Annotated in this window: 51 protein-coding genes (1 of these 51 running past the window's edge); 21 read left to right on the forward strand and 30 right to left on the reverse strand. The window is 67.6% G+C overall.

What is annotated here, in order from left to right; all coding sequences use genetic code 11:
* On the forward strand, positions 1–1151 hold a 1151-nt coding region (locus tag Q0X68_RS02175), incomplete at its 5' end, for an L-aspartate oxidase (protein WP_297746903.1).
* Positions 1141–2028: a carboxylating nicotinate-nucleotide diphosphorylase gene (nadC, locus tag Q0X68_RS02180; protein WP_297746906.1), complete on the forward strand. Its 888-nt coding sequence runs from the start codon at positions 1141–1143 to the stop codon at positions 2026–2028. The genes Q0X68_RS02175 and nadC, both read left to right, overlap by 11 nt.
* Positions 2029–2170: 142 nt before the next feature.
* Here the strand turns inward: nadC and Q0X68_RS02185 are convergent, their stop codons facing one another.
* From Q0X68_RS02185 to Q0X68_RS02210, 6 genes are read right to left on the reverse strand one after another with little or no spacing between them, the layout of a single operon-like run.
* Positions 2171–2710, reverse strand: a complete 540-nt coding sequence (locus Q0X68_RS02185; protein WP_297746909.1) for a hypothetical protein — start codon at positions 2708–2710, stop codon at positions 2171–2173.
* The gene (locus tag Q0X68_RS02190; RefSeq protein WP_297746912.1) at positions 2707–3957 is read right to left on the reverse strand and encodes a DUF58 domain-containing protein; all 1251 of its coding nucleotides are present in this window, start codon (positions 3955–3957) and stop codon (positions 2707–2709) included. The genes Q0X68_RS02185 and Q0X68_RS02190 overlap by 4 nt, the downstream gene beginning before the upstream one ends.
* Complete coding sequence (locus Q0X68_RS02195) at positions 3954–4913, reverse strand: MoxR family ATPase (RefSeq protein WP_297746915.1); 960 nt, start codon at positions 4911–4913, stop codon at positions 3954–3956. Before Q0X68_RS02195 ends, Q0X68_RS02190 begins: the two co-directional genes overlap by 4 nt.
* Positions 4910–5410, reverse strand: a complete 501-nt coding sequence (locus Q0X68_RS02200) for a hypothetical protein (RefSeq protein WP_297746918.1) — start codon at positions 5408–5410, stop codon at positions 4910–4912. The genes Q0X68_RS02195 and Q0X68_RS02200 overlap by 4 nt, the downstream gene beginning before the upstream one ends.
* Entirely contained in the window at positions 5407–6102 is a 696-nt protein-coding gene (locus tag Q0X68_RS02205) for a DUF4129 domain-containing protein (RefSeq protein ID WP_297746921.1), read from the reverse strand. Before Q0X68_RS02205 ends, Q0X68_RS02200 begins: the two co-directional genes overlap by 4 nt.
* A gap of 50 nt (positions 6103–6152) precedes the next feature.
* Positions 6153–6566, reverse strand: a complete 414-nt coding sequence (locus tag Q0X68_RS02210) for a thioesterase family protein (protein ID WP_297746923.1) — start codon at positions 6564–6566, stop codon at positions 6153–6155.
* 274 nt (positions 6567–6840) lie between these two features.
* Here Q0X68_RS02210 and Q0X68_RS02215 point away from each other — a divergent pair, with 274 nt between their 5' ends.
* The gene (locus tag Q0X68_RS02215) at positions 6841–8712 is read left to right on the forward strand and encodes a phosphoenolpyruvate carboxykinase (GTP) (protein ID WP_297746926.1); all 1872 of its coding nucleotides are present in this window, start codon (positions 6841–6843) and stop codon (positions 8710–8712) included.
* Positions 8713–8841: 129 nt separating this feature from the next.
* Positions 8842–9804 carry an L-lactate dehydrogenase gene (locus Q0X68_RS02220; RefSeq protein WP_297746929.1) on the forward strand — a complete coding sequence of 321 codons (963 nt, stop codon included), beginning with the start codon at positions 8842–8844 and terminating at the stop codon, positions 9802–9804.
* Positions 9805–9885: 81 nt separating this feature from the next.
* Here the strand turns inward: Q0X68_RS02220 and Q0X68_RS02225 are convergent, their stop codons facing one another.
* The 3 genes from Q0X68_RS02225 to Q0X68_RS02235 all read right to left on the reverse strand — a co-directional run bounded on the left by Q0X68_RS02225 (position 9886) and on the right by Q0X68_RS02235 (position 12373).
* Positions 9886–10917 (reverse strand): VWA domain-containing protein, encoded by a 1032-nt coding sequence (locus Q0X68_RS02225; RefSeq protein ID WP_297746932.1) that lies wholly within the window; start codon positions 10915–10917, stop codon positions 9886–9888.
* Positions 10918–11067: 150 nt separating this feature from the next.
* Complete coding sequence (zupT, locus tag Q0X68_RS02230; RefSeq protein WP_297746935.1) at positions 11068–11859, reverse strand: zinc transporter ZupT; 792 nt, start codon at positions 11857–11859, stop codon at positions 11068–11070.
* A gap of 19 nt (positions 11860–11878) precedes the next feature.
* On the reverse strand, positions 11879–12373 hold the full coding sequence (locus tag Q0X68_RS02235) for a hypothetical protein (protein ID WP_297746938.1): 495 nt from the start codon (positions 12371–12373) through the stop codon (positions 11879–11881).
* A gap of 214 nt (positions 12374–12587) precedes the next feature.
* On the opposite strand from Q0X68_RS02235, the gene gndA reads away from it, so the two are divergent.
* Both gndA and Q0X68_RS02245 read left to right on the forward strand, forming a co-directional pair.
* On the forward strand, positions 12588–14042 hold the full coding sequence (gndA, locus tag Q0X68_RS02240; RefSeq protein WP_297746941.1) for an NADP-dependent phosphogluconate dehydrogenase: 1455 nt from the start codon (positions 12588–12590) through the stop codon (positions 14040–14042).
* Positions 14039–15115, forward strand: coding sequence for a PfkB family carbohydrate kinase (locus Q0X68_RS02245; RefSeq protein WP_297746944.1), 1077 nt, complete (start codon positions 14039–14041; stop codon positions 15113–15115). The genes gndA and Q0X68_RS02245 overlap by 4 nt, the downstream gene beginning before the upstream one ends.
* Before the next feature lie 54 nt (positions 15116–15169).
* On the opposite strand, the gene Q0X68_RS02250 is transcribed toward Q0X68_RS02245, so the two are convergent.
* A complete protein-coding gene (locus Q0X68_RS02250; protein ID WP_297746946.1) occupies positions 15170–16339 on the reverse strand; it encodes a Fic family protein in 1170 nt (389 codons plus the stop codon).
* 187 nt (positions 16340–16526) lie between these two features.
* Between Q0X68_RS02250 and Q0X68_RS02255 the strand changes: the two genes are divergently transcribed.
* From Q0X68_RS02255 to Q0X68_RS02265, 3 genes are read left to right on the forward strand one after another with little or no spacing between them, the layout of a single operon-like run.
* Entirely contained in the window at positions 16527–16754 is a 228-nt protein-coding gene (locus Q0X68_RS02255) for a FitA-like ribbon-helix-helix domain-containing protein (protein ID WP_297746949.1), read from the forward strand.
* Complete coding sequence (locus tag Q0X68_RS02260; RefSeq protein ID WP_297746951.1) at positions 16751–17134, forward strand: type II toxin-antitoxin system VapC family toxin; 384 nt, start codon at positions 16751–16753, stop codon at positions 17132–17134. The genes Q0X68_RS02255 and Q0X68_RS02260 overlap by 4 nt, the downstream gene beginning before the upstream one ends.
* A gap of 55 nt (positions 17135–17189) precedes the next feature.
* Positions 17190–18497 carry a lactate racemase domain-containing protein gene (locus Q0X68_RS02265; protein ID WP_297746954.1) on the forward strand — a complete coding sequence of 436 codons (1308 nt, stop codon included), beginning with the start codon at positions 17190–17192 and terminating at the stop codon, positions 18495–18497.
* A gap of 15 nt (positions 18498–18512) precedes the next feature.
* Here the strand turns inward: Q0X68_RS02265 and Q0X68_RS02270 are convergent, their stop codons facing one another.
* From Q0X68_RS02270 to Q0X68_RS02285, 4 genes are all read right to left on the reverse strand, one after another.
* Positions 18513–18923 (reverse strand): hypothetical protein, encoded by a 411-nt coding sequence (locus Q0X68_RS02270; protein WP_297746956.1) that lies wholly within the window; start codon positions 18921–18923, stop codon positions 18513–18515.
* Positions 18924–18974: 51 nt separating this feature from the next.
* Positions 18975–19403 (reverse strand): type VII toxin-antitoxin system HepT family RNase toxin, encoded by a 429-nt coding sequence (locus Q0X68_RS02275; RefSeq protein ID WP_297746958.1) that lies wholly within the window; start codon positions 19401–19403, stop codon positions 18975–18977.
* Positions 19393–19806, reverse strand: a complete 414-nt coding sequence (locus Q0X68_RS02280) for a hypothetical protein (protein ID WP_297746959.1) — start codon at positions 19804–19806, stop codon at positions 19393–19395. Before Q0X68_RS02280 ends, Q0X68_RS02275 begins: the two co-directional genes overlap by 11 nt.
* An 83-nt stretch (positions 19807–19889) precedes the next feature.
* A complete protein-coding gene (locus Q0X68_RS02285) occupies positions 19890–22964 on the reverse strand; it encodes a glycoside hydrolase family 38 C-terminal domain-containing protein (protein ID WP_297746961.1) in 3075 nt (1024 codons plus the stop codon).
* Between the two features lie 355 nt (positions 22965–23319).
* Between Q0X68_RS02285 and larE the strand changes: the two genes are divergently transcribed.
* From larE to Q0X68_RS02320, 7 genes are all read left to right on the forward strand, one after another.
* Positions 23320–24165 carry an ATP-dependent sacrificial sulfur transferase LarE gene (gene larE, locus Q0X68_RS02290; RefSeq protein WP_297746963.1) on the forward strand — a complete coding sequence of 282 codons (846 nt, stop codon included), beginning with the start codon at positions 23320–23322 and terminating at the stop codon, positions 24163–24165.
* The gene (gene larB / locus Q0X68_RS02295; RefSeq protein WP_297746965.1) at positions 24162–24845 is read left to right on the forward strand and encodes a nickel pincer cofactor biosynthesis protein LarB; all 684 of its coding nucleotides are present in this window, start codon (positions 24162–24164) and stop codon (positions 24843–24845) included. Before larE ends, larB begins: the two co-directional genes overlap by 4 nt.
* The gene (gene larC / locus Q0X68_RS02300; protein ID WP_297746968.1) at positions 24838–26184 is read left to right on the forward strand and encodes a nickel pincer cofactor biosynthesis protein LarC; all 1347 of its coding nucleotides are present in this window, start codon (positions 24838–24840) and stop codon (positions 26182–26184) included. Before larB ends, larC begins: the two co-directional genes overlap by 8 nt.
* Positions 26177–27202, forward strand: coding sequence for a LacI family DNA-binding transcriptional regulator (locus Q0X68_RS02305; protein ID WP_297746970.1), 1026 nt, complete (start codon positions 26177–26179; stop codon positions 27200–27202). Before larC ends, Q0X68_RS02305 begins: the two co-directional genes overlap by 8 nt.
* 15 nt (positions 27203–27217) lie before the next feature.
* The gene (uxaC, locus tag Q0X68_RS02310) at positions 27218–28636 is read left to right on the forward strand and encodes a glucuronate isomerase (RefSeq protein ID WP_297746973.1); all 1419 of its coding nucleotides are present in this window, start codon (positions 27218–27220) and stop codon (positions 28634–28636) included.
* 28 nt (positions 28637–28664) lie between these two features.
* On the forward strand, positions 28665–30047 hold the full coding sequence (locus Q0X68_RS02315; RefSeq protein ID WP_297746976.1) for a mannitol dehydrogenase family protein: 1383 nt from the start codon (positions 28665–28667) through the stop codon (positions 30045–30047).
* Positions 30048–30188: 141 nt separating this feature from the next.
* Positions 30189–31040 carry an alpha/beta fold hydrolase gene (locus Q0X68_RS02320; RefSeq protein WP_297746979.1) on the forward strand — a complete coding sequence of 284 codons (852 nt, stop codon included), beginning with the start codon at positions 30189–30191 and terminating at the stop codon, positions 31038–31040.
* A gap of 39 nt (positions 31041–31079) precedes the next feature.
* On the opposite strand, the gene Q0X68_RS02325 is transcribed toward Q0X68_RS02320, so the two are convergent.
* Genes Q0X68_RS02325 through dnaK form a run of 4 tightly spaced genes read right to left on the reverse strand, consistent with a single transcriptional unit; the run spans position 31080 to position 35105 of the window.
* Entirely contained in the window at positions 31080–31484 is a 405-nt protein-coding gene (locus Q0X68_RS02325; RefSeq protein ID WP_297746983.1) for a heat shock protein transcriptional repressor HspR, read from the reverse strand.
* A 6-nt stretch (positions 31485–31490) separates the two neighbouring features.
* Entirely contained in the window at positions 31491–32654 is a 1164-nt protein-coding gene (dnaJ, locus tag Q0X68_RS02330; protein WP_297746986.1) for a molecular chaperone DnaJ, read from the reverse strand.
* 22 nt (positions 32655–32676) lie between these two features.
* Positions 32677–33213, reverse strand: a complete 537-nt coding sequence (locus Q0X68_RS02335; protein WP_331773725.1) for a nucleotide exchange factor GrpE — start codon at positions 33211–33213, stop codon at positions 32677–32679.
* Positions 33214–33242: 29 nt separating this feature from the next.
* The gene (dnaK, locus tag Q0X68_RS02340) at positions 33243–35105 is read right to left on the reverse strand and encodes a molecular chaperone DnaK (protein WP_297746989.1); all 1863 of its coding nucleotides are present in this window, start codon (positions 35103–35105) and stop codon (positions 33243–33245) included.
* Between the two features lie 491 nt (positions 35106–35596).
* Here dnaK and bluB point away from each other — a divergent pair, with 491 nt between their 5' ends.
* Positions 35597–37354 carry a 5,6-dimethylbenzimidazole synthase gene (gene bluB / locus Q0X68_RS02345; protein ID WP_297746992.1) on the forward strand — a complete coding sequence of 586 codons (1758 nt, stop codon included), beginning with the start codon at positions 35597–35599 and terminating at the stop codon, positions 37352–37354.
* Positions 37355–37638: 284 nt separating this feature from the next.
* Here the strand turns inward: bluB and hrpB are convergent, their stop codons facing one another.
* From hrpB to nadE, 5 genes are all read right to left on the reverse strand, one after another.
* Complete coding sequence (gene hrpB, locus Q0X68_RS02350; protein WP_297747106.1) at positions 37639–40128, reverse strand: ATP-dependent helicase HrpB; 2490 nt, start codon at positions 40126–40128, stop codon at positions 37639–37641.
* A gap of 16 nt (positions 40129–40144) precedes the next feature.
* Positions 40145–40753, reverse strand: coding sequence for a DUF1707 domain-containing protein (locus Q0X68_RS02355; RefSeq protein WP_297746995.1), 609 nt, complete (start codon positions 40751–40753; stop codon positions 40145–40147).
* 224 nt (positions 40754–40977) lie between these two features.
* Positions 40978–41880, reverse strand: coding sequence for a hypothetical protein (locus Q0X68_RS02360; protein WP_297746998.1), 903 nt, complete (start codon positions 41878–41880; stop codon positions 40978–40980).
* A gap of 209 nt (positions 41881–42089) precedes the next feature.
* Positions 42090–42941 carry a hypothetical protein gene (locus Q0X68_RS02365; RefSeq protein WP_297747001.1) on the reverse strand — a complete coding sequence of 284 codons (852 nt, stop codon included), beginning with the start codon at positions 42939–42941 and terminating at the stop codon, positions 42090–42092.
* A 140-nt stretch (positions 42942–43081) separates the two neighbouring features.
* Positions 43082–43891 carry an ammonia-dependent NAD(+) synthetase gene (nadE, locus tag Q0X68_RS02370; RefSeq protein ID WP_297747004.1) on the reverse strand — a complete coding sequence of 270 codons (810 nt, stop codon included), beginning with the start codon at positions 43889–43891 and terminating at the stop codon, positions 43082–43084.
* 98 nt (positions 43892–43989) lie between these two features.
* Here nadE and Q0X68_RS02375 point away from each other — a divergent pair, with 98 nt between their 5' ends.
* Entirely contained in the window at positions 43990–44502 is a 513-nt protein-coding gene (locus Q0X68_RS02375) for a GNAT family N-acetyltransferase (RefSeq protein ID WP_297747007.1), read from the forward strand.
* A gap of 109 nt (positions 44503–44611) precedes the next feature.
* Here Q0X68_RS02375 and thrC read toward each other — a convergent pair whose 3' ends face one another.
* Complete coding sequence (thrC, locus tag Q0X68_RS02380; protein WP_297747010.1) at positions 44612–46036, reverse strand: threonine synthase; 1425 nt, start codon at positions 46034–46036, stop codon at positions 44612–44614.
* Positions 46037–46185: 149 nt separating this feature from the next.
* On the opposite strand from thrC, the gene Q0X68_RS02385 reads away from it, so the two are divergent.
* Genes Q0X68_RS02385 through Q0X68_RS02395 form a run of 3 tightly spaced genes read left to right on the forward strand, consistent with a single transcriptional unit; the run spans position 46186 to position 48906 of the window.
* Positions 46186–46692 (forward strand): DoxX family protein, encoded by a 507-nt coding sequence (locus Q0X68_RS02385; protein WP_297747013.1) that lies wholly within the window; start codon positions 46186–46188, stop codon positions 46690–46692.
* 40 nt (positions 46693–46732) lie between these two features.
* Positions 46733–47458, forward strand: a complete 726-nt coding sequence (locus Q0X68_RS02390; protein WP_297747015.1) for a response regulator transcription factor — start codon at positions 46733–46735, stop codon at positions 47456–47458.
* Positions 47455–48906 carry a cell wall metabolism sensor histidine kinase WalK gene (locus Q0X68_RS02395; RefSeq protein ID WP_297747018.1) on the forward strand — a complete coding sequence of 484 codons (1452 nt, stop codon included), beginning with the start codon at positions 47455–47457 and terminating at the stop codon, positions 48904–48906. Before Q0X68_RS02390 ends, Q0X68_RS02395 begins: the two co-directional genes overlap by 4 nt.
* A 230-nt stretch (positions 48907–49136) precedes the next feature.
* Here the strand turns inward: Q0X68_RS02395 and deoC are convergent, their stop codons facing one another.
* The 6 genes in view from deoC to Q0X68_RS02425 are tightly spaced (at most 55 nt apart) and all read right to left on the reverse strand, a layout consistent with a single transcriptional unit that may run on beyond the window.
* Entirely contained in the window at positions 49137–49790 is a 654-nt protein-coding gene (deoC, locus tag Q0X68_RS02400; protein ID WP_297747021.1) for a deoxyribose-phosphate aldolase, read from the reverse strand.
* 45 nt (positions 49791–49835) lie between these two features.
* Positions 49836–51215 (reverse strand): RDD family protein, encoded by a 1380-nt coding sequence (locus tag Q0X68_RS02405; protein WP_297747109.1) that lies wholly within the window; start codon positions 51213–51215, stop codon positions 49836–49838.
* 55 nt (positions 51216–51270) lie between these two features.
* Positions 51271–53553: a transglutaminase domain-containing protein gene (locus Q0X68_RS02410; RefSeq protein ID WP_297747024.1), complete on the reverse strand. Its 2283-nt coding sequence runs from the start codon at positions 53551–53553 to the stop codon at positions 51271–51273.
* On the reverse strand, positions 53553–54785 hold the full coding sequence (locus Q0X68_RS02415) for a DUF58 domain-containing protein (RefSeq protein WP_297747027.1): 1233 nt from the start codon (positions 54783–54785) through the stop codon (positions 53553–53555). The genes Q0X68_RS02410 and Q0X68_RS02415 overlap by 1 nt, the downstream gene beginning before the upstream one ends.
* Complete coding sequence (locus Q0X68_RS02420; protein ID WP_297747030.1) at positions 54785–55750, reverse strand: MoxR family ATPase; 966 nt, start codon at positions 55748–55750, stop codon at positions 54785–54787. Before Q0X68_RS02420 ends, Q0X68_RS02415 begins: the two co-directional genes overlap by 1 nt.
* Positions 55747–57671: the 3' end of an Ig-like domain-containing protein gene (locus tag Q0X68_RS02425; protein ID WP_297747033.1), read on the reverse strand. 4291 nt of this gene lie beyond the right edge of the window; the window shows 1925 of its 6216 coding nt (coding positions 4292–6216); its start codon lies off the right edge, out of view; the stop codon is at positions 55747–55749. The genes Q0X68_RS02420 and Q0X68_RS02425 overlap by 4 nt, the downstream gene beginning before the upstream one ends.

A 57671-nucleotide genomic window follows, 5' to 3' on the forward strand; every position in this document is an offset into this window, starting at 1 on the left:
ACGCCGGCGGCGACGCTTCGGGCCACGAGGTGCAGCGCACGCTCGTCGCCGCGCTTCATCGCATCCTCGACGGCGACTCCCCCGCCACGCTGCACCCGAACATGCGCGCCGTCGACGTGCTCACTTCAGCCTCCGGCCGTGCCTGCGGCGTGCGTGCGGTGCGCGACGGCGAGGTGCACGAGTGGCGCGCCGGCGCCGTCGTGCTGGCGAGCGGCGGGGTGGGGCAGGCGTGGACCCTCACGTCGAATCCCTCTGTGGCTACGGGCGACGGCCTGGCGATGGCTGCCCGCGTCGGCGCTGCACTCCGCGGTGTTGAGTTCGTGCAGTTCCACCCGACGGTGCTCGCCGCCCCGCGGGTCGACGGCCGAGATGTGCTCATCAGCGAGGCCGTGCGCGGCGAGGGCGGGGTGCTCGTCGACGCCAGCGGCCGTCGCTTCATGCCCGCCGCGCATCCGTTGGCTGAGCTGGCGCCGCGCGACGTCGTCGCCGCCGCCATCGAAGAGCGTTGTCAGACCACCGGCGGGCCGCACATGCTGCTTGACGCCCGCCACCTTGTGCGCGACGGGTGGAGCCGCCAGTTCCCCACCATCCAGGCCCTGCTTCGCGCCCGTGGCATCGACCCAGCCACCCAACCCATCCCTGTGCGCCCCGGCGCGCATTACCTGTGCGGCGGCGTGGCAGCCGACATGGCCGGACGCACGTCGGTGCCGGGCCTGTTCGCCGTGGGCGAGGTGGCCGGCACGGGGGTTCACGGCGCCAACCGGCTGGCGTCGAATTCCATCACCGAGGCGCTCGTCATGGGTCACCGATGCGGCGAACTGCTCGCTGACAACGCCCTTCCTGCTGCCGTGCTCCCCGAACCTCGCCCGACGATCCCCCTCACCGACCCCGCAGCGCTCCCGTTGCTACGCACGACGATGGACCGTCACGTCGGGGTGCTCCGCGACGAGGGCGGCCTACGCACCGCGGCCGACACGCTCACCGCCCTGCCCACCACGTCCGCCACATCCGACGCCGCGCTCGACGCGTCGCAGCTGCGCGAGGCAGCGCTCCAGATCACCCTCGCCGCCTCGGCCCGACGCGAATCGCGCGGCTGTCACCGTCGCGCAGACATCCAGACCACACCAGAGAGGGCCGACCATGCTGCCTAGTCACATCACGAACGCACTCGCCGACGGCGGGCTCGCCGAGGCGCACGTGCTCGACGTCATCAACCGCGCCCTCAACGAAGACCTCCAGTGGGGCGACGACGTCACCACCCACGCCACCATCCCCGCTGACGCGGAAGGCACCGCCGACGTGGTGGCCCGCGCGTCGGGCACACTCGCCGGGGTGCCCGTCGCAGCTGCTGTGGCGCATGTGCTCGCGGCGCGGCATGGGGAGACGGTGGAGTCAGAGATTGTCGCGGCGGACGGCAGCCGCGTGGAGTCTGGGCAGCGCGTGCTCACCGTGCGCGGGCGCGTCGCCACGCTCCTGACCGCCGAGCGCACGCTGCTCAACCTGGTGTCGCAGCTATCCGGCGTGGCCACTGCGACGGCGGCGTGGGCCGACGCGCTTCGCGGCACTGACAGCGCCGTGCGCGACACCCGCAAAACCGTGCCCGGACTACGCGTGTTGCAGAAGTACGCGGTGCGCTGCGGCGGGGGCGTCAACCACCGCATGGGCCTCGGCGACGCGGCGCTCATCAAGGACAACCACGTCCTGGCTGCGGGGTCCGTCACCGCGGCATTCGACGCCGTGCACAGCCATGCGCCGGAGGTGCCCGTCGAGGTGGAATGCGACACCCTCGACCAGGTACGGGAGGCCGTCGACGCCGGCGCCTCGCTCATCTTGCTCGACAACATGACCCCCGACGCCGCCCGCGCCGCCGTTGCCATCGCACAGGCGGCGGGCGTCGCCACCGAAGCCAGCGGGGGCCTCACGCTCGCCGACGCCGCCAGCTACGCGGCCACCGGCGTCGACTACATCGCCGTCGGCGCGCTCACCCACTCCGCGCCCGTGCTCGACCTGGGCTTCGACCTGCGGTAACCGGCGTCCCCAGCCGGGGTACCCCGGCCTGCCTAACCCAATATCCACACGCGTTTCGAAAAACAGGCCAAATCGGCCCTCCTGAGCAAACGCGTGTGGATATTGGGTTAGCTGCGTGGATAGCCCCGCTCTGCGCCACCCCTCAGCGCGCCCGCTCTCGGCGCACCAACACCGCAGCCGCCACGACGCCCCCGGCGCCCAGCCACACCCACAGCGCCCCTCTGGGCACAGGTGCGACGACGACGGCCATCACCAGCGCCACCCCTACCACGCATATCCCCAGGTATATACCCAAGCCACGCAGCCATTGCCGCCAGACGCTGCACTCCACCCCCGCCCAGGGCGGGGCAGCTGCCGCATAGGCGAGACCCAGATGGTGCACCGCGAGCAGCAGTGCAACCACTCCGGCCTGCCACAGCGGCGCCTCGGCCCCGGCAACGAGCCACCACAGCATCACGAGCGCGACGAACGCCCCGCCCGTCTTCGACTCCGGCCGAACCGTGAGCCACAGCGCCACCACCGCGCACGCAGTCGACAGATACGGCGCTAGTACGAACGGCGCCCACATATTGGCCGCGACGAGCACCCCCGCTGCCGCCGACAGCACCACCATGCGCAGCAGCCACTGCAGCCCGCTGGTGATCTGCGCCACGTACACCCAGTCGAAACCGCCCTCAATCATCGCCGCATCCTCGGCGCCTGCCGCGCCGCCTCCATCGCTTGCAGCACCGCCGCCAACGTGCCGGGGCCCTCCCACGTGACCACCGGAATGCCCACCGCTTCGAGCCGCTCGACGAGATGCTCGCGCTGCATCCGTCGTAGCGCCCAGGCCTCGGCAAGGAACGAGTCGGCGCGGAAAGCGTCGAAGTTCGTACCCACGTCCGGAGGCAAGGTGTCGATCACCACCACCTCACCGCCCACGTTGCGCAGCCGCACGACCTCGTCGATCACGTCAGCTTCCATGAGCGGCGAACATACAAACACCAGCGTGCCAGTGGCGAGAGAGCGCACTCGCCGCACCCGGTCGTCACCCTGCCCCGTCGAGCGGGCCCGCGCCAGCTTGCCGATGACGGTGCGGAGCTGCCGGTTGCCAGTGCCAGACCGCACGGAGCCGATGCGGGCACCCAGGTCGTGGACGGCAACGCGGTCGCCGAATGCACAGTAATGCCTTGTCACACCCGTGATACCGCGCACGAGCGCGTCGAGCGTGCTGCTCCCTTCCGCAACGCCCACGTCGAGGGCGCTATCGGCCACGATGAGCACGTCAGTGTCTCGCTCGGTGAGCATCTGGTTAACGTGCACGCCAGGCAGTCGGGAGGTGACCCGCCAGTTGATGCGACGAAGCCTGTCACCAGTGGTGAACTCGCGGACGTCGGAGAGCTCGGTGCCCTCGCCTCGCACCCGAGAGCGGTGGAGTCCGCTCATGCCGATGGGGCGCTGCACCCCGGACCCACCCACGATGCGCTCCGACTGCGGCCGCACCGTGAGCCGCAACTGCTGCCTCGCGCCGGCCGCCTGCCACGCACCGAGCGCGTCGGTCAGCAGCACCGGCCCCACGTCGACGACGTACCTCCCCCAGCGCTCAGGCTGCACGTCGACGGTGGCTCGCTCGCCGCACGCCACCGTCGCCCCCATCTCGGGCGTGGTGCCGAGCCCTGGCTGACCTTCCACCTGCATGGCGACGAACCCGCGCCAGCTCGGCGCGGTGATCCGGTAAGCGAGGGCGTCGCCTTCATCCAGTTGGGTGTGATGGATGCTGGGTGTCACTTCCGGCACCGACTCCGGGCGCGACACCGCCGCCCACAAGGCGTACAGCAGGAAGGGCACACCGAGCAGCAGCACGTCGACACGCCCGACGAGCACGCCGATCAGCAGCGCGCCGGCCCCCGCGAGCCAGGCTCGCGTGTGTGCGGCTGTGGGCTGCGTCACTGCTCGGCGTCCGGGACCGGCACGCTGTCCAACGCCTGGCGCACCACGACGTCGGGCGTCACGTCGGTGAGCCACAGCTCGGGTTTCAATGTGATGCGGTGCGCCAGTGCCGGGATGGCGAGGCGTTTGATGTCGTCGGGGGTGACGAAGTCCCGGCCAGCGATGAGCGCCACCGCCCGCGCCACCAGCACCAACGCCAGCGAGCCTCGCGGCGACGCACCCACGAGCGTGTGCTGATGCGTGCGGGTGGCCCGCACCACGTCGACGGCATAGCGGCCTACCGGCTCCGACACATGCACCTCCTCGACAGCGGCCTGCGCGGCAAGCAACTCGTCGGCGGTGCATACGGGGGCAACGGTGGTGTCCTCCCGGCGACGACTGATCCGTCGGGCCAGCACGTCCCACTCCCCGTCCGCGCTCAGGTACCCGAAGCTCAGGCGGAGTAGGAAGCGGTCGAGCTGGGCCTCAGGCAGCGGATAGGTGCCTTCGTGTTCGACGGGGTTTGCCGTAGCCAGCACGTGGAACGGTGCCGGCAGCGGGAAGGTCTTGCCCTCGACGGTGACCTGGCGTTCCTGCATCGCCTCGAGGAGCGCCGATTGGGTTTTGGGCGGGGTGCGGTTGATCTCGTCAGCCAAGAGGAGACCAGCGAAGATGGGGCCTTCGCGAAACTCGAAGCTGCTCGTTGATTGCTGGTACACGAAGGAGCCGGTGAGGTCGGCAGGGAGCAGGTCGGGCGTGAATTGGGCGCGGGCGAAGTCGAGCCCCAACGCCTGCGCCAGCGAGCGTGCCGCCAGCGTTTTGCCTAGCCCGGGTAGGTCTTCGAGGAGCACGTGGCCGCCAGCGAGGATGCCCGCGAGCACGAGCGAGAGCTCGTCTCGTTTACCCACCACCACGCTGTCGACGGCGTCGAGCACTCGATTGGCGATGCTGGCAGCGTCGGAAATGCTGAGCGTCATAGTTGCTGGATCTCCTTCAAGTAGGTGCGCATAGTGCGACGGTTGAGGGGCGGCGCGGGAGACGTGCGGAGGTAAGTGCCCAACGCCCGGCTGATGTGGGGCAGCGCCTCCTCGATACCCGCTTCAGGGGGCAGCGCGCCCGCCCGACGAAGCCTCCCGCAGGTCAGTTCGGCGAGAGTCTGCTGGAGCTTCTCATGAGTGAAGGCGCGGCCAGGTTGGGCGTCGCGGAGGAGGACCGCGGTGCGGCGCGTGGTCACGTCGGCGTTCCCCGTCAACGCAGGTGCGGGCGGCGACGGCACCGGCCAGGCGGCGTCGGGCGGGGCGGGGTGATGGGTGACGACGAGCCACAGCGCGAGGCCCGCCACGAGCCCTAGCCCCAGCAGTGGCCACGGGTACACCTTGTAACCAGCCAGACCCGCCGCCACGACGATCCCCACCGCGACCGCCAGGCCAATACCCACTTGACGAGGCAGTTCTTTCCACTGCTGCGCCGTCATACCCGTGCCTCCATCGAGTTTCGCAATCGCTCCAGGCAGGCCACAGCCCTGGCCCTCGCATCGTCGCCAGGCACGCGACCGGAATACCACGCCTGGGTGTAGAGCCCGCCCAGCTCACGCAGCGCCACTTCGTCGACGCTGGTGCCCGCGAGCACCTGGAGGATGAATTCCTCCGACGTGTCCGTGGCCCGACGCGCCACTCCCGCACGTGCTGCCGTCGCCTCTAACTTGCGCCAGCACTCCACCACGGCATCCTCCACCCCGACGCCGGTGCGCAGCCGGGCGAGGGTGTCGTCGAACTGTTCTACGAGCTCCTCCTCTCGTACCTCCGGCGCCTCGACCCCCTCCTGGCCCGGGGCACTGTGTCGAAACGATACGCGTCGCAGCCGCAGGGCTAACCACACTGCCAAGCCGACGATCACCGTCGCGGCCATCAGCCAGATGAGCGCGGTGAGCAACTCCGAAAACCAGGCCGGAGGCGCGGGCGGCTGCAGTTCCTCCCCCGTGTCAGGGGCAGCGTCACTGGGCGAGGGGCTGGTGATGGGAATCTGCGGCGGCGCGATGCTAATGGGATCGCGCGGCTGATCCTCGATGAGCGGACCCAACCCGCTCGTAGCCCCCAATGCGGCGAGCACGAGCACCACGACGCCCACTACGACGGCGAGCCACGGGCGGCGGTGCAGGTCCAGCATGGGCAGAGCCTACCCCGCACCCCTGACCAGACTCCGCACGACGGCGGGGCCTACCGTCGCTTGTCCAGGCTGGCTTCGAAGCGGGCCACGTCGATCACGGCACGCCCATGTGTGCCACGGCAGATGAAGCCCTTGTCGTCGGTGGCTTCCACCGCGAAGGTGAGCTTTCCGCGTTCCGTCACGTCGGTGAGCTCCACCTTGAAGTGCACGGGCTGGCCGATGGGGGTGGCTCCTTCGTGGCTCAGGTCGACGTGCACACCGACGGTTTTCTCCCCGTCGGAAAGGTGGCCGTCGAGTGCCTGCATGCACGTCCATTCGATGAGCGCCACCATGTATCCGGTGGCGAGCACCTCGGGCATCTCGCGGAAATGAGGCGCTTCGGGCAGCAGGTGGGGGACCGTGCGCTCAACCGGGACTTCGTAGTCCATGGTGGCGGCGAGCCCAGGGCGGAGGGTGTCTTGCATAGCGGCTCCAATGCTGGGGCGGTTAGAACGCTCACGTTACCTGCTCCACCTAACCCGATATCCACATTCGTTTCGAAAAACCGGCCATTTTGGCCCTTCTGGGCAAACGCGTGTGGATATCGGGTTAGGTCCCGCCAGTACCCCCGGCCACAGGCCCCGCGCAGACCACCCACATTGTCAGGACGAACGCTATAGCACACACCCGATTAGCCGAACTCGCTGGGGCGGGGTTATGGTGAGGCTATACCCGCATGCTGCGCCCCAAAGGAGTGGAATGAACGCGCTGCTCGCGTCAACTGACGCATTGTCCAACCTGCCCATTTCCGGCCGCATCCCCAACCATCCCGGCATCATCAGCTGGGTGGACGAGGTGGCCCAACTCACCACACCCGCCGACGTCTACTTCTGCGACGGTTCCGACGACGAGTACGAGCGCCTCGCCGACGCGCTCGTCGCATCCGGGACCGCACGCCGACTGGACGACGGCAAGAAACCGAACTCCCTCTACTGCGTATCCGACCCCGACGATGTCGCCCGCGTCGAAGACCAAACCTTCATCTGCTCCGTCGACGAGAACGACGCCGGGCCCACCAACAACTGGATGGACCCGAAGCAGATGAAGCAGATCATGACGCCCCTCTACGAGGGCTGCATGGCCGGCCGCACGATGTACGTGATCCCGTTCTGCATGGGCCACGTCGAAGCCGAAGACCCGAAGTTCGGCATCGAGATCACCGACTCCGCCTACGTCGTCGTATCCATGAAGATCATGACCCGCATGGGCGAAGAGCCGCTCAAGGTCATGGAAGAGCGGGAGGCGAGCTTCGTGCACGCCCTGCACTCCGTCGGCATGCCGCTGGCCGACGGCGCCCGCGACGTGCCCTGGCCGTGCAACGACACGAAGTACATCAGCCACTTCCCTGAAGAGCGCACCATCTGGAGCTACGGCTCCGGCTACGGCGGCAACGCGCTGCTGGGTAAGAAGTGCTACGCGCTGCGCATCGCGTCGGCGATGGGGCGCGACGAGGGCTGGATGGCCGAGCACATGCTCCTGGTGAAGCTCACGTCTCCCGAGGGCAAGGCGTACCACATCGCGGCAGCCTTCCCGTCAGCCTGCGGCAAGACGAACCTCGCCATGCTGAACCCCACACTGCCCGGCTGGAAGGCGGAAACGCTCGGCGACGACATCGTCTGGATGCGTCTTGGCGACGACGGTCGGCTCTGGGCGGTCAACCCCGAGGATGGCATGTTTGGGGTCGCCCCCGGCACCGGCGAGGGCACCAACCCGAACGCCATGGCTGCCATCAACGCCGGCAACTCCATCTTCACCAACGTGGCACTCACCGACGACGGCGACGTGTGGTGGGAGGGCATGACCGACGAAGCACCCGCCCACCTCACCGACTGGAAGGGCCGCTCCTGGGCCCGCGAGCACGGCCCCGAGGGAGGCCGTCCCGACGAGAAGGCCGCGCACCCCAACAGCCGCTTCTGCACCCCCATCCGTCAGATCCCCACGCTGGCGGCGGAATACGACGATCCGCGCGGGGTGCCCGTCGACGCCATCATTTTTGGCGGCAGGCGCGAGAACACCATCCCGCTGGTGGCGCAGTCGCGCAGCTGGGAACACGGCGTGTTCATGGGCGCCACGTGCTCGTCGGAGACGACGGCAGCGGCCAAGGGCGCGGTGGGCGTGCTGCGTCGCGACCCCATGGCGATGCTGCCCTTCATCGGCTACCACGTAGGCGACTACTTCCAGCATTGGCTGGACATGGGCGCCAAGACCGACCCTCGGAAACTGCCGAAGATTTTCTACGTCAACTGGTTCCGTCGCGACGCCGAGGGCCGCTTCATGTGGCCTGGCTTCGGCGAGAACTGCCGTGCGCTGAAGTGGATGGTGGAGCGGATCGAGGACAAGGTGGACGCCCTCGACACCCCCGCCGGGCTGCTCCCGAAGCCCGAGGACATCGACGTCGACGGCCTGGACATCGACCCCGACGTGCTGGCCCAGGTGGTGGGATTCCAGCCGCAGGAGTGGAAGGACGAGCTGCCGCGCATCCGTCGCTGGCTGCGCTCGCTCGGCCGCAAGGTGCCGCAGGAACTGAACGACGAGTTGTGGCACATGGCGATGCTGCTCATCGACGCCTGACGCCCAGCGCCCATCAATGTCGGTTCGGCCCCTGCACGGTATCCCCGCGCGGGGGCCGAACCGCGTACCGGGGCTTGAGGACGGAGTCGGACCCCCGCGCACCCTTGGCCCGTGTGGTTTGATGGTGGCGTGAATACCATCCAGCGTGAAGGCGCCAAGGTCTCCATCATCGGTGCGGGAGCGGTCGGTTCGTCGCTCGCATACGCGGCACTGATGCAGGGCACCGCGCGCCACATCGTGCTCCAAGACATCAACGAAGCGAAGGTCCGCGCGGAGGCACTCGACCTCGCGCACGGCTCGCAGTTCTTCCCCGAGGCCGTAATCCAGGGCTCGTCCGACCCGGCGGCCACGGAGGGCTCCGACGTCGTCGTGGTCACCGCCGGCGCAAAGCAGAAGCCGGGCCAGACACGCCTGGACCTCGCAGCGACGACGGTGCGGCTGATGCAGCAGGTGATCCCGCCGCTCATCGAGCGCTCCCCCGACGCGATCTTCCTCATGGTCACGAACCCTGTGGACGTCACGACGCACGCGGCCCTCAAAATCAGCGGCCTGCCGCCCGAGCGCGCCTTCGGTTCCGGTACCGTCCTCGACTCCGCCCGTCTGCGTCAGCTCATCGCGCAGGAGACCAACATCGCGGTCAACAACATCCACGCCTACGTCTGCGGTGAGCACGGAGATTCAGAAATCCCACTGTGGAGCACGGCCACCATCGGTGGCGTCCCGCTCGCCGAGTGGGAGCAAGGCAAGAGCCATCTCGACGCGGCCAAGCGAGCGGAGATCGCCCACCGCGTCGTGCGCGCCGCCTACGAGGTGATCGAAGGCAAGGGTGCAACCAACTACGCCATCGGCCTGGCCGCCACCCGCATTCTGTCAGCGATTCTGCGCGACGAGCACGCCATCTTGCCCGTCTCCCGAGAACTCGACGACTGGCACGGCATCAGCGGCGTCTGCATGTCGGTGCCGACGGTCGTCTCCCGCTCCGGCGCCGGGCGGCAGCTCGAGCTGCCCGTCTCCGACGACGAACTCACCGCCCTGCGCTCCAGCGCGGAAGCAATCCGTACAGTGCAGGAACGTTTGGAGCACGAGCTCTGATCTGAACACGAACAGCAACACGGCCCCGGAAGAGCGAGATGCTCGACCGGGGCCGTGTGCGTCAGCGCTGGTCAGTGCCGGTCAGCAGCCGGTGTTGGGCAGACTCGGCTTCTCCGGCTCGGGTGCCGGGGTGGGCGACGGAGTCTCGGTCGGCTCCGGCGAGGCGGTGTCGCCTGCTTCACCGATGGTGAAGGTGACGACATCGGTGGCGCTGGCGCCGCCCTGGGCCGTGGCTTTCGCGGTGACGGTGTACTTACCGGCCGGGAGGTTCTTCAGAACACCCAGCTTCCAGTCCTCGATGATCGCGACGCCAACCTCGTCGGAGAGATCAGCTTCCTTCACCACCTCACCCTTGTCGTTGGTGACGGTGACCTTGAGGGTCTCGACGGTGGGCTTGGTCTCGCCGGGCAGTTGTGCAACAAGCTTGGAGGGATCGGCGGCGTAGATGCATTCATTGCCCTGCAACGCGTCCCGCTGGCACTGTTCCGAAGCCTCGGTGGTGTGAATCGAGCGCACATCGATGCCCGCGTCCTTGGCCTTCTTGACCTCCGCGGCGAGTTTCTTGCCCGACCCATTGCACTTTCCGTCGGTCAGGAAGTAGACGCGCTTGTGGCCTTTCGCATCAGCCAGCAGACGGTTAGCCTCAGCCATCCCTAGCTCACAGCTGGTCCCCCCAGAGGCAACCTGAGGCGTGTACATTTTGTAGGAGAGCCACGTGTCGACATCCTGCATGTTGTTGGAAAGCCCGTAACCCACAGCGGTGCTGCCGAAGTAGACGACACCGATCTGGACGGCCTCGGAGTCACCGCGCAGCGACTTGAGCAGCGCCTTGCCGCCCTCCTGCTCCCATTCGAAGACCGACTTGTCGTTAACGCGTGCGCTCGTCGATCCTGAGGCGTCGACGACGAACACCACGCTGGCTTTTGCGGTCGAGTCGGCGCCAGCACCCACCTTGCCGCCCACGGGGACATCCGCGCCGACCGGGTAGACGGACTGGTCGGCCGGCTGCTGGATCTCGACGAAGAGGTCCGTGTTATCTGCGGAGGCAATCCCCGCCCCGGCCGTCGCCAGAAGTGCAGCAGCGGATAGGGCTGCGAACACACGCTTGCTCATGTATTTCTCCCATGTGACAGTTCTCGAGGATGCCTCTGCACCCATCTCTGCGAGCAATATACAGCCCGAGGGGTCCTTTTCACAGAGGGCAAAAACACCCATTGAAATCGGGCATGCAGGTGCTCAATCCGAGGTACTCGGGCTGGTGTCTCAGAGAAACAGGACGAGCGAGACCGCCATCACGGCCATCCCCGCGATCACTCCGTACATGGCCCAATGGTGTTCGCCGTACTCCTCAGCGGTGGGGAGGAGCTCGTCGATGGAAATAAACACCATGATCCCCGCGATGCCTGCGAACACGAGGCCGAGTAGCGCGTCGGAAATGTAGGGCTCCAGCAGCAGATAGCCGACGATCGCGCCGGCAGGCTCCGCGAGTCCAGACAGCGTGGCCCACAAAAAACCCTTGAGCCGCGAGCCGGTGGCATGCCGCAGCGGCACCGCGACGGCGAGTCCTTCGGGGATGTTGTGGATGGCGATTGCCACTGCGACAGCGACGCCCACCTGCGGCTCCTGGAGTGCGGCGATGAACGTCGCGAAGCCTTCAGGGAAGTTGTGAATCGCGAGTGCGAGCGCAGTGAGCACGCCCGTGTGCATGAGCGCGCGTGAACGGGCTTTGTCGGTCACCGTGCTGGGCTCGTGCGGGTTGATCGATGCGGGAACGAGTCGGTCAATGACGCCGATGAGCGCAATACCGCCGAAGAACGCCCCGAGGGCGGCCCAGTTGCCAGGCGCTGCGCCCCACGCCGCGACGAGACTATCCCGCCCCTCGGGAAGGATCTCCACAAGCGAGACGTAGATCATCACTCCCGCGGAGAAACCGAGACCAAGCGCGAGCAGCCACGTCGATTTCGCCTTGCCAAGAACCCCGATCACGCCGCCGATCGACGTCGACAAACCCGCGAGCATGGTGAGCCCCAGCGCGTACCAGAATCCCTCGACCATGCACGAAGCCTAGCGCAGCTCAGCCTCCATAGGTGGTTTGCCACTGTTCGAAGGCATCCCTGTCAGCGTCGAGGCGGGCCTGGCCCACTGTTTCCCGGGCAGCGCTGAGCAGAGCACCAGCCGCATCATCATCGAGGTGGGTGGTACCGCCTGATTCCCCGGAAAGCTCCCAGTGCACGTACGGGCCTCCGACGAGCGGGTCGGAGTCCTCAGGCACCGAGGCAGCGGCCTCGCAGATACGCTGAGCTGCCGCAGGATCGACGTCGAAGCCGTTGTCCTCGTAGACCACCTCGTTCACGTGGGACGCTTCGTGGGTGTAGTCGGCAGTGCCATCATCGTGGAGGGTGAGGGTCCAATTGTCACTGGTGGGCGGCGGCGTGGAGCCGTAGTGCCAAGTGAACGTGCCTCGACAGGCCTCGGTCGTCGGGGTGGGGCTCGGAGTCGGAGACTCGGTGCCTTGCCCGCATGCGGCGAGAACAAGGACGGACACGAAACCCAGTACAACCAGACGCATGGCCACCATGCTGACACATGGCACGGTCAGCCCCCTTGACCCAAGTCGGACACGCGACGTCCATGGCAGCATGTCGTAGTGGCTGCCATGGTTCAACCGAACACGTAGGGTTGGCAGCAGACGCCTCCGAGGCCAGCAATTTGTGGCAATTCCCGACGCCACTCGTGCCGGCCGACGAGGATGGCCACAGCCACCCATCGACGAAGGAGCCCACATGGCATTACCCACACCCACCCCCGCTACCGCAGACATTGGCGTCACCGGCATGGGCGTGATGGGCCGCAACCTGGCCCGCAACCTCGCACGCAATGGCCACAAGGTGGCCATCCACAACCGTTCGGTAGAAAAAACCGAGCAGGTCTTTGCCGATTTCGGCGACGAGGGCGAGTTCATTCCGTCGGAATCGATGGACGACTTCGTTGCCTCGCTGCAGCAGCCCCGAGTGGCCATCATCATGGTGAAGGCCGGCGCCGCCACCGACGCCGTGATCGACGAGCTCGCCTCGCGCATGGATGCCGGCGACATCATCGTCGACTGCGGCAACACTCTGTTCCACGACACCCGCGCCCGCGAAGCCGCGCTGAAGGAGCGCGGGCTGCACTTCGTCGGCGTCGGCGTCTCCGGCGGCGAGGAGGGCGCGCTGCTCGGCCCGTCGATCATGCCGGGCGGCTCCGAAGATGCGTACCGACGCCTCGGCCCCATGTTCGAGAAGATCTCCGCACACGTCGATGGCGAGCCGTGCTGCACGCACATCGGCCCCGACGGCGCCGGGCACTTCGTGAAGATGGTGCACAACGGCATTGAGTACGCCGACATGCAGGTAATCAGCGAGGCCTACGACCTGCTGCGCCGCGCGCTCGGTCTCACCCCTGCCGAGATCGCCGACATCTTCGAAGAGTGGAACCGCGGCGAACTGGATTCCTACCTGATGGAGATCACCGTCGAGGTGCTGCGCCAGGTGGATGCCAAGACGGGCAAGCCCCTCGTCGACGTCATCGTCGACGCCGCGAAGCAGAAGGGCACCGGCGCTTGGACCACGCAGACGGCTCTCGACCTCGGCGTGCCCATCACCGGTATCGGCGAGGCGACGTTCGCCCGCGGGCTGTCGTCGTCGCCCATTCAGCGGCAGGCGGCGCAGGGCTTCGCCGGCGAGGCCGCGGAATGGAACGTCGAGGACCGCGACGGGTTCATCGAGGACGTCCGCCAGGCGCTCTACGCGTCGAAGGTCGTGGCCTACTCGCAAGGGCTGAACGAGATGCAAGCCGCCGCTGCCGAGTACGACTGGAAGCTTGATCTGGGCGCGATCGCGAAGATTTGGCGCGGCGGATGCATCATCCGCGCGCGTTTCCTCGGCGAGATCACGCGCGCGTTCGAGGCCAACCCGGAGCTGCCTATGCTCATCGCCGACGACTACTTCTACGAGCGCATCGTGAAGGCGCTGCCGTCGTGGCGACGGGTAGTCGTCGCCGCTGCCACGCACGGCGTCCCGGCGCCGGTGTTCACGTCGTCGTTGTCGTACTACGACGGCGTTCGCTCCGACAGGCTGCCCGCCGCGCTCGTGCAAGGCCAGCGCGACTACTTCGGCGCGCACACCTATGCGCGCATCGACGCCGAAGGCAGCTTCCACACACTGTGGGCTGAAGACGACCGCAAGGAGGTGGAAGCATGATGCAGCTTCGTGAAGATGCACAGTGGGCACTGGTGGTGCCCACGTCAATTGGTGTACGGATCACGCCGGAGAACCGACAGCCGGTGCACGTTTCGGATCGCTACTTGTTGCAGGCCACGTCGGCGGAGACGAACGTCGCGTCGATCTCGTCGCATCTCGGTTTGCCGACGAAGGTGCTCACCAACTTCGTCGAGGGCTCGCCGATTTCGGCGTTCATCAAGACCGATCTGCGGGCGCGCGGGATGGCGTTCGAGGGGCCGGACAAGCCGCAGGGAGGCGCCTGGGGCTACCGGCACCAGTTCAACATCGCCGATTCCGGATTCGGCGGGCGGGCGCCTCGGGTGTGGAACGACCGCGCGGGTGAAGTGGGGCGCGACCTCGACGTCGCCGACTTCGACCTGGAGCGGCTGTTCGCCGACGAGGGTGTGAAGATCCTGCATCTCTCCGGCCTGATCGCCGCGATTTCGCCGAACACCAGCAAGTTCTGCGTGGAGCTGGCGCGCAAGGCGAAGGAGCACGGCACCCGCGTCGCGTTCGACCTCAACCACCGCGCCTCGTTCTGGAAGGGCCGCGAAGAGGAGCTGTCGGCGGCGTTCCGTGACATCGCGTCGCACTGCGACATCCTGTACGGCAATGAAGAGGACTTCCAGCTGTGCCTCGGCATCGAGGGGCCGGAGGCCGGCGGCGAGGATATCGACGCCGAGATCGAGAATTTCAAGGCCATGATCTCTGAGGTGCGCAAGGCATACCCCGACGCGGCCTACGTCGGCACGTCGCTGCGCGAAGTGCTCTCCGCAAACCGGCACCGGTGGGGCATGATCCTGTTCGGCGAGGGCGAGTTCAACGTCGCTCCGCTCAGGGAGATCGACGTGCTCGACCGCATCGGCGGCGGCGACGGCTCCATCGGCGGGGTGCTCTACGGCATTCTGCAGGGCTGGACGCCTAAGCGGTGCATGCAGTTCGGCTGGGCCACCGGCGCGATGGCCGCGACGAGCCTCCACGACTACGCCGCGCCCGCCGACGAGGCCCAGGTGTGGTCGATGTGGGAGGGCAACGCCCGAGTCCAGCGCTAAGGGCCAAGATAGATCAAGTTCGTGGTGGGTAGACGCACCACGAACTTGATCTATCTATGCGCGACGCCCGGCACGTTCGGCAAATGCATCCAACGCCTGGGTGAGCCCGACGACGGTCCACGCGTCCACGCCGCCCACGCGACGCTCGCGGCGCAGCAGCCCCGCGTCGGTGAGCCGCGCGCACAGCCGATACGCCGACGGGCGGGGAATCCCGGCGGCCACGAGCATGTCGATGTTGAACGCCGGCTCCGTGGAACAGACCTCAGCCATGCGCACGATGTTTGCCGTTGTGCGACGAGCGGTCGCCAGAATCTCGTCGCTCACCGCCTCGACGTCGGTGCGCAGCCGCAGAGCATTCTCGACCGCCATTTCGGCGGCGTCGGCGAACTGCAGCACGATCTCCTCCGGCCTGCCCTCTCGGTATGCGGTGAGCGCTTGGAAGTACGCGTCGGTGTTGGTCAAGAGCCCCGACGAGATAGGCACCGATAAGTTGCGAGCAACGCCGCGGTGTCGCAGCACCGACGACACGAGCGCCCGCCCGGTGCGGCCGTTGCCGTCGGTGAAGGGGTGAATCGTCTCGAAGTGCGCGTGGGCGATGGCCGCTTGCACGAGCGGCTCGACGTCGGCGCGGCGCAGGAACTGCATGAGGTCGTCGAGCGCGTCGGGCACGTCGTCGTGGCAAGGCGGGACGAAGGCCGCAGTGACGGGCGACTCACCTCCCACCCACACCCATTCGGTGCGGATCCGCCCGGCGTTGGCGGGGTCGTCGCCGCCTCCGAGTGCGTCGTGCATCGCGAGCAGCATGGCAACGTCCATCGAGTCAGCCAGCGCAATCGCTGCCTCCATGGCCTTGACGTTGCGCGCGATGCTGGTGGCGTTGCGGTTACTGCGTTCCCCGAGTGTTGCCAGCGCAATCCGACGCGCACTCGCGCTCAAGCGTTCGATCTCCGAGCTCGACGACGATTCGCTCCGAAGCAGCACACTGGCGAAGGGCAACCCCCAGCGTTGCGCCGTCGCATCGAAGCGCTCGATCGTCGATGTGGCCGCCCGCGCTTGTGCCAGTATTTCCGCGTCGAGATGCACCGGCAGCGAGGCGATCGTCGGCACCCGCACATAGTGAAACTGGCCCCTGTTGCGAAGGCGACGTCGTCGGCTCATCAACGCGTCTGGACTCGGCTCCCAGGTGGCGTGCCGGTACTCCACTGCTGGCCAGTTCGTGCTCACGTCGCCTCCTTACTGAGAACCCAGGCGGCCATTTTATCATTAACGGCCACTAATGAGAATGAGCTTGGTGCGGTGAGGGGCTTTCTGGCGCGCGCCGCGGGAGCCCCAAGATAGATCAAGTTCGTGGTGGACAGACGCGCCACGAACTTGATCTATCATCGCGCTAGCACTTTGCTAGCATCGATCCATGTCCACCTTGTACATTCGCGACGTTCCCGACGACGTCGCTGCAGCGCTCAGACGCCAGGCAGCTGAGGCCGGGCAATCGCTGTCGGCATACGTCGGTGGGCAGCTCGCAACGTGGGCGAAGCGCCCCACCAATGCCGAGATCGTCGCCCGCCTGCGCGAACGCGATCGCAGCCAAGCACCATCGGCGGACGCCATCATCGCCGCGCGAGACGCAGACCGCCGATGATCGTCGTCGACGCATCCGCGATGGTGGAGGCACTCGTCGGCGCTGCCCCCACCGACGAGCTACTCACCGCTCTCGAAGGAGACGTTCACGCACCGACGCTGCTCGACGTCGAAGTGATGTCGGCGCTGCGCGGCCTCGAACTCGGAGCGATGCTCTCCCCCACCCAAGCCGCCGACGCGCTCGACACGTATTGGAGCTTCAGCATTCAGCGCCACGAGGCTCGGCTTCTGCGCCACCGTGTCTGGCAACTGCGCCACCAATGCACCAGCTACGACACGCACTACATCGCGCTCGCAGAGGCACTCGACGCACCCCTGTACACCTGCGATCGGAAACTGGCAGCCCGAGGCCACAGCGCGAGCATCCTCGTTCAGCATTGAGAGCCACCGACGGCAACTCCGCCCGACGAGCACCCGGGCGTGGTAGAGATGTGTCATGACGAAGCTGTACCCAGGCGTTCCCGACGCGCGCACGGCAGGTGGCCCCGACGAAGTGCTCACGCACGCTGAGCTCAGCGTGTTCGTGCACTCCCAGCTCTCCGCCCACGACTTCGACGGCAAACGCGTCACCCTCGTCGTGCCCGACGGCACCCGCCACGCGCCCGTCGCGATGATGTCCAAACTCATCCGCGACGCGCTCGGCACCCGGCCCGCATCCGTCCGCGTCGTGATCGCACTCGGCACGCACGATTACATGTCCGACGAGGCCATCGGCAAGCTCATGGGCTGCGAGCCCGGCAGGTTCGCCGACACCTACCCCGGCTGGGAGATCGTCAACCACCTGTGGCGCGACGAAGCCACGTTCGCGAATCTCGGGACGGTGTCCAGGGAGCGCATCGCCGAGCTCAGCGACGGTCGCCTCACCGACCGCGACATGACCGTGCTGGTGAACAAGCTCGTCGTGGACACCGACATCTCCCTCATCCTCGGCCCGGTGCTGCCGCACGAGGTCGTCGGCATTTCCGGCGGCAACAAGTACTTCTTCCCAGGCCTGTCGGGCCACGATGTGATCGACATGTCGCACTGGGTAGGCGCGCTGATTACGAGCTACGAGATGATCGGATCGCTCGGCATCACCCCCGTGCGCCAGATGATCGACGCCGCCGCCGAGCTGATCCCGTCGGAGAAACTGCTGCTGGGGATGATCGTGAAGCCCGGTTCCGACGACCTCCAGTTCGTGGCGTTCGGCGACTCGCGGGCCGCGTGGGAGGCGTGCGCGGAGGTGTCGAGCCAGGTGCACGTGAAGTATGTGCCGCGCGAGTATAAGCGCGTGCTGTCGATCATTCCCGAGATGTACGAGGACATGTGGACCGGCGCCAAGGGGTTCTACAAGCTCGAGCCGATCGTCGCCGACGGGGGCGAGCTCATCATCTACGCGCCGCACATCCGCGAGGTATCGGTGATGCACCCCGGCATCGAGGACATCGGCTACCACAACCGCCAGTACTTCGTCGAGCAGTGGGACCGCTTCAAAGACCACCCGTGGGGCGAGCTCGCCCACTCGACGCACCTGCGCGGCCTCGGCAGCTACGACCCCGCCACCGGCGTCGAAACCAACCGCGTCACCGTCACGCTCGCCACCGGCATCCCCCGCGCGACGGTGGAGGCCATCTCGCTCAACTACCTCGACCCGGCGACGGTCGACGTCGCCGCGTTCGAGCACGACCCCGACACCCTCGTCGTGCATGGGGCCGGCGAGCTGCTCCACCGCACCGAAGCCCAGCGCGGGAGGCTACCCGCGTGAGGGGCCCCGTCGGCGCTACTTCGTCACCGTCACGGTGTAGGTCACAGGCTCCTTGCCCTGCGCGTCGCAGTTCTCCAGCGTGGTGCGGAGGCAGTACTGCACCGTGAAGGTGAACGTGCCCTCCTTCTGCCCGGTCATGTCGGCCCACACCGGGTACGTGCAGCCGCCGGGAGGGGTGTCCGTCGGGCAATCTCCGTGGCCTTCCTTGATCGTCGCGTACGGGGAATCGACGCCGTCGGTGATGTAGTAGTTATCGCCGACGCTGGGGTTCACCTCGCCCAGCACCACCCGCTCGGTATCGCCAACCGCGATTTGCAGGTCGGTGGGACTGCTGGGCGTTGGCTGGGGGCCGGGATCGGGATCAGGGTCGGGCGCCTGGGGAATGATGCCGAAGAACAGAGTGAGCAGCATAGCGATGATGGTCATACCTCATAGTATGGACGGCAATCGGGCCATCGCAGCGCGGCTTCATCGGGCTCAGCTGGCCTGTGCCGCCAGCCACCTCGCCACGGATTGCACGTAGCGCTCGAACTGCTCCAATGCCAGGGGGACTGCCTTGTTCACTCGTTGCTCGTCCACGCGCACGTACTCGTGGATGAGCACATTGCGCATACCGACGCTCGGTATCAGCGCCTCGGCAAGCGAACGGGGAATCACCCCCTGCGCCGCCGCTTCTCGGAACGACTCAGCCGCATCGGTTGGCGCCACATTCCCTAGCGATCCCACAATGTGCAGGTTGATGCCGACGGCGAGGTCCACCAGTTGGGTGAGTATCCGCTCCACCGCCAGTTGCTCGATTACACCCCGATCGGGATTGGCTTCGATGTCTGCGAGCGTCCGCAATTGCCGCTCGATGAGTCGAAGACGCTCGAGCACCACAACGTCGCTGAATTGCCTAGGAACCATGCGCCAACCTTTCCAACGCAGCTCGGCGGAATGGCTCCTCGTCGCGGTACTGCCCGAAGGCCGCGATGCGCAGGCGAGCCACCATCTCGGGCACGCGCTCCACGAGCGGTTCGCCATAATTCAGGGCGCCGAATTTGGCGACGGCGCCAGCTCGGTCGAGTGGCATCAGGTCGACGTGGTCACCGTACCGGGTGATGAATGCGGTCGCGACCGCGAACTCGTCGCCGCGAACACCTCGCTCAAAGCAGTACGCCAGGTCCAGATCACGCGCCACGGCCGCGTCGCGTAACACGCTGCCGTGCAGCATGAGCACGGCGATATGTTGCGACGCGCACAGCTCCTCCAACGCGCCACTGGCCTGATCGGCTCGGAGCCTGGCCAGCGCCTCTTGCACCGACGTCATGATGCAAGTCTAGTGACCGCGCACTGTCGGCAAAGATAGATCAAGTTCGTGGCTCGTCTACCCACCACGAACTTGATCTATCTTCAGGCCCGGCTGATCCGCAGCGTCGCCACCTGGAACGGACGCAGGGCGAGCGTCGCCTGCGAACCCTCGACGCGCTGCACGACGCTGGGCGCCACCTGCTGCTGATCCGAGGTGCCCAGCGGCACCTCCAGCAGATCCGTCTCGACGATGTCCGTCGCCGCAAAGCTGGTTGTCAGCGTGGCATCGGCGCGCTTACCGTAGGGCTCGTACAGCCGCACGACCACGTCACCCGAGCCATCTTCCGCCAGCTTCACCGCCTCGACGGCGACCCCACCGTCGGCGGTGATGAGCGGCGCCACCTCGCCACCAGCCACGACGCGCGGCGTGTGGTTGGCGAGGTAGCCGTCGGCCACCGCGTCCTCGACGTCCCCGCCGGGGCGGAGCGTGAACCGGAACGTGTGTTCGCCGATGTCAGCGCGCGGATCGGGGTACCGCGGGCCCTTCAACAGCGACGCGCGCACGCTGGTGTAGGTGCCGCCGTCGGCGCGGGCTTCGCGCTGGAAATCCCAACCGTAGGTGCGCTCGTTCGCGATGGCCACACCGTAGCCCGGCTCGCCGACGTGCACCCAGCGGTGCGCGTGCACCTCGAAGCGCTGCGCATCCCACGACGTGTTCGTGTGCGTCGGGCGGGTGATGTGGCCCATCTGAATCTCGCAGCGCGCCTCGTCGCTGTGCACATCGACCGGCCACACGAGCTTCAGGAGGGCATCGCGCTCGTGCCAGTCGACGTCCACCTCGACGTGCAGCCGCCCGTCGCCGGGCGCGAGGGTGAGGCGCTGCGTCGCGGTGGAATCGTGGAACGCGTAGCGCACCTCCACGCCGCGCTCGATGACGACGACCTCGCTCGCGTCGAGGGTTTCGCAGGTGTTCAGCGAAGCCAGGTCGATGTCCCACGCGTCCCACGCGTTCGGGAAATCCGGGTGCAGCTGCAGCAGCGAGCCGCGCGTGCCCGCAGGCAGCACCTCGCGTGAGCGCTCCTTGTCGAACAGCGACGTGACACCGCCGCGTCCGTCCACCGCCACCCGGAGCGAGGCACCGTCGACGACGAACCCGTCGCCCTCGGCACGTACCTCGACGTGCCCGTCAGCCGGGCGCTGAACGCAGGCGCCGAAGGCGGGGACACCGTCGCGAACCACCGGCGCGCCGTTGAAGACCACCTCACCCGACGCCTTCCCCGACGCTGCTGCCAGCGCGCGCTGGGCGTCGTCGATGATCTGCGTGAGTTCGGCCTCCAGGGCTTCCTGGCGGGCGAGCACCTCGTCGTACACCCACGCGATGCAGGTGCCGGGGAGGATGTCGTGGAACTGGTAGAGCAGCACCTCGCGCCAGATCTCGCCCAGCCGCTCGGCCGGGTACGAGCCGACGCCGCGCACCTCGGCGGTGGTGGTCCACAGCTCGGCTTCGCGCAGGAGTTCCTCGCAGCGGCGGTTGCCGCGCTTCACGCGCGCGACGGAGGTGAAGGTGCCGCGGTGCAGCTCGAGGTAGAGCTCGCCGACCCACACCGACGGGCCCTCGTGCTCGCGCTCGGCCTGCTCGAAGAACCGCGTGGGCGTGGACACCTCGACGCGGGGGTGGCCGGCGAGGTCGCCCACTCGTTCGATGCGCTCCAGCATCTCGCGCGTCGGGCCGCCACCGCCGTCGCCATACCCAAACGGCACGAGTGACGTGGCGGATCTGCCCTTGTCACGGAAGTTTCGGGCCGCGTGGTGGAGGTTCTCGGCGGACAGGTCGGAGCAGTACGTATCGGCCGGCGGGAAGTGCGTGAAGATGCGGGTGCCGTCGATGCCCTCCCAGGTGAAGGAGTGGTGCGGGAAGTCGTTGACCTGGTTCCACGAGATTTTCTGCGTGAGGAACCAGCGCGCGCCGGCCAGCTTCGCGAGCTGCGGGAGGCCGCCGGAGTAGCCGAATGAGTCGGGCAGCCACACCTCGGTGCAGGGCTTACCGAAGCGCTCGGTGAAGAACCGCTGGCCTTGCAGGAACTGCCGGCACATCGCCTCGCCGCTGGGGAGGTTCGCGTCGGACTCCACCCACATGCCCCCGACGGGGATGATGTGCCCGTCGGCCACCGCCTGCTGCAGGCGCTCGAACAGCTGGGGGTGGTCTTCCTCGAGCCAGGCGGAGTGCTGCGCGGCTGGGAACGAGAAACGGTGCTCCGGGAAGCGCTCGGTGAGCGTCAGCTGGTTGGCGATGGTGCGCGCCACCTTGCGACGGGTCTCCCTGAGCGGCCACAGCCACGCGGAGTCAATGTGCGCATGCCCGACGGCGTGGAGCAGATGGCTGCCATCCTCGGCGGTGCGCTCCAGGGTTGGCCTGAGCTCGGAGCGTGCGGCCGCAGCAGTGCCGACGATGTCGCGCAGGCTGAGTGCGTCGAGCGCGCGGTCGAGGGCGCGGCGGATCTCCCAGCGTCGGCCGGAGTCCTCGGGGAGCTGCGCGGCGGTCTCGTGGAGCGCCTCGATGTCGAGCGCGAGGGCGCGGACCTCGTCGTGGATGAGCTGCAGCTCCGCGGTGCGGAGGGTGTGGATTGGGGCGGGGCCGGCCCCGGCCTTGGTGCCGCGCTCGGTTTCGCGGAAGGGTGGGGAGTCGAGCATCACCGGGTTCGCTGCGGCCTCGACGTAGAACTCGAAGCGGCCATCGTCGTCGCACTCGATCGGCACCCACTGGTTGCGGGGGTTGAGACCCTTGACGACGGTGCCGTCGGGGCGTACCACGAGGCCCTCGCAGGTGAAGCCGGGCCCGCCGATGGCGCCGAGGTCGATGGCGGCCTCGACGTGGGCGCCTAGGTAGTCGCTCGGCACCTGGCCGCGGAAGCGCATCCATGTGGTGCCCCAGGCGGGGCCCCACTCGTCGCCGACGGCGGCGGGCTCGTAGGTGAGGCGGAGGGCTTCGTCGATCGAGATGGGTTCGCCCTGCCCGATCGCGCCGGGCGCGGCGGCGTGGCCGGTGGCGTCGTCGGAATCGGTGATGGGGGCGAAAGCCACTTCGAGGTCTGCGATCTTCTGCGCGCTGGCCGGCCAGATCTTGTCTGCCAGGTGGCGATGCACGCGGCCGTCGAGCACGGGTCCGTGGTCATGCATGCGGTTCTCCTCCGCGACGTGTAGGCAACAGTGCTGTAGCAACCATCCTTGCGCACGGCGCAACCCCCCAGTGCACCCGGCGCGCCCGCTGGCGCCAGGTGGGGGTACCTCGGGCTACCTAACCCGATATCCACACGCGTTTGTCGAAATCGCCCAAAAACGCCCTTTTTCGCAAACGCGTGTGGATATCGGGTTAGCTCGGCGTGCGTACTTCTCTCACACGCGACCACTTGGCAACTCTCGGCAACCGGGCGACGTGAGCACGTAGACTCTGATCGAATCGAACATATCGGCCACTGTCTTCAAAGGAGCATGCACGTTGCCGTCCGCCGCCACGACGACCCCCCTCCACGCCTTGTCAGCGCCACTTCGCGCGAAAGCCGACGACGTGGTCTGCCGGCTACGCGCGGCCGCCGGCGATACGGGGCGCGTCGGGGTGGCGTATTCCGGCGGGGTCGATTCAGCCACGTTGGCCGCGCTCACGGCGGAAGCCGTCGGGCGAGAGCGAACCGTGCTGCTACTAGCGGTGTCGCCGTCGCTCGCACGCCGAGAGCGACGACTCGCCCACACCCAGGCGGCCACGCTCGGGCTGGAACTCGTCGAGGTGTCCACCCACGAGCTCGACAACCCCAGTTACACCGCGAACCCCGTCGATCGCTGCTACCACTGCAAGGACGAGATGTTCACGCGCATCGAGGACGCGGAGGCGGCGCGGCTTGGCCTCGCCGTCGTCGCGTACGGGGAGAATGCGGACGACGCGCAGCGTGTGGATCGGCCGGGCGCACGCGCCGCGCGGGAGCACGCCGTCGCGCATCCGCTCGCCGACGCGGGCGCGACGAAGGAGGACGTCCGCGCCATCGCGCGCGCGTTTGGCCTGGCCAGCGCAGATAAACCGGCTGCACCGTGCCTCGCGAGCCGCATCCCGCACGGCGAGGAGGTGACCGCCGCCAAGCTCGAGCAGATCGACGTCGCGGAGGACGCCGTGCTCGCCGCCGGCTTCACCGACTGCCGCGTGCGCCACCACGGCACCGTGGCCCGCGTCGAGGTACCCGCCGATGAGCTGGGACACCTCGCCGACGCCGAACTGCGTCAGGCGCTCGTCGACGGGGTGCGCGCGGCGGGGTTCGCGCACGTCGCGGTCGACCTCGAGGGCATCCGCTCCGGCGCATTCACCCTCCAGCTCATGGAGGCGCCCCGATGAACGACGTTGCCAACATCGATTTCGAGCGCTACTCCCGACGGGGCTACCCCGAAGCGGTGCTGTGCCAGGGGAAGACGCCCGCCCAGGTGGCGCAGATCGCGGCGGGCTGGCACCGTCGCGCCTCCGACGGCATCTCGCTCGGCACGCTCCTGTTCACCCGTGTCGAACCCGAGCATGCCGAGGTGATCCTCGACCAGTTCCCCACCGCACTCCACGACGAGACCGCGCGCATCGTCGCTTGGCCACCCGAACCACCCACCCCCACTGGCGGGCGCGTGACGGTGGTCTGCGCGGGCACGTCGGACCTCCCAGTCGCCCGCGAGGCCGCGCTCACGGCCCGCTTCCTCGGGCGCGAGGTGACCGAGATCGTCGACGTCGGCGTCGCCGGGCTGCACCGCATCCTGGCGAGACGCGACGAGCTCGAAGCGGCCGACGTCATCGTCGCGGTGGCGGGCATGGACGCGGCGCTGGTGCCCGTCGTCGCGGGGCTGGCGCGCTGTCCCGTCGTCGCTTGCCCCACCTCCACCGGCTACGGCGCCGCCTTCGACGGCGTGGCCGCCCTCCTCTCGATGCTCAACGCCTGCGCGCCTGGGGTTGGCGTCGTCAACATCGACAACGGCTACGGCGCCGGCCATCTGGCCGCGCAGATCACCGCCAGCAAGGAGTTCCCGCATGCATGACATCACCGCCGGCGGCCACCATCACCACCACGTGACAACGGCAGATGGCGCCCAGGTGCCCGAAGGCACCCGCATCGAGCCCGGCGCGCTGTGGCAGCCCACCGCACCCGCAAACGCGCGACTGTGGCTGGACGTTTCCCAGGGTGCCGCGGGCGACATGCTGCTCGCCGCGCTGATCGACGCCGGCGCCGACTCGGCGAGTGTCGCCGCGGTGCTGGAACTCATCGCGCCAGGCAAGCTGCACCTCCAGCACCGGCGCGTGGAGCGCGGGCCGTTCGCCGCGCACAAGGTGGACGTGATCGCCGACGAGCCCAACCCACCGGTGCGGCATCTCGCTGATGTCGAGGCCATGCTCGCCGTCGACGGCGTGCCCGAGGCGACGCGCTCCCTCGCCCTCAGCGCCTTCCGCCTGCTGGCCGAGGCCGAGGCGCACGTGCATGGCATGTCCGTCGAGGATGTGCACTTCCACGAGGTGGGGGCGCTGGATTCCATCGGCGACATCGTCGGCGTCGCGGAGGCGGTGCGCACGCTGCAGGTGGCGCGCACGTCGTGCTCGACGGTGGCCGTCGGCGCTGGTCACGTGCACACCCAGCACGGCAACCTGAGCGTGCCGCCGCCGGCGGTGCTGCAGCTTGCGGTGGGCTGGGACATCGAGGCTGGCGGGCCGGAGAACGTCGGCGAACTGTGCACTCCCACCGGGCTCGCGCTGCTGCGGGCCATGTGCGACGAGCAGGAGACGCTGCCGCGTATGCGGGTGGCCGCGGTGGGTGTCGGGGCAGGTACCAGGGTGCGCCAAGACCGCGCCGGCGTACTGCGGGCACTCATCGGGCGCGGAGGGGGCGACGTCGGGGCTCGGGAGGTGCAGGAGATCTCGGCGAACGTCGACGACCTCGACCCCCGCCTATGGCCCGACGTGCTCCACCGGCTCCTCGACGCCGGGGCGCTCGACGCGTGGCTCACCCCCGTCGTGATGAAGAAGGGGCGCCCGGCGCACGTCGTAACGGCACTCGCGACGCCCGACCGCGCGCAGCAGGTAGCCGACGTGCTCCTCACGCATACGTCGACCCTCGGCGTGCGCACGTCCGCCCCGCTCACCCGGCAGGTGCTTCGTCGGGATTGGGTGTCGGTGGATGTGGACGGCCACGAGGTGCGCATTAAGGTCGCCGGCGAACCGGATACCGGCGTGATTACCCAAGCCACGCCCGAATTCGTCGACGTCGAAGCCCTCGCCGCCGCGCTCGACGTGCCGCAGCGGGTGGCGCTGGCGCGGGCGCAGGCGGCGGCCTGGAATGCGGGGCTCAGGCCTGGTGCGGCGTGGCCGGAGGCAGCCGATGAATGATGCCCAGCCCGAGCGCAAGCGGCGCAAGCGGGTGACGATCTACGACATCGCGGAGGCGGCGGGTGTGGCGCCGTCAACGGTGTCGCGCACCTTCGCACGGCCCGGCCGGGTGGGTGCGGAGACCGCCGAGCACGTTCGCGCCACCGCGCGGCGACTCGGCTACCGGGAGCGGCCCGTCGCGCGCGGCTACGACGACGCATCACGGAAGACGCTGGGAATCGTCGTCGCCGACGCCGCGAACCCGGTGTTTGCGCACATCATGAAGGGATTCCAGCTGGAGGCCGCGCGCCACGGCTACTCGGTGCTGCTCCTCGACACGCAGGAAGACGCCCAAATAGAGCGCCAAGAGATCGACCGCCTCGCACCGCTCGTCGACGGGCTAGCGCTCGGCGCGTCGAGGCTCAGCGACTCCGCGATCATGCAGATCGTCAAAATCCGGCCCGTGGTGAGCGTGAACCGCGTGATCGCGGGGCTGCCGTCGGTGATCGCCGACACCGCGCGCGGCATGCGCACGGTTGTCACCCACCTCGCCGCGCTCGGCCACACCCGATTCACGTACCTGCCTGGGCCTGCGGCGTCGTGGGCCGACGGCGTGCGCTGGCGGGGAATATCAGAGGCCTGCCACCAGCTGGACCTGGTGTGCCGCCGCATGCAGCCGCAGCGCCCATCGCTCGACGGCGGGGTGGCCGCGTCCCGTGAGTGGATGAGCCAACGCACCACCGCCGTCATCGCCTACAACGACATGATGGCCATCGGGTTCATGAAGGCTTGTCAGCGAGCTGGCGTGCTGGTTCCCGACGATGTGTCCGTCGTGGGCGTCGACAACTCCATCTCGTCGGTGCTGACCACACCGACCCTCACCAGCGTGGCGCCGTCCACGTCGGATATCGGCGGGCGCGCGGCCCGCGCCCTCATCTCGCAACTACAACACCGGTCGTCGCCGAGCGCGGAGACGATCGTCGTCCCCATGCAACTGCACAGCCGGGAGAGCACAGCCGCCCCCGGTCACCGTCAATGAATAGGAGCCCGAGCTATGTCAACACCGCTGACCCTCCACCCCGACCGCCTCTTCCCCGCCGAGCCTTCCGTGCGTGCCATCGCCCGCGAGCTCTACGCGGAGGTGGCGGAGCTGCCCATCATCTCGCCGCACGGGCACGTGCCCGTCGAGTGGCTCGCCGACGATACCCCGTTCACCGACCCGACGTCGCTGCTGCTCACCCCCGACCACTACACCAACCGCCTCCTGCACGCCGTCGCGGGCGTGGAGCTGGCGCAGCTCGGGGTGCCGGTGGGCAGCCCGATGACGCCGGAGGCCGCGCGCGAGGCCTTCCGCATCTTCTGCGCGAATTGGAAGGTGTTTCGCGGCACGCAGGTGCAGTTCTGGTTCGAGAGCCAGTTCGTCGACGTGTTCGGCGTCGATGTGCGCCCGTCGGCGGAGTCGGCGGACGAGATCTACGACCACATCTCCGCCTGCCTCGCCCGCGACGAGTACCGCCCGCGCGCGCTGTACCGTCGGTTCAACATTGCCGCGCTGGCTACCACCGATGACCCCTGCGACACCCTCGACGGGCACCGCGCGCTCGTCGACGATCCGGCCTGGGACGGGCGCGTGATGCCCACCTTCCGCCCCGACCGGTACCTCGAGCCCGCCCGCGACGGGTTCGCCGCCCTCACTGCGGCGCTCGGCGAAGCGGCTGGGCTGGAGATCGGCAGCTACGCCGACCACGTCGAAGCCATGCGCCGGCGCCGGCAGTACTTCAAGGAGCACGGCGCGGTGTCGTCGGACCACTCTCACCGCGACGCCCGCTGCGAACGTGTCGACGACGCGGAGGCCGAGCGCTTGTTCGCGGCGGCGCTGGCCGGCCAGATCTCGCCCGAGGAGGGCGACGTGCTGCGTCGGCACATGGTGAATGACCAAGCCAGGCTGGCTTGCGAGGACGGGCTGGTGATGACGCTGCACCCGGCGGTGTTCCGCAACCACGACTCCGCCGCGCTCGCCCGCTACGGTGCCGACGTGGGTGGCGACGTGCCGCTGTCGGTGGAGTTCGCGTCGGCGCTGCAGCCCGTCCTCGACGCGTACGGCAACGCCGACGGCTTCCACCTGGTGGTGTTCACGATGGACGAGACGGTGTACTCGCGCGAGCTGGCGCCGCTGGCCGGCTGGTACCGCGGCATGTACGTCGGCGCGCCGTGGTGGTTCATCGACGAGAACGACGCCATGATGCGCTACCGCCGCGCGACGACGGGGTACGGCACGCTGCAGAAGGGGTCGGGATTCATCGACGACACCCGCGCGTTCTGCTCCATCCCCGCCCGCCACGACGCTGCCCGCCGCGTCGATTGTGCGTTCCTCGCCGGGCTGGTCGCTGAGCACCGCCTCGCGCTCGACGAGGCCCGCGACACCGCCATCGACCTCGTCGTCGCCCAGCCCCAGCGGGCCTTCAAGCTGTGACCCCCGAGACCCCCAGGAAAGGAACACCATGACCACCCTCACTCGCGCCACCCACGGCCGCCCCGCTGCTCCGGTGAAGATTGTGCACCTCGGGCTCGGCAACTTCATGCGCGCCCACCAGGCCTGGTACACCGAGCACGCCACCGACGCCGACGCGTGGGGCATCGCCGCGTTCACCGGCCGGCGCCCCACCATGGCCGAGGTGCTCTCCCCGCAGGACGGGTTGTACACGCTCATCACGAAGGGCCCCGACGGCGACGCGTTCGAGGTGATCTCCAGCATCTCCGCCGTGCATCCCGCCGACGACCTCGCCGCGCTCGTCGGCTACTTCACCTCCCCTGAGCTGGCGGTGGTGACCTCGACCGTCACCGAGGCCGGCTACTGCCGCCGCGATGACGGCGGCCTCGACGCCGAGCGCGACGACATCGCGGCAGACCTCACCGCAGTGAGGGGCGCCGTCGGGGATGGGGTGGATGCGCTCGCCGGGTTGCAGCTCGCGACGGCACCGGTGCGGGTGACTGCTGCGCTGGCAGCCCGTCGCGCCGCCGGGCTGGGTGGGCTCACCGTCTTGCCCTGCGACAACCTCCCCGACAACGGCGCCGCCTTCGGCCGCGTCATACGCGACGCCGCGCTTGCGGTCGACGAGGAACTCGCAGCGTGGATCGACGAACACGTGTCGTTCGCGACGTGCATGGTCGACCGCATCACGCCCGCCACCACCGACGACGAGGTCGCCGCCGTCGAGAAGTCAGAGGGCTACCACGATGCTTCGCCTGTGCCCACGGAGCCGTTCAGCGAGTGGGTCATAGCGGGCGACTTCCCGGCCGGGCGGCCTGAGTGGGAGTCGGCGGGGGCGACGATCGTCGACGACGTGGAGCTCTACGAGCAGCGCAAGCTGTGGATGCTGAACGGGTCGCACTCGCTGATGGCGTACGCCGGGCCGATTCTGGGCTTGGAGACGGTGTGCGACGGCATCAACGACCCGCGGCTGCGCGAGCTGGTGCAGCAGTGGTGGCGCGAGGCCGGGCCGGGGCTCAGCGTGGCGTGGGAAGAGTACGCGGAGGCTCTCACTAAGCGCTACGAGAACCCGAACATCCGGCATCTGCTCGCGCAGATCGCTGCCGACGGTTCGCAGAAGATTCCTGTGCGGATTGTGCCGACGCTGCGTCGTCTCCGTGAGGCCTGTGAGATGCCGACGGCGGCCGTCACCGCCGTCGCGGCGTGGCTGCTGCATCTGCGCGGTGAGGGTTCGCCAGTCAAGGACGCCGCCGAGGATAAGGTGAAGGCACTTGTCGGAGGCACGTTACGAGAGGACGCCGCCCGAGTGGTGGCCTTCGCCTCGCCCGAACTCGCCAGCGACGACGCCCTGATCGACGCCGTCGTCGAAGCCGCCGAGGGGCTGCTCGCTTAGGGGTCTCCGCGCCAAGCTAACCCAATATCCACACGCGTTTGCTGAAAAGGCCCAAAAACGGCGATCTGAGCAAACGCGTGTGAATATTGGGTTAGCTGAGGTCTGCGCACATACGTCGGCGCGGGGTAGTACCGTCGGTGTATGGACGAGACCACTATCACCATCACCACCGACGACGGTATCGAGCTGCAGGTGTACCGCTGGGCGCCAGCGGGCAAGCCGAAGGCCGCCGTGCAGTTGCATCATGGGCTCGGCGAGCACGCCGGCCGCTACCGCCGGTTCGCGGAAGCCCTCACCGCCGCCGGCTACCTCGTGTACGCACCTGACCAGCGCGCCTCGGGCCGCACCGCGAACGGCGAGTACGGCAACTGGGGCCCCGACGGCTGGGCGGGCTGGGTGCACGACTACGCCCTGGTCAATCAGCGCATCCGCGAGGACAACCCCGGCCTGAAAGTAGCGCTCTTCGGGCACTCACTGGGCTCCTTCGGCGCCCAGCACTACCTCCTCGAACACTCCGCCGACGTGGACGCCGTCGTGCTAAGCGGCACGGGCGACGTTGCGGTGTTCGCCCCGATGCTCGCCAGCGACGGTCCAGCCGCCCTCTCCGCATTCAACGCCCCCTTCGAGCACCGCACCGGATTCGAGTGGCTGAGCCGGGACGAGGCCGAGGTAGACAAGTACGTCGACGACCCGGCCTGCGGCTGGGCGGCCCCCGCCCCCGCTGGGCTCGCGAGCCTCGCCGATGCCGCCGACGATGCGAAACTCCAAGGCCTCACGAAGACGCTGCCCATACTGCTCATCTCGGGCACCCACGACCCAGTGGGCGGCCAGGATGGCGACGGCGTGGAGACCACGGCACAGCGCTACAAGGATGCCGGCATGGAGCACGTCACCGTGAAGCTCTACCCCGAGGCCCGCCACGAGATCTTGAACGAACTGAACCGCGACGAGGTCACGCAGGACGTCATCGCGTTCCTGGACATCACCTTGTGACGGACGCGGCCGTTGCCAGCCGGCGCGCTCGCGGCGCTCTCAGCGCCAGCCGAGCTCGCGCGGCTGGTAGCGCCCGTGGTAGATGCCGCCGTAGCCGTCGGCGGTAAACAGCCTTGTCATGCCGGTGCTCTGTAGGCGTTGCAGCGTTTCGCTGAGGCGTTCGATCTGCCCCTGCAGCGCCTCCACCTCGTCCTCAAGCGCGAGGATGCGACGGATCCCCTCCAGGTTGATGCCCTCGTCCTGTGAGAGCTGCTGGATATGCCTGAGCTTGGCCACGTCGTGCAGGGAATACCGACGCCCCCTCCCCCGCGCGCGCTTGGGCACGACGAGGCCAAGCCTGTCGTAGCCGCGCAGCGTTTGCGGGTGCATGTCCGCGAGCTCCGCCGCTATCGAGATGGGGAACACCGCAGCGTGGGGGTCGAACGGCTGGGGAAGGTTCTGCATCACGGATCACCCAAACAGCCCGGCTCGCGGGTTGGCCTGATTCGACGCATCGGTGAAGGCCTTCAGCGCAGCCTTCGCCTCGTCGGTTAAGTGCTCCGGCACCTGGACGTTGATCGTAACGATGAGGTCGCCCATCGACCCGTCCGACTTGCGCACGCCCTTGCCACGCACGCGCATCTTGGCGCCGTTCGAGGTGCCGGCAGGCAGCCGCAGCTTCACGCTGGGGCCCTGCAGCGTCGGCACCGCGATCTCCGCACCCAGCGACGCCTCACCGATGGTGACGGGCACGTCGAGCGTGAGGTTGTGGCCGTCGCGACCGAACAGTTTGTGCGGCTCGACGCTCACCTCGACGTACAGGTCGCCCTTCGCGCCGCCGTTCTCGCCGGCCGCGCCCTTGCCCTTCAGCCTGACCCGCTGCCCGTCCTGCACACCGGCAGGAATGCGCACCTGGAGGGAGGACGTCGTCTTCCCTCGCCCAGAGCCATCACAGTCCGGACAAGGGGTTTCGACGATCAACCCGCGGCCGCGGCAGTCGGGGCAGGGCTCGGACATCGAGAACACGCCGCCCACCTCAGCGGAGTGCATGCCGGAGCCTTCACACGTCGGGCACACCTTCGGCAGCGTGCCTGCCTTCGCGCCGGTGCCGCGACATGCGGTACACGGCGAGTCGGAAGGCATGCGCAAGGACACCGTCGTGCCCTCCACCGCCTGCTGGAAGGTGAGCGTGGCCTTGGCTTCGACGTCGGCTCCCCGACGCGGCCCCCTCCCAGTTTGCTTGCGAGAGCCCCCGCCGCCACCGCCAAAGAGGTTGCCGAAGATGTCGCTGAATCCACCGGCTGCCCCGCCGGGGGCGGCGTTGCGGAAGAGGTCGTCGAAGCCGGCTGAGCCGCCGCCATGCGACGGCCCGGCCTTCGGGAATCGGAACCCGCCCCCGCCAAACAGGCTGCGGGCATCATCGTATTCCTTGCGCTTCTTCGGGTCGCTGAGCACGGAGTTGGCTTCCGACGCCTCCTTGAAACGCGCCTCGGCCTTCTTATCGCCCGGGTTTCTGTCCGGGTGATTCTGCGACGCGATCTTGCGGAATGCTTTCCTGATCTCGTCTCCCGATGCGTTCTTGGAGACCCCAAGGACCTTGTAATAGTCCTTGTCAACCCAATCTTTCGTGCTCATCTACGGCCTTTCCGTGGTGTGCTCAGGGGTTTGCGACGGCGACGCGCGCCGGGCGGAGCACGCGTCCAGCCAGCTCGAAACCGGGCTGAATAACCTGGGACACCGTGGCCACCTCGACGGGCTCGTCGAGCGGGACCTGCATGAGTGCTTCATGCTTGATGGGATCGAATGCCTCGCCCACCTCGCCAAACATCTGCAGGCCGTGTTTCGTCGTGATCTTCTCGAGTTCGGCAACAATCATCTTGCCACCGTCCGCGAGATCGTCGTGCTGCTTCGCCAGGGCGATGGCGTCGAGCACCGGCATCATGTCGGCCATGACGGACTCGATGCCCGACTGCCTCGCGAGGCTGCGGTCACGATCGACGCGCTTCTTGTAGTTGACGTACTCCGCCTGAAGCCGCTGGAGGTCTTCAGTGCGTTCGGCCGAGAGCCGCTGGTAGTCGACTTCTTCCGCAGGGGGCTCCGACGGCGCCGCCTCAGCGTCGGCGGCGATGTCGGCGTCGATACCTGCTCCCGCTACGTCGGCCGAAGCCGGGCCGAGGGTGTCCCCCTCAGCCACGGCCTCTTCCTCAGTTCCGGGGTGTTCGGTCACTGCTGGTCCTTCTCCTCGTCGTCGACGATCTCGGCGTCGATCACTTCGTCTTCAGCGCTCTCCGACGACGCCTCCTCCGACGCGCCCTCAGCGCCCTCACCGGAAGCCTGCGCCTGCGCCTGGGCTGCAGCGTACATGGCCTGGCCCATCACGGATGCCTTCTGGTTGAGGTCTTCGACGGCGGACTTCACCGCGTCGTCGTCATCACCCTTCAGGGCCTCCTTGAGCGCTTCGACGGCGTCCACGACGGGCTGCTTGGTGGCCTCGTCGATGCTGTCGGCGTTCTCGGTGAGGAGCTTCTCGGTGCGGAACACCAGGGCGTCGCCCTCGTTGCGCATCTCGACGGACTCGCGGCGCTTCTTGTCTTCCTCGGCGTGGGCCTCGGCGTCCTTGACCATGCGGTCGATGTCCTCCTTGGCCAGCGCGGAACCGCCGGTGACGGTCATGGACTGCTCCTTGTTCGTCGCGAGATCCTTCGCGCTGACGTGCACGATGCCGTTGGCGTCGATGTCGAAGGTGACCTCAATCTGCGGCACCGAGCGCGGCGCGGGCAGGATGCCGGTGAGCTCGAAGTTGCCGAGCGACTTGTTGTCGCGCGCGAACTCGCGCTCGCCCTGGTAGACCTGAATCATCACGGCGGGCTGGTTGTCTTCCGCGGTGGTGAACACCTCGGAGCGCTTGGTGGGGATGGTGGTGTTGCGCTCGATGATCTTCGTCATCACGCCGCCCTTGGTTTCGATACCGAGGGACAGCGGGGTGACGTCGAGGAGCAGCACGTCCTTGACCTCGCCCTTCAGCACGCCAGCCTGGAGGGAGGCACCGAGGGCGACGACCTCGTCGGGGTTGACACCCTTGTTGGGCTCCTTGCCGCCGGTGAGTTCCTTCACCAGCTCGGCAACTGCGGGCATACGGGTGGAGCCACCCACGAGGAGCACCTCGTCGATCTTGTCGACGGAGATGCCGGCGTCCTTGATGACCGCGTTGAACGGGGCGCGGCAGCGGTCCAGGAGGTCCTGGGTGAGGCGCTGGAACTCGGCGCGGGTGAGTTTCTCGTCGAGGTGCAGCGGGCCGGATGCCGATGCGGTGATGTAGGGCAGGTTGATGGTGGTCTCGGATGCGGAGCTGAGCTCGATCTTCGCGCGCTCGGCCGCTTCCTGGAGACGCTGGCGGGCCATCTTGTCTTGGAGAAGGTCGACGCCGTTCTTGTTCTTGAACTGCGTAGCGAGCCACTCCATGACGGTGTGGTCCCAGTCGTCGCCGCCCAGGCGGTTATCGCCGTTGGTGGCCTTCACCTCGAACACACCGTCGGCGATGTCGAGCAGTGAGACGTCGAAGGTGCCGCCGCCGAGGTCGAAGACGAGGACGGTCTTCTCGGAATCGCCCTTGTCAAGGCCGTATGCGAGGGCTGCGGCGGTGGGCTCGTTGATGATGCGATCGACGGTGAGGCCCGCGATCTCGCCGGCCTCCTTCGTCGCCTGGCGCTCAGCGTCGGAGAAGTAGGCCGGGACGGTGATGACCGCGTTGGTGACGGACTCACCCAGGTAGGCCTCGGCGTCGCGCTTCAGCTTCTGCAGCACGAACGCGGAGATCTGCTGGGGGCGGTAATCCTTGCCGTCGATGCTGCTCTTCCAGTCGGTGCCCATGTGGCGTTTGACGGAGCGGATGGTGCGGTCGACGTTGGTGACCGCCTGGCGCTTCGCAACTTCACCGACGAGCACCTCGCCGGAGTTGGAGAACGCGACGACCGAAGGAGTAGTACGTGCGCCTTCAGCGTTGGGGATAACGACGGGCTCGCCGCCTTCGAGGACGGCGACACACGAGTTGGTGGTGCCAAGGTCAATGCCTACTGCACGTGCCATGAGATTTCCTCCAGATTGAAAAGATTTCAGGACAATCCCCTTGAGCGGGGTTGACTCAAGTTAACCACAGCTTCAAGCCAGAATCAACACGGTTGAGCCTGGTGGGCTCAAGGTTGCGTGGGTTGGGGTGGGCGGGGCGTCGGGCGTCGGGCGTCGCGCTCCCCTGGTTCTTCTGCTCCATCCGGCAGGGGCAACCTGTGCGGCAACTGAGCGGATTAAGTGTCACCTGCCTCCCGCCGACGCCTCGTCGCAGCTAAGCAAGTGACACCTATTCCGCAACTGAGCCGCACAGGTTACGTGTGCCCGACGATCAGCCCAGCTGGGGGCACCGGGACTGGGCACCAGGGGGCGGGGGCCTCCGAGGGGGCGGGGGCCTCCGAGGGGGCGAGATGCCCCAGCCGGGGCACCGGGCCGGAACCACCCGGGCGCGAAACCCCGGACGCGAGACGCCGCAAGTAGGCCACGCGCGGCGCACCACTAGGCTCAGGGCTATGCCGGAAACTCACTGGAACCGCCCGACGCCGCTCATCGGGGACGCGACGTCGTCGGATGACCGCGCCGCCAGCCCGGAAGGTTGGGCCATGGGCCGAGCCACCGTCGAGGCTCTCCGGGAGGTGATCGACGCGCGCCGCGACATCCGTCGCTACCGCCCCACCCCGGTGCCGGAGCACCTCGTGCGGAGCGTGATCGAAGCGGGCCATCACGGCCCCAGCGTCGGACACTCGCAGCCGTGGCGGTTCATCGTCGTGAAAAATCAACACACCCGCGACCGCGCCGCCGCCATGGCCGACAGCGAACGTCTGCGCCAGGCGCAGCTCCTCACCCCCGACCGCCGACGGCGTCTGCTCGACCTCCAACTGGAGGGCATCCGCGAGGCACCCCTGGGCATCGTGGTGGCGTGCGACCGCCGCGCACCCGCATCCGGCGTGCTCGGGCGCAACACCTTCCATGACGCCGACCTATGGAGCTGCGCCGCCGCCATCGAAAACATGTGGCTCACCGCGCGGGCGCACGGCCTCGGCATGGGGTGGGTGACGCTCTTTCAACCCGACGAGTTGCGCGCGCTGCTCGGGCTTCCCGCCGGCGTGGAGACCTTGGGTTGGCTCTGTCTTGGATGGCCCGACGAGCGCCCGCCGGCCCCGGGGCTGGAGCGGCGCGGCTGGTCCAGACGCCTGCCGCTCGACGACGTGATTCTGCGTGATCGCTGGCCCGAACAGGACGCGCCCGATCAGCCCACAAACGCGCTCCGACAAGGGCACGAACCTTCGCTGCCGACGGTGAACGCGCCGGACCGGGCCCGCGTCGTCGCAGCTCACGACGACGCCGACCACCTGCTCACGCCGCCGGGGTCGCTCGGCCTGCTCGACCAGGTGCTCGACAAGATAACCGCCGCCGCGGGCGGGGACGTCGAGGGCGGAACGCTCTTCGTCGTGGGTGCGGATCACCCGGTTGCCGCGCGCGGCGTCTCGGCGTTCGACCAGTCGGTGACCGCCGACGTGATGCGGGCCAGCGTGGCCGGCACCGGCATGGGCGCCGCCACCGCACGTGCCGCCGGACTGGGCGTCGTCACCGTCGACGCCGGGGTGACGGCCGTCGTTGACGGAGCGGTGGACGCTCGGGGGTCTAGCGAGCGCGGGGACCTCGTCGACGCCGACGCGATGTCACTCGACGCGACGCGCGAGGCGATCCGTCGGGGCGTGGAGCTCGGCGCGGGCGGGAGCGGCTTGGTGTGCTTGGGGGAGGTGGGCGTCGGCAACACGACGGTGGCCGCCGCGCTCGCGTGCGCACTCACCGGGATGGCGCCCGACGAGGCCGTCGGCTTGGGCGCGGGGTCCGACTCCGCCATGCTCGCATCCAAGCTCGACGTAGTTGTCGGCGCGCTGCGACGTGTGGGCGAGCGGCCGTTGGAGCCCGACGAGGCCCTCGCTGCCGTGGGCGGCCCGGAATTCGCCGTGCTGACCGGCATCACGTTGGGTGCCGCCGCCGCTGGGCACGTCGTGGTGCTCGACGGCCTGGCGACAAGCGTCGCGGCGCTCGCGGCGATGCGGCTGCGTCCGGGCGTGCAGGGGTGGCTGGTGGCGTCGCATGTCAGCCGGGAGGCCGCGCACGCGCGCGTGCTCGACGCGCTCGGGCTTGAGCCGCTGATGGACTGGCGTCTGCGTGCCGGAGAAGGCGTCGGAGCGGTCTACGCGGCTCAGACGGTGCTCACCGGGCTCGCAGTTCGCCGGACCGCCGCTCGCTGGGGATGAGCGATCAGGGTTCGCGCCGCGCAAGGAACCTTCTTTCAAGGGCCTGGTCGACGAACGTCGCAAGATAGATCAAGTTCGTGGTGGATAGACGAGCCACGAACTTGATCTATCTTGGGGTGCTGCCGGGCCTGGGCGGCTCCCGGCGGCACGTGCAACCTGTGCGGCAACTGAGCGGATCATGTGTCACCTGCTTCCCGACGGCGCATCGTCGCCGCTAGGCAAGTGACACTTAGTCCGCAACTGAGCCGCACAGGTTACGTGTGCCCGACGGGCGGGCCCGGCGCTCAGAACGCTTGGCGGTTGGTGCCGCGCTTGGCGGGGGCGGTGAGGGGATCGTCGGGCCAGGGGTGTTTGGCGTAGCGGCCGCGGTTTTCGGCGCGCACCTGCGGGTAAGCGTTCGCCCAGAACGACGCGAGGTCGTCGGTGACTGCAAGCGGTCGGCCCGCCGGCGAGAGCAGATGCATCAACACCGGCACGCGCCCGTCGCCGACGGTGGGCGTCGCCGTCAGCCCAAAGCACTCCTGCAGCTTCACCGCACACACCACCGGGCCGTCGCCGTCGGGATACTCCAAGCGCGCTTGCCGCCCGCTCGGCACCTCAATCCGCTCGGGCGCGAGCTCGTCGAGGCGGGCAGCGTCGGGCCACGGCAGGAGCCTCCGCAGCGCCGGCAGTAGTTGCACCGACGAGGCGTCGGCCCCGCGCGACAGCTCGTCGATCTCCAGGAGCAACCACTCGTCGACCCTTGTCAGGAGCGATTCGTCGCTCACGTCGGGCCACGGGTCGCCGAGTATGTGGTGTAGCCAGCTGAGGCGTCGACGCAGGGCCGTCGCGCCGTCAGGCCAACGGAAGATGCCGAGCCCCCGGCTGGCCAGAGCTGCGCGCACGGCGGGCTCGCCGACGTCGGGGGTGGCCTTGGCGGGCGTCGCACTCAGCTCGATGGCGCCGAGCCGGCGGACTTCCCGCACGCGCACGCGCCCGTCGAATGTGGCCTCGCGGGCGGTGCGCACGTCGCCCACTTCGATCGCTAGCGCCTCGGGAATCTCGACGGCAGCGCGTACCAGCCCCAGACCACCGACGCGCTGCGTCTCCCACACCGCCAGCCACGGCCCGCGCAGCGTCAGCCCGCGCGGCATCGTCAGCCCCGTGCCCGAGGCGGCCAGGAACTCCCCCTCTCCGCGCGCTCTCGCGATCCAGCCCGGGCGCGCCGTCGCCACCACAAACCCGACGACATCCGGCGAGGCAGGTGACACTTGTTCCGCAACAGAGCCGCACAGGTTGCCCCTGCCGGGTGGGGGTACACCATGACTGCAGGGGCGCGCTGAGCCGACGAGACGCTCCAGGCGGTCGGCCTCCCGCACCCACGCCCGCGGGCGGTCACGTCGCAGCCGCGCGAGCTCCGTCGCCAGATCACCCGACGGCGCCTCCGCCAGCATGGCGACCACCTCGACGGCAGCCCGCGCACCGCACCGGTCAGCCCCCGCCTGCAACGCGACCCCCAAGCGCGGCTCCAGTGGCATCGCCGCCACCCGCCGCCCGAGATCGGTGACGCGCCCGTCGTCATCCACCAGCCCCAACGCCCGCAGCTCCTGCTCTGCTCGCGCCGCACCCGCCTCCGGCAACGCCGTCGGCAAGGCCATCCCCTCGCCGCGCGGGCTGCCCCAACACGCGAGCGCGAGGAGCGCGTCGGTGAGGTCGGCGACGAGCACCTCCGGCGTCTGCTCTTCCGCCATGCCGGCCCACTCGTCGGCCGAGAAACAGCGCACCACGCGGCCTGGTCCGAGCCGGGCCGCACGCCCGGCGCGCTGCGTCGCTGCCGCCTGCGACTCCCGCACCGTCACCAGCCCGGCCATGCCGCGGGCCTGGTCAAAGCGCGGTTCGCGCGACAGCCCCGCGTCCACCACCAGCCGCACCCCCGGCACCGTCAGCGACGACTCCGCCACCGCCGTCGCCACCACCACGCGCGCCCCGCCCTCGTCGGCGAGCGCCGCATCCTGCGCGCGAGCATCCAGCCGCCCGTGCAACGGCAGCGCCCGCACCCCGCGCGCCCTCAACCGCGCCACCACGCCGTCGACCTCCCGCGCACCCGGCACAAACACCAACGCAGACCCCTCCGATTGCCCGAACTCCGCGGCCGTCACCTCCGCGACGTGGTCGAGGAACTCGTCGCGCACTCCCCGCTCATCCAGCGCCCCGCCCCGCGCGGGCGCCCAGCCCACGTCAAGCGAATGCAACACACCCGGCACCTCCACCACACGCGCCCCGCCCAGCAGCTCCGCCCACCGGGCTGCGTCCAGCGTGGCCGACATCGCGACGACGGTGAGGTCATCACGCAGTTCCGCCAGCTCGGCGATCATCGCGAGGGTGAGGTCGGCGTCGAGATGCCGCTCATGCACCTCATCAAGCACGACCGCATCGACGCCCGACAACTCCGGATCTCGCAGCAACCGCCGAAGCAGCACCCCCGTCGTCACGAACTCCACCTTCGACGACGCGCGCGCCGTCGAGTCGCCCCGCACCGTGTACCCGACGTATTCCCCCGGCCGCGTGCCGCTCAACGCTGCGAGCCTCCCCGCAGCCGCCCGCGCCGCGATGCGTCGAGGCTCTGTCACCACCACCCGCCCCGGCACTACATCCGCGATGGCCGGCGGCACCGCCGTCGTCTTACCCGTCCCCGGCGGAGCCTGCACCACCGTGCGCCCAGGCTGCAGCTGCGACAGCTGCGCCACGACGGGGAGCCCGGCGAAGGCAGGGACTTCGAGGAGCCGCGCCAGCATCGAGCGCCCGTCGAAATCAGGCAAGCTTCACCGTGTTCCCGCCAAAAATGGAGTTGCCGCGCAGCACCAGCGTGCCGTTCGAGCCGTCGCCGCGCGCATTCTTCTTAATGGTGTTGCCACCCACGACATTCGACGACTCGTCGACGATGTGCACACCGAGCGGCACCTTGATGGTGGCCCCACCGAGCACAGCCTGCGATTCGATCACCAGCGTCACGCCGGGCCCCATGCAGTTGCTGATGTCGACGTTGTCGCCGCCCATGAAACTCAACAGTGTGTAGCTGGTGGTGCCACTCGCCAGCGCGATGTCTTTTCCAGAAAGGATGGCGAGGCTCCGATTACCGCCGCTGAAATTGGGGGTGGCAAACCGTAGTGGAGTGCCCCGCCGCGACTCCGGCGCCGGTTGAGGCCGCAACACCGCCACCACCTCGGCGCCTTCCGGAAGGTCCTCGAGCAGGGGGACGAACTCGTCGGCGTACTTCACGGAGAATGTGCGGTCTTGGCGTTCATTGAGTTCGTCGACGTCGAGCCGTCCAGCCGCGTGCGCCTGCTGGAGAAGGTACAGCACGTAATCGCGCTCCTCATCGCTGGCGCGGAGGCGCTTCGCTGGATCATTGTCAGGCATGACGGCAGTCTACCGGCGCCAGAATTCAGTGAGGGGCGGCAAAGGAACAAACCCTATTCGTCGACTGAGCGCACACCAGATGAAGATTATGACCCTCCAGGGGCTGTTTTCGGCAACTGGCGTGCGCTCAGTCGCGCATCGGCTCTGTAACCACCCCGACACACAGACGAGTGGCCGCCCCCGAAGGGGCGACCACTCGTCACAATGTATGAACGACGTGTAGATCAGACGCCGGTGGAAGGCAGGCTGGGCTTCTTCGGGCCGGTCTTGCCGCCCTTGTCGCCCTTGTCGGGGTTCTTGTCGCCGCCCTTATCACCCTTGTCGGGGCCCTTGTCGCCGCCGTTGTCGTCACCCTCAGGCTTCTCAACGCCGATGTAGAACGTGCCCTGCTCAGGGCCGGGCTGGCCAGTGGTGATGTTGAACAGACGGGCCGGGTAGGTGCCGTTCTTCACCTTCGGGGAGAGGGCGTAGAAGCGGGAGTAGCCGTCGTCGTCAGTGGCGTGGGCGCCGTCGTTCTTGGCGGCGGGGAAATCGATCCACTTGCCGTCGACGTTCGCCTGGATCTTGAACTCGTGGCCCTTGATGCCGTCGGAGGTGTCGAAACGCCACTGCGGGTTGTTGCCCATCGGGGCCAAGTGACCGCTGATGCGGGCATTGGCGGAGCGGACAGTCACCTGCTGCGTGAGCTGCTGCACCAGCTTGGCATCGGCCGGGGTGTCAGCCAGCGTGATGACGAACTTGCCACCAAAGTAGTCTTTGAGGGCGGGGACCTGGAAGACCATCTTCTGGCTGACGTCCGTGGCGCCCGGATAGGCGGGCTCCGCGGGGAGCGTGACGGACTGGTCGTCGGAGACCTTCTCGAGGCCCTTGTCGGTAGCAACGAACAGCGCGAACGAGACGTCGGTGCCCAGGGCCCCCTTGACGGTCAGTTCGACCTCGGTGCCCTCCTGCACGACGTAGTCAGCAGCGACGATCTTGCAATCGATGGTGGCCTTGCCTGCCTCGTTCACGGCACAAAGCTTGTTGGCCATGTCCGAGGTCAGTGCGTGCGCCGGCGTGATCGCCGCGACGCTGAGGCCTGCTGCGATTGCGACCGCGGCCGCACCGGAGACAATCTTCTTCAACATAGGTTCCTTCCCGGGGTATTCAGTACCGGTACACGTTCGTGTGACCGAATGCCGGAAGACATACTACGGGACACAGCGGGTCAGAAGGCAATACTTTCGGCAGGTTTTGGCTCAACCTTCCAAAAGGTTGCGGTCGGCCCCGAGATACGTGGGAGCAGCCGCCCGCAGGAGCGTCAGCGGCGAACGCTCACCATGCCGCAAGAAGACGGTCACACGCCGGTGGAAGGCAGGCTGGGCTTCTTCGAGCCGGTCTTACCGTCCTGGTCGTCGCCCTTATCGCCACCGTCGTCAGCGCCGTCGTCGTCCTCATCGGAGGCAACACCGATGTAGAGCACAGCTTGGACGGGGCCTGCAACGTTCTTGGTGACGTTGAAGAAACGCACCTTGTACTCGCCATCAGCAATCTCCGGTGAGGTGACCGTCAGCTCGGTGGTGCCGTCTTCACCGATAGCGGCGTTTTCACCGACGTTGTGGAAGTCCATCCACTTACCGTTTACGAGGGCCTGAGCTTTGAACACATCGCCTTCGAGGCCGTAACCGAGGTTCAGCACGAAGGGGTTGCCGGCGGTACCGTCGCCGGTGGGGTCTCCCACGAGGGCGGCATTGCGGGAGTGCACGGTGAAGTCTGCGTAGACGGTGCCTTCCAGCTCAGTGGCAGCATCCACGAAATCGGAGGTGGCCACGACGAAATCCTCGCCACCAACGTGGTCGACGAGCTCCGGAACGGTGAGCTCAGCGGAGCCCTCGCCCTCGGCGTTGAGCGTGACGGGCACCTTGTTGCCAATGAGCGTGAAGCTAGCGGGGGTGGGCCCGAAGATTGCCAGCTCGACGGTGACTTCGGGGTTGCCGATCACGCTGACGACGACACTCTCACCTTCGGTCACCGTGGAGGCGCTTTCCAGCGTGATGTCGCAGTAATAATTGGAGTCGGAGTCTACACAGAGCTTATCCATCTCCGGCGTGGCGTCGTCGGCGTTCGCGACGGTAACGCCACCCAGCGTCATACCCCCAGCGAGCGCGAGCGCAGCGAGGCCAGCAAACAGCTTCTTCTTCATACTCATGTCTTTCTGTATTCCCCACATGCGGCCCTTTCCGCATCGAGACAGCCAGGAGCTTACCTGAACGAGCGGCGAAACACACAAGGGTGCGCCTGCATGAGTGGTGGACTCTGGGGCTGGCGTTGGCCCTTCTCAGCTTCGGTTCAGCGCCACCACTCATCAACCAGCGACGCCGGCGTCGCGCGCTTGTGCCTCGACCTCCACCACTTCTGCTCAATCTGCTCCGCCACCTCGACGGGAACCTCACGGCCTTCCAGATAGTCGTCGATGTCGTCGTAGGCGATGCCCAGTTCGTCCTCGTCGCTGCGCAGCGGTGTGCCGTCGAGCAGGTCGGCCGTCGGCACCTTCTGCCACAGTGGCTCGGGCGCGCCGAGGTGCTGCAGCAACTGCCGGATCTGGCGCTTGTTGAGGCCGTAGAGCGGCAGCAGGTCGGCGCCGCCGTCACCAAACTTCGTGAAGAACCCGGTGACGGATTCGGCGCCGTGGTCAGTGCCAACCACGAGCAGGCCCGCGTCGCCGGCGATGGCGTACTGCGCGATCATCCGGGCGCGAGCCTTCACGTTGCCCTTGTTGAAGTCGCTGATCTGCACGCCCATCGCCTCTTCGAAGGCACGCTCCATCCCGTCGACGGACTCCTTGATGTTGATCGTTACCTCGGTGCGGGCGGCGACGAAACGCATGGCCGCAGCCGCGTCGGCCTCATCGGCCTGGACGCCGTACGGCAGCCGCACGGCGACGAACTGCCCGTCCACCATCCGCTCGGCCGCGAGCTGCGCGAGGCGCCCGGCGAGCGTCGAGTCGACCCCGCCCGAGATGCCCAGCACGAAGCCCTTCGCGTGGGCCGTGGCGGCATAGTCGACGAGGAACTGCACCCGTCGCTCTACCTCGGCCGCCGGGTCGATCTCGGGGCGGACGCCCATCTCAAGGATGATCTGCTTCTGAAGTTCGCGCATGCCCCAAGCCTAGGCGCCTCCCCTGCCCAGCGAGGCGGTCGTCGGCGATGTGGCTGCTCCCGGCGTGTCCTTCGCCCGGGCGCGCTACCCTCGCCTGCGTGCCCACCCACCTGATCGCCCCACTGGAGCCCGACGACGCGCTCGATGTCGCCCATGCCTACGCCGCGATGCAGGCCTGCACGTACGCCACCTGGGCCACCGCAGGGTTCAGTTCGCTGGTGTTTGCAGACATGGACCGCCGCGTCCGCAGCCTCAAGGAGGCTGACGTGTGCATGGTGGCCAAGAATGATCGCGGCAACGTGATCGGGCTGGCCGTCGCCCAGGACGGCCCCGAGTGGTGGGAGCGCCCCCACGACGACGACTTCGTCTGGCCCGCTACCAACCGCACCCTGTCGTCGCTGTTCACGATGCCTGAAGCCCACGGCACCGGGCTCGGCCACGCACTACTCGAGGCGGCTCTTCCCGACGACGAGCCCGCCTACCTGTGGGTGATGCGGCGCAACCCGCGGGCCGTGCGCTTCTACGCCAAGCACGGGTTCGTCCCCGACGGCTACACCAAGCGCACGCTCGGCTGGGGAGACATGGACCTGTTGCGCATGGTGCGTCAGTAGCCGATCCCGCGTCGGGCGTGATACTCGGCCAGCGCCTTCTGCGACTCATACCACTGCGGATCCCCCACCAGTACGAGGACAAGCAGCACGATCAACAGCACCATCACAGCTAGCCCGCCACCTCCTCGATGATGCGCTTGACCGCATCCGCGTCGTTCGCCACCTCGATGACGTGCCTCGGCTTGTCCTCCAGCCCGACGAACCGTTCATCGCGCTCCGGCTCCACACCGACGGCCTCCCGCACCGTCTCCGCGAACTTCACCGGCAGCGCCGTTTCCATCACGGCGCGCACGCGCCCAGGCACAGGGTTCTGCAACGCGACGTGCATCCCGTCGGCAGTGTGCGGGTCGATGAGGCGCGCGTCGGACTCGTACACCGCGCGAATCGCAGCCAACCGGTCGGCGTGCGTCGACGAGCCTGCGACGAACGCGAACCGTCGCTCAATCTCCTGGAACTCTGCGGTGCCGGAGAGGTCGAAGAATCCGTCGGTAGCGAGGCGCTCGACGAACAACTCGCGCAGGCGTGCCGCGTCGCGCCCGACGAGGTCGAAGATGAAGCGCTCGAAGTTCGACGCCTTCGAGATGTCCATCGACGGCGAGCTGGTCTTCAGCGCACCGGCGCGCGGGCGGTAGACCCCCGTCGTGAAGAACTCGGCGAGCACGTCGTTCTCGTTCGACGCGAGCCGCAGTTCGACGATGGGCAGCCCCATCTCGCGCGCGATATGCCCGGCGGCGATGTTGCCGAAGTTGCCCGACGGCACCGTGAACGCCACGCGCGCCGCGGGGCCTTCCTCGTCGGTGATGGTGAGCCAGGCGGCGAAGTAGTAGACGATCTGCGCGAGCAGCCGCGCCCAGTTGATGGAGTTCACGGCGCCGATGGAGTAACGCCGCTTGAAGTCGGCATCGGCGTTGACGGCCTTGACGATGTCTTGGCAGTCGTCGAACACCCCGTCGACGGCGATGTTGCAGATGGCGGGATCGTCGATCGAGTACATCTGCGCCTGCTGGAAGGCGGACATCCGTCCTTGCGGCGACAGCATGAACACCCGGATTCCCGGTTTGCCGAGCATCGCGTATTCGGCGGAGCTGCCGGTGTCGCCCGATGTGGCGCCCAGGATGTTGAGCTCCTCACCGCGGCGCCCCAGCTCGTAGGCGAACAACTCGCCGAGCAGCAGCATCGCCATGTCCTTGAACGCCGCCGACGGGCCGTTCGACAGGTGCACGAGCCAGGTGCCGTCGGAGAGTTTCGTGGTGGGCACCACCTCGCCGTGCAGGAACTTCGACGGCGCATACGCCCGCTCGCAGATGCCGCGCAGGTCGTCGTCGGGGATGTCATCGACGAACAACCGCACCACTTCATAGGCGAACGCGGCGTATCCGTCGCGGGCGAGCAGACCGCTCCAGAACTCGAGCTGTGCGGCGTCAACCTGCGGGTACGTTTCGGGCAGGTAGAGGCCGCCGTCGGGGGCGAGTCCTTCGAGGAGGATGTCGGTGAACTTGGCCGGGCCGGCGCCGCGCGTCGATACGTATTGCACGGTCCCAGACTATGCCACCGACGCAGCGCCCAGGCTGGGCTGTGTCCGCCCATCAGGCATGGCGCCGCCATCCACGTCGCACCCGAGAACCCTGCGACGGCATCGCACGAACGCTCACCGACGACGCCTCGTCACGCTAGGTTGGTGGCATGGTTCGCTCGTGGGTCAAGGGGTTCCAGCACGTCGCGCTGATGCTGGCGCGCGTGGCAATCGGCGTCATCCTCATCGCGCGAGGATGGCATCGCTGGTTCACCGTCGGCATCGATCAGCAGGCCACGATCCTCGCGAATGCGGACATCCCCGCCCCCGACCTCTGCGCGTGGCTGGTGACGATCTTCGAGCTGGCTGGCGGCGTGCTGCTCGTCTTCGGCCTGTTCACGCCAGCGATTGGCTTCGGGGTGCTCGTGCTCAACATCGGCGTCATTGTGCTGCGCAAGCTCGACGCGTTCTACATCCATGACGGCGGCTTCGAGTACAACCTGGCGATGGCTGCCGTCGGGTTGCTGTTCCTGGCGTTCGGGTCGGGCAAGCTGGGCGCCGACGCGCTGTTTTTCACGCCAACCCCCGAGCAGCCACGTGAAGTGGTCGCGCCTGAGCCGACACCGCCGTCGCGACCGACCGAAACGACGCTCTTCTCACAGCAAACACACAGGTAATCTATAGCGCCCGCTGCGGCAGGCGTGGGACAGTGTTCCTATGCCGCATGCCGAGCCCATGACCCGCCCCGACGGAACCCCCATCCGCGTTCTCATCGTCGACGACGAGCCGAGCCTGATCGAGCTGCTGTCGATGGCGATGCGCTACGAGGGATGGGAGCTGTCGACGGCGACGACGGGCATCGACGCCGTGCGCGCCGCCCGCGAGGCGCGGCCGGATGCGATCGTCCTCGACATGATGCTCCCCGATTTCGACGGGCTCGAGGTGATGCGACGTATCCGCACCGAGCAGCCCGACGTGCCCGTGATCTTCCTGACGGCCCGCGACGGGGTGCAAGACCGCATCGCAGGTCTCACCGCTGGCGGCGACGACTACGTCACCAAGCCGTTCTCGCTCGAGGAGGTGATCGCCAGGCTGCGCGGCCTCTTGCGCCGCACCGGTGCCACCACAGTGCGCCCAGACTCGCAGCTGATCGTGGGCGACCTGATTCTCGACGAGGAGTCGCACGAAGTCACCCGCGGCGGGGAAGCCATTTCGCTGACCGCGACGGAGTTTGAGCTACTGCGCTTCCTCATGCGCAACCCCAAGCGGGTGCTCAGCAAGGCGCAGATCCTCGACCGCGTGTGGGACTACGATTTCGGCGGCCAGGCGAACGTCGTCGAGCTATACATCTCGTACCTGCGCAAGAAGATCGACGCGGGTCGCCCGCCGATGATTCACACCATGCGCGGGGCTGGCTACGTGCTGAAACCGGCGGTCGAATGAGCACCAGACCAACCCAAGGCACGCTCACCCGCCAGGTACAAACCAGGGTGGCGGTCACCGTCGCGATCATGGCGGTGCTGTTGTCGCTGCTGACGCTCGTCGTCGCGCAGAACGTGCTCATGGGTCAGCTCGACAGCGAGATCCACGCCATCCCACAGATGCTGGGCGCCGGGCCGGACCCGCGACGTCCGGGCATCCCGAGCGGCACCCTCATCGCCGGATCGACGGGAGGCGCCACGTTCGCGAGCGTCGTCGCACCCGGTGAGGTGCGCAACCTCGACGACGGAGTCGCGTCGCTGCTGTCGCTCGACTCCGGCATCCACAACGTCAACTTCCCCGGGCTCGGCAGCTATCGCGTGCACGTTTCGAAAGGCGATGCGTCGCTGCTCGTGGTGGGGTTGCCGACGGCGGAGGTTGAAGAGACCATGCTGTGGCTCTCGCTGTCGGCATTGGCTATCACCGTCGTGACCGTCGCCACTACAGTGCTCATCACTCAGCGCATCATTCGCGGCGCGGCGAGGCCGCTGCATGCGCTTGGTGAGACGGCCGCGCAGGTGTCGGCGCAGCGGCTGGATCGGGGCGCGGTCGAGGTCCCCCGCTTCAGCGACGCGTCCCTCCCACCCGAGCACGAGGTGGCACGCGTGGGGGCCGCGTTCAACCAGATGCTCGACAACGTCGAGGGCGCGCTCGTCGCCCGCGAGGCTTCCGAGCAGAAGCTGCGCAGGTTCGTCGCCGACGCCTCCCACGAGCTGCGCAACCCGCTGGCGTCGATCTCGGGCTACTCTGAGCTCGTCGAGCAGCACGCCGACGGGCTCGCCGACGACACCGCCTTCGCGCTCGGGCGGATCTCGGCGGAGTCGCAGCGCATGCGCAAGCTCGTCGAGGACATGATGGTGCTCGCCCGACTCGACGCGCGCCAACAGGCGGAGCCGCAGCCGGTGGACGCCGTCGAGGTGGCGCTCAACGCTGTCTCCGACGCGCGCGCCTCGTCGTCGCGGCACCGCTGGACGGTCTCGTTGCCCGACGAACCCGTCGAAGTGCTGGCCGGCGCCGACCAGCTGCAGCAGGTGATGGTGAACCTGCTCGGCAACGCGCGCACGCACACCCCCGAGGGCACGGTGGTGGAAACGGCGGTCTCCCCCGACGGCGTCATCACCGTCACCGACAACGGACCCGGCATCCCCGCCGACGTGCTGCCCCACGTATTCGAGCGCTTCACGCGCGCCGACGAGGCCCGTCGCCACACTGCGGCGCAGTCCACCGGGCTTGGGTTGGCCATCGTGAAAGCGCAGGTGGAGAGCTTCGGCGGGCAGGTGCGGGTGGAGTCGCGCCCCGGTCACACCCAGTTCGCCGTCCGGCTCCCCCTTGTTGGGGACGGTTTCGATACGCCGGCTTCGCCGGCTACTCAACCACCGGACACGGGGCGTCCTCCCTCGACCGTCGAGTAGGCGCGAAGCGCCGTATCGAGACGCGGTGACGGGGTTTCGATACGCGCCCTTCGGGCGCTACTCAACCACCGTGATTGGCGCTGTCCGCGAGTCGGAATCACTCGAGGTTGGCTTAGGTGGCAGATATGCGCCCAAACATGGACCAGAATCTGCCACCTAAGCGGATGTGGTTTCGATACGCGAGCTCCGCTCGCTACTCAACCACCGGAGACGGACAGGAGCGACGGCCGTCAGTGGGCGCCATCGAGAACGGCGCGGGAGCCAGACAGGCCGAGTCGCGTCGCACCGGCCTCGACCATGGCGACGGCGGTGTCCCAGTCGCGGATGCCTCCGGAGGCCTTGATGCCGAGGCGGTCGCCCACCGTCTGCTTCATGATCTCGACGGCGTGCACGCTCGCGCCGCCCGCGGGGTGGAAGCCCGTAGAGGTCTTCACGAAATCGGCGCCCGCGGCCTCGGACGCCTTGCACGCGGCGACGATCTCGTCGTCGCTCAGCGCAGCCGACTCGATAATCACCTTGAGCAGCCCCGGCGTCGCCTCACGCACCATGCGGATCTCTTCCTCGACGAGGTCCGCACGGCCCTCCTTGAGCAGGCCGATGTTCAACACCATGTCGACCTCGTCGGCGCCATGCTCGGAGGCCTCAGCAGCCTCGCGGGCCTTCGTCACCGCCGTGTGATTACCCGACGGGAACCCCACCACCGTGGCCACCTTCACGTCGCCGGTTGCCACCTCAAGCGGCAGCATCGACGGTGAAATGCACACCGAGTAGGCGCCAAGCGCCTGCGCCTCTTCGACGAGTTCCGCCACCTGGGCGTGCGATGCGTCGGTTTTCAGCAGGGTATGGTCAATCAGTTGGGCAAGTTCCTCGCGCGTGATGCTCATAGCGAAAGCCTAGCGGCCACCACCACGTCTGGTCGACGGCGAACCTCACAAGGAGGGGCGGCGCAGCACCGTGAACCAACGGTCGCCGTAGCTCACCTGCTGCCCCTCGCGCACTCGCATCTGCACACCCGCCGGGGCCGGCTGATACTCGCCGGTCTCAGTCATGAGCGCGGTGCCGTTCGTCGAACCCCTATCGACGATGAACACCCCGCGCGGGTCCGTGCCGATCAGCACGTGGGTGCGAGAAATCATGCGCCCATCCCTGAGCGCAGGCACGAGCTGCACCTCGGGATCGGATTCTTCGCGCTGCGGGTTACGTCCGAGCAGCACGGTCACCTTGAGCTCTACCTCGCGACCATCGTCGAGGCGGATGTACCAGCCCTCGTCGCCGGCGCGCCCTCCCTCGCCCCTCTGCGGGAGCGCGGCGATGGTGGTGCCCTCATCGTCGTCAATGTCACCAAACTCGCGCTGGCGAACACGCACCGGCCGCTTCGACGGTTCGAGCACCGACGTCGGGGTAGGCATGGGAATCCATTCGGGGCGCACGCTCCGGCGCGGTTGATCGCCGCTTTGCCCCGCATTGCTGGTGGGCGGCATGGCGGGGGAAGGCTGCGCGGTGCCCGACGATGGCGGCCCTGCCTGCCCGCCCATGCTCTGCGATGGCTGCGGCTGGCCGGCAGACGGGAACGCCCCGGGCCCCGACGCGGCCGCAGCATGCTGCGGCTGACCAACCGGCGACGAGGACGGTGCCGACATCGGCTGCTGACCTCGCCTAGCAGGCTGCTGATCGTTCACCCACGGCGCTTCGGGGGCGCGCCACGGCTCCTGCTCGGGCGGACGCTGCTGCTGCCGGTCGTTGTTCGGGGCCCACGGGGAATTGGCGTAGTTCGCTGCCTCCGGACTGAACGCCTCGGCGAGATGGGGAGGCAATCCGACGGTGCTGACCTGCGACTTGGGCGAGCGCCTCGTCGAACGTGCAGGGGCGGTGGAAGTCTTCGGCTGGACGAGCACAGCCTTCACCGCCATGTCGTGCCAACCCTGGCGACGTTCATGGATGATTAAGAACACGAGGAATGCGATGCCACCGACGACGGTAATCATCAGGCCGATGTATACCAGGAAGCGCAGAAAGACCCTCCACCAGCCGATGGGTTTCCCGTCGGCCATGCCCACGAGTTCCAGCTTCATCGCTTTCGCACCCAGGCCCGCGCCGCTCGTCGCATACGCCCACCACTGGTACAACCCGTAGGCCAGCGTCAGCACGGCGGAGGTAATCGACGCCACCAGCACCACCGTCGGGTTATCACCCCACAGCTGCAGCGCGAGCGCGAGCAAACCACCGAACGCAGCGACGGGGGCTGCGTCGATCAGGTACGCCACGAAGCGTCGACCGAGCCCTGCTACCTCATGTCCACGGGGGATCATTCGACTCACGCTTGCCTCCTCACAACCTCAGAATATGGGTATACAGCAGTTTCCACTACTTCATTCTCCTGAACGACTTCGTGGAAAGTCTGGACAGTATCCATCTCGGCCAGGGTACCGAGCGCCGCATTCCACGATTCACCGACTTGGACTCCTGCCAGTACTCCTGGGCCACTTGCTCACTCGGCGCGCCGGGCGCGAACACCAGCCAGTCCGCTTCCTTCGCAAGCGAAATGGCGTCCGCCTGCTCTGGAATCTTGCTGAACGTCTCAGTGAGCTGCATGGCCTGCTCAGAACGCGTCGCGGACAGCGACGGCGAATGCCCCAAGTCGCGCGCCTTATCGACGAGTTCCAGCCAGGCACCGGCGACACGGTTGGCGACGTCGGGGTCATTCTTGCGACGAGCGCGCCGTCGCAGTTTCAACCCGATGATGAGCGCGATGGGCACAACGATGGTGAGCAGCGGGATGCCGGCGATCAGTGCGATGGCACCGACGCGCCCCCAGTCGATCGTCCGCTCCTCCTCGGGGATGTCGCCCGGGTCTGTCGGGAGCTGTTCCTCCTGCGGTGGCACGTCGGGCTTCTGCGGCGGCGGGGGCGGATTCACCACGTAGGGCCGCGGCTTCGGCGGCTCCTGGGGAACCTCCTCGTCAGCCGTCCGGTCCTTGGGCGGCGTCGGGTCGAAGCGCACCCAACCCAGGCCGTGCAGGTTCAGCTCTGGCCACGCGCCCACCTGATCGCCAGTAATTTGCGACGAGTTCTCCACCTCGTAGCCGTAGATCACCCGCGACGGGATGCCGAGCTCGCGCGCCATGAGCGCCATGGTGGTGGCGTATTGTTCGTGGTCGCCGATCATGCGCTGCTGATCGCCGAGCAGCTCCAGCAGCCGCGCCTGTGAATGCCCAGGCCGCGACTCCACCTCATCTTCTTGGCCGTGCGAGAAGAATCCAAGCTTGAGCTGCTTCTCCAACGCGAGCGCTTGCGCTCCCGCCGTCTGCCGCCCTTCCGTCCATTGCCGAGCCAGCATGCGCAGGCTCTCCGGTACGCCGCTGATCTTCGCTTGCTTCACCTGGCCGGCCTCGGCGTCGGCGATGTGTGCATCGGAGGGGCGCTGCGGGGCGATCGCTCCAAGCGTGTACGTGTCACCGTCGTGCAGGCCAGCGAGCGCGACGCCGGTGCCGGAGCGGTGGTTGTAGAAGAATGATTCGCCCAGCTCGATCGCGCGTTCCCCGTCGAAGTGCACGGCGGTGGAGCGCCCCAGCGTCGGCACCCACACGTCGTCGTAGTTGTGCACGCGCACGGTGAGCTCGAGTTGATCGCCTTCAGTAGTGTCATCGATCCACTGCCCGACGCGGCGGAAGGTCGTCTCGTCGACGGCCTCGTCGTCGAGGGTGGCGACGCGGAACGCGACGCCGTCGTACGTGTCGAGTGTGGCGATGCGCACGATGTCTCCCGGCCGCGCACCAGCCACCTCAAACAGCGTCTCACTACGGTGTTTGGTGATGTTGGCTCGGAACCCCTGCAGCGGGGAGCGCTGGTCGGCGAGGTTGATAGGAATCTCGACGCCGCTGCGCAGCGTGGCGCGGTGCGCGTCGCCGGCGAGTGCGGGCGCTGCGAGCATCCCGACGAGGCCCGCCACCGCCAGCACCGCCACGCCCATGAGCAGGCGCATGGGCCGGAAGGTGCCCTGCGACTCAGACAGCCGGTCGCGCAGTGTGCCGCGCCGGTACGTCGTCCACAACAGCACCACGATGAAGAACGCGAGCCCCACCCACAGCGGCATCACGGCCACCCGCGCACCGAGCACCGCACCGACGGTGTATCCCACCGCTGCCGGCACCCACGCTGCCCCCGGGTAGCGCGTGCGGACGCTCAACGAACACCCGACCAGGCCCACCAGATATCCGACGATGCCCGGCACCGCGAGCAGGTTCCAGGTCTCGCCGATCGGTGGGTCGAGCGTCAACATGTCGCGCCAGGCCGTCACGGGGCCGGTGAGCAGCCCGAACAGCGTGCGCCCGGTGGGCACCACGTACCCGATCGCGGCCGACGGCATCACCAACGCGCTGCCGAACAGGAACCAACCGGCCACGGCGAGGAGCACCGTCGTGCCGACGCGCAGTTGGCGCAGAGCGCCGACGAAGGCAATCACCATGCCGAGCGCGGTGAAGCCGAGCACGGTGACGAACAGTAGCGGCGTGCCGTACACCGGCCAGAACGCGAGCACGACCAGCGCCGCGAGCAGCAGGAGCACCCCGGCGTCAATGGCGAGCCACGCACGCGGCGACCCGGCGAGCCGCCACAAGCTCCTGGTAGCTCGCGTTGAGGGAACCGACATCAGTCCATCGACCTCCTCATCACGCGAGGAAGGTGCTCGAGGCTACCGATCTGGTTCAGGGTGACGTTGCCCACCTTGCGGTTGCGGGGCTCGTCGCCCGTGGAGACCCGGATGCCGATGTAGCGGGTGTCGACGTCGAACCGCGCGCTCGCCACACGCAGGTCGGTGAGGGTTGTCGTCGATCCTGAGATGAGGATCACGATCGACGCCCCATAGTTGGCGCGCGAGTGAGAGTAGGCGAGATCTGCGACGCCGCCACGCGCGGTCTGCTCCACGAGCGCGAGTTCGTCGAGGGCCACCGTCGGCGCTACCGCCGCGAGTTCTTCCTTCGACGTGGCCATCACCAGCTGCGAATCTCCCAGCAAGGCTTGCATCGCGATCGACGCTGCCGCCGAGACCGCCGTCTCGAACTCGTCATCGTCGATGTACGACTGGTGGCCCGTATCCAGCGCGACGAGCACCTTCGACATGCGCGACTCCTCAAACTGGCGCACCATCAGTTCGCCGGCGCGCGCAGAAGATTTCCAGTGCACGTGGCGACGGTCGTCGCCGGCCACGTAGGGGCGCAGCGCGTGGAAGTTCATGTCGGATGCGCTGAGGTTCGGGCTCGCGTGGCCCTCGAGGTCGTGCACGAAACCCATCTGCCGCCCAGGCAGGCGCACCGTCTTGGGGTGCACGTACACCTCTTCCTGACCCGTCCAGTGCGTCTCCCGCCCGGCCAGGCCAAAGGGGTCGCCTTGCACCGAGTTGGCAGGGCCGACGACGATGCGTCCACGCCGGTGCGTCGGAATCCGAAACCGAAATTCGCGCGTGCTGCCCCCTGGCATGAGCGGCATCCAGAAACTGGCCATCTCTTTCCCGAGCGGAAGGTCGAGGCGGGAACCGAGGTGACGCTTGCCGGGCTGGGTTTGCACGAGAATCCGCCCGAAAGCCCGCTCCCCCACCACGACCGAGCGGTCCGAGAGCTGCATCGTGACGCGCAGCCGCGGCTTGCCGATGGTGAACAGCAGCGCGATGCCCACCAGCACGATCGCGACGATGCCGACCAGCACAAACTCCGTCCACCTTGCGACGAGCCCCACGACGAGCACTATGACGCCCAGCAGCAGTGCGATCCACCCTGCGTTGCGCATGCCGATGCGCTCGCTGACGCGTTTGTACAGCGAGCGAACGGCCTCACCGGTTGGCGGATCGACCGCTTCGGGGATCTCCCAGCGGGCGGTGGTAGTCATCAGTCGCGGGCGCGCTCCGTCGGAGGCGGCACGGAGCCAATCACGCCCGCCATCACGTCGACGGCCGTGACGCCGTTGAACTCAGCCTCAGGGTCGAGAATCATGCGATGGGCCAGGCACGGCACCGCGAGGATCTTGACATCGTCGGGGGTGACGAAGTGCCGCCCTACCGACGCCGCCCACACCCGCGATGCCCGCACCAGCGCCAGTGCGCCGCGAACGGACGCCCCGAGGCGCACATCCTCGGCAGCGCGGGTGGCCTCGACGAGACGCACGATGTAGTCCATCACGCTCGCCTCGATGTGCACCGCCCCCGTCATCTGCGCCATTTCGGCCACCTGCTGGCCCGTCACCACCGACGGCAGCGCCGTCGAGCGTGGCCGCGAGCCGCCGGAGGCAAGGATGCGCATGGTGGCGTCGTGGTCTGGGTAGCCGAGCGTGGTCTTCATCAGGAAGCGGTCGAGCTGCGCCTCAGGGAGACGGTATGTGCCGGCCTGCTCGATGGGGTTTTGGGTGGCGATCACCATGAACGGGTTACCGACGGAGTACGACTGCCCGTCGACGGTGACTCGCGATTCTTCCATCACCTCGAGCAGCGCCGACTGGGTTTTCGGCGAGGCGCGGTTGATCTCGTCGGCCAGCACGATCGACGCGAAGACCGGGCCCTGATGGAACTCGAACTCGCCCGATTTCTGGTCGTAGATCGTCACGCCGGTGACGTCGGAGGGCAGCAGGTCGGGGGTGAACTGGATGCGGCTGTGTGTGCCCTGCACGGACTGCGCGATGGCGCGGGCGAGGCTCGTCTTGCCGGTGCCGGGGTAGTCCTCGAGCAGCAAGTGCCCCTCCGCCAACATGCACGTGATCGCGAGGCGGATGGCCTCACTCTTGCCCATGATGACGCGCTCAATGTTGCCGACGATGTTCGCGAAGTTCTCGCTGAACCATCGTGCTTGTTCTGGATTCACTGTTTCCTCTCGACGTTATTCCAGGTCCAGCGGCTGCTATTGCCATTGATGGTGCAGTTGACCTTGAACTTCTCGTGTGGTTTGGGATCAACATCGGTCGAACCTGGCTTCAGGTACATCTCCGATTTGTAAATGCGGCCATTGGCAGCGGTGATGGTGTCCAGTAGGTTCCCGTCTTCGCCGAGAACTCTGCATTCACTGCTCTCCGAGACGTAACGAATGGAGACAGTTAGCTTCTTCGTCGCAGCTCGGTATTCCACCGTGGAGACATTCTTAATGTCGTATGACTCGCGTTGCACCTGAGGAATAGTCGATGGCTTCTCATCACCAGGTTTGACACCTCTCCATCCTAGCGTGAAGGCTGAGCTGCCACTCTTCAGCAGTATGTCGCCGTTTACCCACTGCTCGACCTTCGGGCCTATCCCGGAGTCGACATGGTAGCCCCCCGGGGCCCACCCGCCTGTGTCTTCCAGGGATGGCTCTGCCCGCGGGATGATCACGCTTTCTTTGTCGAAGGCCCAGGGGCCCCTAAGCGGAATAGGTTTCGGCCTCTTGCTCACCGGCACCATACCCGCCACGTGGTGCGTATCCGCGATCACCTGATCGCCTACGCCCTGCGTGAGAATCATCCGCACCTCGCCGGAGTACTCTCGTCCCGGAACGAGTTCCTGCGTGGTGTACGCGTCTGAGGTGTGTTCGAGATCAATCCAGTTGCCACCCTCGATGCGGTATTGCAGACGCGCCCTGGCCTTCTGCCGCTCCTCAGGAGTTGGCATCTTGGGAGTGATGAGCCGGAACCCAAGCTTATTGGGATACTTGGGGTTTCCGTATCGGGGGAACTTCGCGGGCCTTTCGACAATGAGCTTGGGGGCGCTCCACGAAATGAGCGCTTGCTTGGTTTCGGCGACGAGTCTTCGCGAGTGACGATTCTGAGCGTACAGACGGAACTTCACTTCGCTGTGCCCGAATCCGTCAAACCTATGCTCTTTGCTTTCATCGGGCGGGAAGGCAAAGACCTTACCCTGTCGTTCTTGCCCGCCCGTAACCGGGACGAGCTCCAGGTGCATCTTCGGATCACCGTTGGCCTCGAGCGTTTCTCGCGAAACTTTCACAGAAAAACGTCCGCCATTTTCGGTCGGTTCCGGGACGGCGGTAATGTTTGCGTTCCCCTTCGGCGGGCCGACGGGAAACTCCGGCACCGTGTGTTCGGATTCCGGCGAGGATCCAGCATTGTTGGTGGCCACAATTCCGAACGAATAGGTTGAGCCGTTGGTGAGGCCTGTCCACTCAAATTGCCGGGCTGAGCCTTCGAGATTCTTGCTGCCGATGCGCTTCCCGGACGAGTCGTACAAGTTGACGGTGTAGGTGGTAACCGGGCTTCCCTTGTTCTCCTCGTTCGCAAACTCGGCTTCCAACCACCGCACCATCAAAGCCTGGTCCCTGCTCTCCACGGCCGGGCGGCCGGGTGCGAGCGGTTTCACGTCGGGAATATAGGCAGCCGACTGCGGGGACGGTTCAGATGGGCCGAGCTTGTTGTACTCGACGACGCTCAGCGTCCACGGCACATTGTTGCGCAGCCCCGTGATGGTGCACGTCGTGCCCGGACACGCTTGCGTGACAGGCGATTGGCCTGGCGCAGACGCGATCACTTCGCGCTTCTCGATCGGGAATCCGTTGTCACCACCGGAGCGGTACTCGAAACGGATCTGTCCATCGCCTGGCACCCCGCCGAAGGGCGCCGACGGCGGTGAAGGCTTATTCTTCACGTTCAACCGGATACTGCCGTCAACGACGCGCCCCGGGTCCTTCGTCGCGTCTTGCACGGAGTAGCGGGCGGTGAGGGTTCCGACGAAATCCTCCGCCGGTGTGATTGTGACGGACTGTTCGTTGAACTCGATCTTGCCCGAGCCAGAAGTGATCG

Source organism: uncultured Tessaracoccus sp. (assembly GCF_947286155.1).
GTDB lineage: Bacteria > Actinomycetota > Actinomycetes > Propionibacteriales > Propionibacteriaceae > Arachnia.

Coding starts and splice junctions, on each gene's coding strand:
- dnaK (WP_297746989.1), bottom strand. CDS start 35,105: ATGGCACGTGCAGTAGGCATTGACCTTGGCACCACCAACTCGTGTGTC.
- deoC (WP_297747021.1), bottom strand. CDS start 49,790: ATGAGCATCACGCGCGAGGAACTTGCCCAACTGATTGACCATACCCTG.
- larB (WP_297746965.1), top strand. CDS start 24,162: ATGAACGACGTTGCCAACATCGATTTCGAGCGCTACTCCCGACGGGGC.
- Q0X68_RS02395 (WP_297747018.1), top strand. CDS start 47,455: ATGAGCACCAGACCAACCCAAGGCACGCTCACCCGCCAGGTACAAACC.
- Q0X68_RS02225 (WP_297746932.1), bottom strand. CDS start 10,917: ATGAGCAAGCGTGTGTTCGCAGCCCTATCCGCTGCTGCACTTCTGGCG.
- Q0X68_RS02390 (WP_297747015.1), top strand. CDS start 46,733: ATGCCGCATGCCGAGCCCATGACCCGCCCCGACGGAACCCCCATCCGC.
- bluB (WP_297746992.1), top strand. CDS start 35,597: ATGCCGGAAACTCACTGGAACCGCCCGACGCCGCTCATCGGGGACGCG.
- Q0X68_RS02245 (WP_297746944.1), top strand. CDS start 14,039: ATGATGCAGCTTCGTGAAGATGCACAGTGGGCACTGGTGGTGCCCACG.
- larC (WP_297746968.1), top strand. CDS start 24,838: ATGCATGACATCACCGCCGGCGGCCACCATCACCACCACGTGACAACG.
- Q0X68_RS02385 (WP_297747013.1), top strand. CDS start 46,186: ATGGTTCGCTCGTGGGTCAAGGGGTTCCAGCACGTCGCGCTGATGCTG.
- dnaJ (WP_297746986.1), bottom strand. CDS start 32,654: ATGAGCACGAAAGATTGGGTTGACAAGGACTATTACAAGGTCCTTGGG.
- nadE (WP_297747004.1), bottom strand. CDS start 43,891: ATGCGCGAACTTCAGAAGCAGATCATCCTTGAGATGGGCGTCCGCCCC.
- Q0X68_RS02315 (WP_297746976.1), top strand. CDS start 28,665: ATGACCACCCTCACTCGCGCCACCCACGGCCGCCCCGCTGCTCCGGTG.
- hrpB (WP_297747106.1), bottom strand. CDS start 40,128: ATGCTGGCGCGGCTCCTCGAAGTCCCTGCCTTCGCCGGGCTCCCCGTC.
- Q0X68_RS02265 (WP_297746954.1), top strand. CDS start 17,190: ATGACGAAGCTGTACCCAGGCGTTCCCGACGCGCGCACGGCAGGTGGC.
- Q0X68_RS02365 (WP_297747001.1), bottom strand. CDS start 42,941: ATGAGTATGAAGAAGAAGCTGTTTGCTGGCCTCGCTGCGCTCGCGCTC.
- Q0X68_RS02355 (WP_297746995.1), bottom strand. CDS start 40,753: ATGCCTGACAATGATCCAGCGAAGCGCCTCCGCGCCAGCGATGAGGAG.
- Q0X68_RS02260 (WP_297746951.1), top strand. CDS start 16,751: ATGATCGTCGTCGACGCATCCGCGATGGTGGAGGCACTCGTCGGCGCT.
- Q0X68_RS02325 (WP_297746983.1), bottom strand. CDS start 31,484: ATGCAGAACCTTCCCCAGCCGTTCGACCCCCACGCTGCGGTGTTCCCC.
- Q0X68_RS02195 (WP_297746915.1), bottom strand. CDS start 4,913: ATGACGCTCAGCATTTCCGACGCTGCCAGCATCGCCAATCGAGTGCTC.
- Q0X68_RS02285 (WP_297746961.1), bottom strand. CDS start 22,964: ATGCATGACCACGGACCCGTGCTCGACGGCCGCGTGCATCGCCACCTG.
- Q0X68_RS02205 (WP_297746921.1), bottom strand. CDS start 6,102: ATGCTGGACCTGCACCGCCGCCCGTGGCTCGCCGTCGTAGTGGGCGTC.
- Q0X68_RS02235 (WP_297746938.1), bottom strand. CDS start 12,373: ATGCGTCTGGTTGTACTGGGTTTCGTGTCCGTCCTTGTTCTCGCCGCA.
- Q0X68_RS02360 (WP_297746998.1), bottom strand. CDS start 41,880: ATGTTGAAGAAGATTGTCTCCGGTGCGGCCGCGGTCGCAATCGCAGCA.
- zupT (WP_297746935.1), bottom strand. CDS start 11,859: ATGGTCGAGGGATTCTGGTACGCGCTGGGGCTCACCATGCTCGCGGGT.
- Q0X68_RS02305 (WP_297746970.1), top strand. CDS start 26,177: ATGAATGATGCCCAGCCCGAGCGCAAGCGGCGCAAGCGGGTGACGATC.
- Q0X68_RS02200 (WP_297746918.1), bottom strand. CDS start 5,410: ATGACGGCGCAGCAGTGGAAAGAACTGCCTCGTCAAGTGGGTATTGGC.
- Q0X68_RS02415 (WP_297747027.1), bottom strand. CDS start 54,785: ATGACTACCACCGCCCGCTGGGAGATCCCCGAAGCGGTCGATCCGCCA.
- uxaC (WP_297746973.1), top strand. CDS start 27,218: ATGTCAACACCGCTGACCCTCCACCCCGACCGCCTCTTCCCCGCCGAG.
- Q0X68_RS02280 (WP_297746959.1), bottom strand. CDS start 19,806: ATGACGTCGGTGCAAGAGGCGCTGGCCAGGCTCCGAGCCGATCAGGCC.
- Q0X68_RS02405 (WP_297747109.1), bottom strand. CDS start 51,215: ATGATCCCCCGTGGACATGAGGTAGCAGGGCTCGGTCGACGCTTCGTG.
- Q0X68_RS02275 (WP_297746958.1), bottom strand. CDS start 19,403: ATGGTTCCTAGGCAATTCAGCGACGTTGTGGTGCTCGAGCGTCTTCGA.
- Q0X68_RS02215 (WP_297746926.1), top strand. CDS start 6,841: ATGAACGCGCTGCTCGCGTCAACTGACGCATTGTCCAACCTGCCCATT.
- Q0X68_RS02210 (WP_297746923.1), bottom strand. CDS start 6,566: ATGCAAGACACCCTCCGCCCTGGGCTCGCCGCCACCATGGACTACGAA.
- Q0X68_RS02320 (WP_297746979.1), top strand. CDS start 30,189: ATGGACGAGACCACTATCACCATCACCACCGACGACGGTATCGAGCTG.
- Q0X68_RS02270 (WP_297746956.1), bottom strand. CDS start 18,923: ATGACCATCATCGCTATGCTGCTCACTCTGTTCTTCGGCATCATTCCC.
- Q0X68_RS02255 (WP_297746949.1), top strand. CDS start 16,527: ATGTCCACCTTGTACATTCGCGACGTTCCCGACGACGTCGCTGCAGCG.
- nadC (WP_297746906.1), top strand. CDS start 1,141: ATGCTGCCTAGTCACATCACGAACGCACTCGCCGACGGCGGGCTCGCC.
- Q0X68_RS02410 (WP_297747024.1), bottom strand. CDS start 53,553: ATGTCGGTTCCCTCAACGCGAGCTACCAGGAGCTTGTGGCGGCTCGCC.
- gndA (WP_297746941.1), top strand. CDS start 12,588: ATGGCATTACCCACACCCACCCCCGCTACCGCAGACATTGGCGTCACC.
- Q0X68_RS02185 (WP_297746909.1), bottom strand. CDS start 2,710: ATGATTGAGGGCGGTTTCGACTGGGTGTACGTGGCGCAGATCACCAGC.